Below are 53,407 nucleotides of genomic sequence, written 5' to 3'. Positions count from 1 at the left end.
TGTCGTTTCCTCGATGGTGGAGTTCATCTCGATCATCCCCTTTCGGGAGGCTTGCTCGATCTCTGACTTCTCCAGGGAAACACAACTCGGTAAAAACAGCAACTGAGTTAAGATATTGAGTGAGTTAAGTCATCTGGTAGGGTGTGAGCATGACCGTTGAGCCGCTCGGACGCCGCGAACGCAAGAACGCCCAGACCCGCCGGGCGCTGGCCGAAGCCGCCGAGCGCCTGTTCATGGAGCGGGGCTACGACCAGGTCAGCGTGAAGGAGATCGCCGACGCGGTCGACATCTCGGGGCCGACCGTGTTCAAGCACGTGCCCGACGGCAAGGAAGCGTTGATGTTCGACGACGGCGTCGAGCGGCGGGAGAGTCTGCTGGCCGCGGTGCGGGAGCGCCCGGCGGGCCGGTCGGTGCTCGCGGCCCTGCGCGAATTCATGTCCGGGCGCGGGCCATTCCTGACCGATCCGGCACCGGAGATGGCCGCGCGCACCGCGCTGATCATGAACACCCCGGCGCTGCGCAACTATTCGCGCAAGCTGTGGATTCGGTGCGAAGCGCCGCTGGCCGAGGCGATCGCCGCCGAACTCGGTCGAGCGCCCGACGATCTGGCCGCGCGTGCCCTGGCGCGCTACGTCCTGGAGGTTCCGCAGTTCATCGGCGACGAACCCGATCCCCGGGCGGCGCTCGAGGTCGTCTTCGATCTGCTCGAACACGGAATCCGCGGCGTCTCCTGACCCGCGGGGAACCTATTTCGCGGCTAGATCGTGCCGGCCAAGGGGTGCGGCCCTGGTCGGAGTGGGTTGAGGCGAGCCTTCAGGGTCGGCCAGGACATGCCGCTGCTCCTCGCTCCAGCAAAATGGCGGGCATGAGCTTGACGTTGTACTGGCCCTTGGTCGAATTGCGGTTTCGGACACCGCGATTGGAGTTGAAGCTGCCCAGTCCGGAGGAGTTGGGGGCGTTGGCGGGGCTCGCGGCCGGTGGGGTGCATGATCCGGCGGTGCAGCCGTTCACCGCGGAGTGGACCGATGCCGAGCCCGGTGAGCGCGCGCGGCGGGTGCTGCACCGCGATGGTGGCGAGATATGTTGCTGTGCAACAGTTCTGCGCCCACCGCGGCCAGCGGTTGCCGTGATTCAGGGGTTGGTCCGCGGCTGGTCGATCTGCTCGCGGAGGATGTCGCCGTGACCCGCGTGCCTGGCGAACTCTTGGATCATCGCGAGCAGCGTCCAGCGCATGCTGACGCGGCCCTCGCGCGGGTTGTCCATGGTGGCGTCGAGGTCGAAGCGGGAGGCGATGGTGCGGGATCGCCGGCTCGCGCGTTCGAACTCGGCGATGACGTCGGCCAGGGACTCGTCGTCGGCGACGGTGAAGGTGCCTTCGTCGCGCCGGGAGTATCCATCGCATTCGGATTCGTCGAGTCCGGCCCAGAACCGTTGGAACCAAATGCGTTCCGCGGCGGCGGCGTGTTTGATCACGGAGATCGGTGTCGTCAGTGAGGCGACGAGCCGCCGGCGGGCGTCGGTATCGGACAGGCCGCGGACGGAATCGATGAGTGCTTCGCGGTTGTAGTCGAGCATGTTCTCGAGGAGTGCTCGTTCGGTTCCGTTGGTAATCAGGGTGGTGCTCATAGGGTTTCATCCATTCTGTGGTGTGGCCGAGGGTTTGGGCGCGGCTGGTCGGCGCACGGCGATGCCGCGGGGGATCGAACTCGGGAGGGTGACGTCCAGCGTCGAAGAAGAGTGGCATGTGATCGATGCCGCAGCCCGCGCCTGTCAGAAAGCGCTGCTGTCTGCGCTCAGTGTACATCGGGAATTGGTGTCGGCACCTTCTGGCAAGCTCCCGCTATGGCTTCGAGATCAACGAAACAGCTTCGCGACGACAGCGTTTTCACCGCGGTCACCGGTTCGGGAATGCTCGCCTTCTGGGACCCCGCGAGCTTCACCCACATCGTCGACTACGAGAGCTGGGAACTGGAACTGCTCGAAGACGAGACGATCGCCGAACACCTCGGCGCGGGCAAGCTGGTTCCGCTGAACATCTTGTGCGACGGGCGTTTCGGCGTCCTCGTGCGCGGCGACGCGACCGCCGAGCCCGATCTCACCGAGCGCGAACGCAAATACCTCAGCGCTACCTCGCAGCCGTACCTGTTCCGATCGAGCGGCATCGCCAGAATCAGCGGAATCGAAGAGGTCGGCGCCTTTCCGGATCCCAGCTCCGGCCCCGACGACATGGCTCCGACCGAAATCGAGGTACCGGCAGGCGAATACGCCGTGACCGTGCACCTCATCGATTGGGAAGCCGAGCCCGGGATCTTGAACGACCAGGGCGAAGCCGCCGAGTCCGCGCTTCCCGACTTCGTCGTCCTGATCGGTCCCGCCGCCGTCGGCCCCTTCCGGACCGATGTCGAGACCTTCGACGACAACGACTGAGCACTCGGCGGGTGGGGGCTGCGTAGAGTCGGCGCATGTTGTTGCAGCTCGATGTCCAGCCCGCCCCGCCGTTGCAGTTGACGCCGGGGTGCGTCATCTACAGCGGGACGATGCGGCTTGCGATTACGGGGAGGATGTTTCAGTCGCTGAAGGCGCCGGCCGATGTCTTCGGTGTCTTTGTTCCGGAGGTGCCGCCGCTGGTCGACGGCGAGTCCGAACCGCGGGTGTGGGCCGAGGCGTATGTGATGAGCACGGTGTCCGCGCCTGCCAGTGGTTTCCCGTCCGGTGTCGATCATGTGCGGGCGGAGTATGCGGCGGATCCGCGTGGCGGCGAGTCGCGGTGGTTGCATCTCGGCGGTGCCGCGTATATCGGCAAGGGGATTGTGCTCAGTTATCGGCTTACCGTGCAGAGCGCATAAAGTGGCGAGGCGGGGCTTGACCTGAACATTAGTTCAGGTAGCAGGGTGGGGCTCATGATTCTGGTTACGGGTGCGACAGGCAAGGTCGGCCGTGCGGCCGTCGAGCAACTACACGAGGCGGGCGTCGAGGTTCGGGCGCTGGTGCGGCGCCCGGAGGCGGCGGATCTGCCGCCCGGCGTCGAGGTCGTCCGCGGCGATCTGTCGGACCCGGGCAGCTTGGATGCCGCGCTCGCGGGTGTGCACGCGGTCTTCCTGGTGTGGCCGACGTTGGCGGCGGACGCGGCGGCGCCGGTCGTGGTGCGGCGGCTGGCCGAGCAGGCGCGTCACATCGTGTATCTGTCGGCGCGGGGCGCCGATGAGCGGGTCGGCGCGGTGCTGGGTTCGCACGGCTATCTCGAGCGGTTGATCGACGAGACCGGGGTCGGCCGGACCTTCGTGCGCGCGGGCGGATTCGCGGGCAACGACCTCGGCTGGGCGGCGTCGATTCGCGCGGAAGGTGTTGTGCGCGAACACTACGACGGCTGGGGGCGGTCGGTGATCCATGAGCGTGACATCGCCGCGGTAGGCGTCCGAGCACTGCTCGAGGGCCGCACCGGAACGGTGTATGAGGTGACCGGTCCCGAGGCGCTGACCGCCCCGCAGCGGGCGCGGATCATCGCCGAGGCGCTCGGGGCGCCGCTGCGGTTCGAGCAGATGCCGCGGGCGGCGATGCGGGCGATGATGTCCACCTGGATGCCGGTCGAGGACGTGGACGGCGCGCTGGCGGAGATGGACGAGATGACCGCGCGGCCGGAACCGGTGCTGTCCACCGTCGCCGAGGTGACCGGCGCGCCCGCGCGCACCTATCGCGAGTGGGTCGCCGACCACCTGGACGAGTTCCGCTGAGCGACAGGCGATTTTGCGCCGATGTCACAGTCGTCGGGTCTGCGTCGTCGTAGGGGTGGAAGCGGATATCGAACGAGTAAGGACAGCACATGTCGACCACGCAAGAAACCTCCACCCACGCGACTCCGGCCGCGAACAGCACTGCGCACCCGCCGAAATGGAAGTTCTGGCTGCTGACGCTGGTGGGCCTCTACCCGCTGCTCACCATCCTGGTGACGGTCACCGCGCCGCTGGTCGAGCCGCTGCCGGCGCCGCTGCGGCTGGCCTGCATTCTGCCGGTCGCGGTCGCGGCGATGGTCTGGGTGATCATGCCGTTCCTGACCCGGCGGTGCGCGGGCTGGCTGGCGTCGTGAAGACGATCGGGCGGAGGGGCCGCCCGCACCCCGCGCGGCCATCCCATAGCCTCGATAACTATGCGGATCTTCCTAGCGGGTGCAAGCGGCGTTCTCGGTACTCATCTGGTGCCGTTGCTCTTGGCGGCGGGTCACGAGGTGGCGGGGATGACCCGCTCGCCGGAGAAAGCGCGGCTGCTCGCGGCCGCGGGCGCGGAACCGGTGGTGTGTGACGCCTTCGACGCGGACGGTTTGGTCGCCGCCGTCACCGCCTACGCCCCGGAGCTGGTGATGCACCAGCTCACCGATCTCCCGGACGACCCGGCCCGCATTGCCGAGGGCCGCGCGGCCAACGCGCGCATCCGCCGTGACGGCACCGCGAACCTGCTGGCGGCCGCGCGGGCGGCGGGGGCCGCGCGCTTCCTCGCGCAGAGTGTCGCGTGGGAGATGACCGGAGAAGGCCAGGTCGCCAAGGAATTCCTGGAGACCTCGGTGCTCGCGGCGGACGGTGTGGTGCTGCGATACGGCCAGTTGTACGGTCCAGGAACGTATTACCCCGATGTGCTGCCGCCGGCGCCGCGCCTCGGCATCGAAGCGGCGGCGGTGCGAACGGTTGCCGCTTTGGATCTGGCGCCGGGCGTCTACGAGATCGTCGACGATCCGGACTCCGTGTAAGGCCTCGCGGCCCTCAGGAACCGGAGCGATCGATCCCCAGCGTGGCGATCAGGTCCTCGTGCAGTTCGAACCAAACGCGGTGGGCGGAATCGTGTTCGACGCCGGTGACCATCTCGGGCCGGTCGGCGGCCCGGAAAACGGCGGCGGCGAAGCGGGTGTCGTAGCCGGAGAACCGGGCCAGTCGTTCGGTGAGATCTGCGATCAACGGAGCCAATTGCTGTGCGAGGCTGTCCAGTTCGGTCAGGATCTGCTGATCCCGCGCCGCGTCGGTGTGGTCGTTCTCCCGCATGCTGCCGTCGGGCAGGATGGTCAGCTGCCAGGCCGTGCAGGCCTGCACCAGCCGGGTGTTGAGCGGGAGAAACGCGCGGTAGCGGTCCGTCAGCAGTGCCTCGGCTCCGCACGCGGAAAGCTCCTCGGCGAGTAGCCGCTCGTTCTCCGCGCGGCCGCTGTCGGTGAGCGACCATCCCGCGTCGTCCCCGAAACGGAAGCGGCTGATCCAGCCTCGGGTCCGGAAGTCCCGCACGTGCGACTCGGCGAGGCCGACCGGCATGCTGTAGCGGTCGGCGACCGCCGGCGTATCGACGAATCCGCCGAGGCGGATCGCGTGCAACGCGAGCACCGAGCTGCTCGAAACGTGGGTCATCCAGGTCCTTCCCTCAGCGTTCTGCCGGGCGAACGGCGTGCACGTGTCCGGTGGTCCCGTCGACCGCGATCGTCTGGTGGTGCGCCAGGATCCGCAGTGCGCCCTTGGCCGACACTACGGCCGGAATCCCGAACTCGCGGGCCACGATCGCCGCGTGGGAGAGGATGCCCCCGATCTCGGTCACCACCGCGGCGGCGGTGCCGAAGAGCATGGTCCACGCGGGATCTGTGGTGCGGCAGACGAGGATATCGCCCGGTTGGACAGCGTCGAAGTCGTCGACGCTGTGCACCAGCCGAACCGGACCGGTGGCTCGGCCCTTGCTGCACGGGATGCCGATGAGCAGCGGCGAGTCGGCTTGTTTCCCAAGATGTTCCGCTGCGATGGGCTCGCTCGCGTCGTGCGGAGGCACCTGTCGATCCATGCGTCAACCATAGGTTGACGATCCGCTAATCGTCAACTATTAGTTGACGGCAAGTCCGGAGCGGCCGTCGCTGCGGACCGAGCCAGGAGTCGCACATGGACGCAGTCGAGAACGCCACGCAACACCGCGCCGGAACACCGGGGAAGCGGGCCACCGTCGTCGGCGCGGGTATCGCGGGTCTGGCCGCCGCGCTGCGCCTGCATCGGCAAGGCTGGGACGTCGTGGTCCTCGAACGCGCACCGGCCCGGCGCAGCAGCGGCTACCTGGTGAACCTGCACGGGCCCGGACATGACGCCGCCGAGCGCTTGGGCCTGCTACCCGCGCTGGTCCCGCGCGATATCGGGTTCTTCACCTCGATCCTCGTGCACGCGGACGGCCGGGAGAAGTTCCGGATCCCCTCTGCGGTCGCCGAGGCCGCTGTGGGGAGCCGGGCGCTGAGTGTGTTCCGCGGTGACCTGGAGTCGGCGCTGTACGACGCGGTGACGGGCCTGGTCGACATCCGGTTCGGCAGCACGGTGCGGGCTGTCGCGCAGACCGCCGAGGAAGTGACGGTCACTCTCGACGACGGGACTCGCCTGCATGCCGACCTTCTCCTCGGGGCCGACGGCGTGCACTCGCGCGTCCGCGAACTCGTCTTCGGCGCGGAGGACGAATATTTCGTGGACCTGGGCCACATGGTCGGCGCGTTCCCGCTGGAATCACTGCCCGCGCAGGTGCCGGACGGTACCGGGATCACGTTTATCGGGCCCGGTCGGACGGCCGCGGTGATGAACCTCGGGCCGCGACGGTCCTCGGCGTTCTTCACCTACCGCTGCCCCGACCCGAAGACCGAGCGCAGCCTGGGCGCCGGGCCCGCGCTGACCCGCGCGTTCGGTGATCTGGGCGGCGGTGTCGCCGAGGCGCTGCGCGGGGTCGAGGCCGACGCCTACTTCGACTCGGTCGGCCAAGTGGTGATGGACCGCTGGAGCCACGGGCGGGTCGTCCTGCTCGGCGATGCCGCCTGGTGCCTAACGGTATTCGCCGGATACGGCGCGGCCCTCGCGCTCGACGGCGCCGACCGGCTCGGCACCGCCGTAGCGGAGCGTCCCGATGACATTGCCGCCGCGCTCGACACCTGGGAGCGGTCCTTGCGACCGGAAGTGCTCAAACGACAGGCGCTGGCCCGCAAGGGAATCAGCCGATTCGCCCCGCCCACACGTCTGCATGTCTGGACGGGCGAAATGATGCTGCGCGCCATCCAGCTCCCCGGCATCCGCGGACTGGTCCAGCGCGCTATCGAGCGCGCCAACAACTAGCAGGCGTACTCCAGACCGCGCGCCGCGAGGTCGGGGTCCACCAACGAGCCAGGTTCCGCGAGTTGCGTTGCGGTGGCTTCCGCGGGCACAGTGGCGGACTGGCGGAACCGGGTTCGGCGGCGACGCCGAGCGAAATCGTGAAGGAGACAGTGGTGGTGGAGCAGGTCGGCGGGCTTGTCGTCGAGGAGATCTCGGTGACCGATGGTGCGGCCGGGCCCTACGGAATTTCGGCGGGCGCCGACGGCGCGTTGTGGCTCACCCTGGTGCACAGCGGTGAGGTCGCTCGCCTGACCGTCGACGGTGCGGTCGATCGTTTTCCGGCGGGGAGCAGGCCCTCCGTCATTGCCGCGGGTGCGGACGACGCCTTGTGGTTCACCCGGTCGGGTGACGATCGAATCGGGCGCATCACTACCGATGGCGAGCAGGCGGAGTTCGCATTGCCCTCGGGCAGTGCGCCTTTCGGGATCTGCGCGGGCCCGGATGACGCCATGTGGTTCACCGAGATGAACAGCGACCGGGTCGGCCGGATCACCCCCGACGGCCGGATCGACCGTTTCGAACTGCCGGTGCCGGGCGGATTCCCGTCGATGATCGCGTGCGGTCCCGACAAGGCGCTGTGGTTCACGCTCAATCGGGCCGGCGCGATCGGGCGCATCGACCTCGCGGGCGAAACCACGGTGTTCCCGCTGGCCGATTCGGGTGCGCCGGTAGGCATCACCTGCGGCGCGGACGACACCCTGTGGTTCGTCGATATCGCCGGTGGCCGGGTCGGCACCATCGCCCTGGACGGGGCGATACGAATGTTCCCGCTACCTGATCCGGCCGCGAAACCGCACGCCATCACCGCGCTGCCCTCCGGCGACTGCTGGTTCACCGAGTGGGGCGCCAACCGGCTCGGCCGGATCGGCCCGGACGGCGCCATCGCCGAATACGACCTGCCCACACCGGCATCCGAACCGCACGGCATCACCGTCGGGCCGGACGGCGCGGTGTGGGCGGCGCTGGAAACCGGAGCCGTCGCCCGTATCGCGCCCTAGCTATCAGGACTGGCTCGGCGATACCCGGACCGCGATGTCGGCGGCAACCCGGTCCGGGATCTCCAGGTGCGGGCAGTGCCCCACCTCGGCATATTCGACCAGGTCGATCCCGGGTCGGCTGCGCCGCAATTCCGTGGCGATCGCCGCACCGGATACCGGATCTCGCATTCCCCACAGGAACGACAGCGGAACCTCGGTCGTGGCCAGCGCGGTTTCCAGCCGTTCCCGATTGGCCGCGCGTTCCGGGATGTAGCGCAGCAGCCGTCGGTGGATATCGCGTTCCCGGGTGCCGGCGCGCAGTGCGCGGTAGTGCTGTGCCGCCACGGTGGGGTCCAGGGGATGCGCGGGGGAGAACACCTCACCCCACGTGCGAATGAACAGCCGCTCGGTGAGTGCGAGTGCGAGCAGCCGCCCGATTCCGGGAGCGAGGGTGAGCCGTTGCATCGGGCGCGGGCGGTACAGCCGCGCGGACAACCCCCCGTTCAGGAATACGCAGCGGGTGAGGGGCACGGCGCGGGCCAGCAGTTCGGTGGCGACGATCGCGCCGTAGTCGTAGGCGACCAGGGTCGGCTCGGCCAGGCGCAATTCGGCGAGCAGCGCCTCGACGAGGTCGGCCTGCTCGAAGACGCTGTAGCGGTGACCGGGCGGCTTCTCGGTCGCGCCGTAACCGAGGAAGTCGACGGCCACGACGGTATGACGCTGCGCCAGTGCGGGTTCGATCGCGGCCCACTCGAACGAGGACGCCGGGAATCCATGCAACAACAGCAGCGTGGGCCCGCTGCCCGAGACCCGGACGAAGACCCGGCGCGTGACCCCGCGAACGGTCACTTCGATGGTGGCACCGCTGTCGTGCCATTGCTCCAATGCCGCTGGGGCGCGCGTCACCATGTCGTCCTCTCGCCGCCCGGCACCGTGCCGGGCGCGCTCCGTATCGTCACAGGCATGGGTGGTACGACGCTTCCAGAAACGTGCGGTCGGCGGTGACGCCACTGGCCGGGGTGCGGGACGGGCACTGCGTCTATCTCGGCCCACCGCCCAGGGGCGATGTGCATTCCACCTCCGTCGCGCAACTCGTCGTCGGCGTCGACGCGCCGGTGATCGTGGAGGCCGAGGGCCTGCCGGACATCGTCACCCGCAGCACGGTGGCTCCGGCTCGCGTACCGCATCGGATCCGCGCGCTCGGCGAGCGGGTGCTGATCTGCTATTTCGACCCCGCCACGGCGGCCCCGCGCCTCGGCGAAATGGTCTGCCGGCACGGCCCTTTCGGGATCGGCCACCCGCGGGAGCGGAGCTTGATCGAGGCGGGCGCGGTCCACGCGCTCGATATCGACGCGGTGCTGAGCCTGGCGCGGCTCCCGGTCGGCGATATCGACCCACGAATCACCAAGGTGGCCAGCATGATCCGCGCCGACCCCGCGCGCCGGCATCGCGCGGTGGCCAGCGCGGCGGAACTGGGCCTGTCCCGATCGCACTTCCTGCGGCTGTTCGCCGAGCAGACCGCCACCAGCTATCGCCGATACATCCAGTGGGCTCGGATCCTGCACGCCGCCGACGCGATCGCCGACGGCGCCGACTTCACCCGCGCGGCCAGCGAGGCCGGATTCGCCTCGCCGTCGCACTTCAGCGACGTCTTCCGCGACATGTTCGGGATCACGCCCCGGGCACTGTTCACCTCGGGCGTGCGATTCGGCTGAAGGGGATCAGCGCAGCGACTTCAGCACCCCGCGGTCGAAGGCGATGGTCTCGTCGAGGCGGCCCTGCAACGCCTTGGTGACCCAGTCGGGATTGGCCAGCAGTGCGCGGCCGACCGCGATCAGGTCGAACTCGTCGCGTTCGAGGCGATCGAGCAGCTGATCGATACCGGCCACCGCGGCCTGCTTCTGCCAGCCGGCGGCGCCGACGAACTCCTGGTCCAGCCCGACCGAACCGACGGTCACCGTCGGCTTGCCGGTCAGCTTCTTGACCCACCCGGCCAGGTTCAGATCGCTGCCCTCGAACTCGGACAGCCAGTAGCGGCGGGTCGAGGCGTGGAAGGCGTCGACGCCCGCCGCGACCAGCGGCGCCAGGATCTGCTCCAGCTCACCCGGGTTCTCGGCCAGCTTGGCCTCGTAGTTGCCGGACTTCCACTGGGAGAGCCGGAAGAAGATCGGGAAACCGGGGGACACGGCGGCCCGCACGGCCTCGACGATCTCCACCGCGAACCGGGCCCGCGAGGCGGGGTCGCCGCCGTAGCCGTCGGTGCGCTGGTTGGTGCCGCTCCACAGGAAGCTGTCGATCAGATAGCCGTGGGCGCCGTGCAATTCGGCGCCGTCGAAGCCGAGCCGCTCGGCCGCGGCCGCGCCCTCGGCGAACGCGGCGACCGTGTCGTCGATATCGGCCTGCGTCATGGCCTTTCCGGCCGACTCACCGGCCAGGCCCACGCCGGACGGGCTGTCGGCGGGCGGTTCGGTCGCGGTGCGCGCCACGCCGGTGTGCCACAGCTGCGGGATGATCCGGCCGCCGGCCAGATGCACCTGCTCGGCCACCTGGGCCCAGCCGGCCAGGGACTGCTCGCCGTAGAAATGCGGCACGTTGTCGTAGGCGGCGGCCGCGGTCCGGTTGATGTAGGTGCCCTCGGTGATGATGAGACCCACGTTGTTGGCGGCCCGGCGGGCGTAGTACTCGGCGACGTCGGAGCCCGGAACGCCGCCCGGGGACATGTTCCGCGTCATCGGCGCCATCGCGATCCGGTTCGCGACGGTCAGATCGCCGACGGTGAACGGCCGATCCAGCAACCGGCGGATGCGCGTGGTGTCTACTGCCGAGGTCATATCGTCTCCAGAGTCGGCGCCGAGCCTAGGGCGGCACCGTGGTCGGTCGGAAAAGAACAGCGGCGCTCGAGCCTCGAATAGTTGAGCAACTCAAGCGACTTGTCGGCCAGTACAACCGCAACTGCTTGAATCTGTCAAGTATTCGGCATACATTTGCCCGGTGCCGCACTCCTCGCCACCGACCGCGACCGACGTCATGGCGACCCTCGCGGAGTTCTGCCGCGTCTACCAGCAGGACTTCCTGGCCGCAGCGCAGAGCGTGGATCTGACCTTCAGCCAGGCCAAGCTGGTCTGCCTGCTGGCCACGCCGCGGGCCATGCGCGAACTCGCCGAGGATCTTTCCTGTGACGCATCGAACATCACCCTGCTCATCGATCGGCTGGAACAGCGCGGGCTCGTCGAGCGGCACATCGATCAGGCCGATCGCCGGGTGAAGAAGGTGGTGGCCACCGCCGAGGGCGTCGCGATCGCCCAGCAGGTGCGCGCGGGGATGCACGGCGTGCGCGCGGCACTGGACAGCCTCAGCCCGGCTCGGCGGCGCAGCCTGCAGGGCATTCTCGAGCAGATGCACGCGGAGATGACGACCGGCCCGACCTGACTGGCTGCTGGTGGGTGATCGGTTCCTGGCCCTCCATCCTCGAGCCCGCGGGATCGGACTCACAGCGCCGCTTCGAGTTCCGTGGCGCGGCGCAGGTCATCGGCGAGTTCCGGCCCGCCGCCGATAGCCCGGACCCGGGCCAGCAGTTCCCGGGCCAGCGCCGGGTCCCCTTGCCGGACCGCGACATCGGCGCGCAGCACCAGCAGCTGCACGAGCTGGACCGGAGTCGGCTCCTCGTCGGTTCGACGCAGTGCCCGGTCCAGCACTTTCACCGCCAGCGCCAGATCCTGTTTGGAATCGGCGAACAGCGCGCCCATGTGGATGGCGCGGTCGAACGTCGCTGTCGGCGCGGGCCGGTGCGCCTGGTCCGCGCTGATCGGCTGCGCGATCTGAAGGGTGTTCCCACCGGGATCGTTCACCAGGAACTCACGCACCCCATAGGTCTTGTCCCGCAACGCGCCGATCCGTGGGAGTCCCTGGGTGGGCACCGATCCGACGGCTGCGCGCAGCCCCTCGGTGAAGGCCGCGTACAGGTAGTCGACGTCGTCGGTGTCGACCAGGCAGCCGTGCGTGCTGGAATTCGGGTCGAAGGCCTTGTCGCCGTAGAAGTTCAGTTCGATGCCGCCGCGCCGCACGCTCAGGAACTGGTACGGCGCCGTCTGCCGGAAGGTGATCCGGAATCCCAGCGCGGTGTAGAAATCGGCGATCGGCTCGATCGATCGGGCCATCAGCCTGGGTATCGTTCTCTCCGTCATGTTTTCGAAGGTAGAGATCGGCTCGGCCGTCCGCACATAGCCGTGAGAAGTCTGACTTTCCCTGGTCAAAGGCCGGTCGAAGCTATCTGTGAGCCCGGAGGACAACGCCCGTGACCTATGTCGTAGACCCTCGCGTCGATGCCTATATCGATGGTTTGCCCTCCTGGCAGCAGGCCATCTGCCATGAGGTTCGCGCGCTCGTCCACGCCGCCGACCCCGAGGTCGTCGAGACCATCAAGCGCACGACGCGGCCCTACTTCGTGCTGGACGGCAACATCTGCGCGCTGCTCGCGGCGAAGACGCACGTCAACGTGTTCCTCTACGACGGCGCGATCGTGCCCGATCCGGAAGGGATCATCACCGCCGGCCACGACAACAAAACCGCCAGGACGGTGGCTTTTCGCGAGGGCGAGACGATCAACGCGCGGGCGCTCACCGCCATGTTCGAACAGATCATCGCCAACAATCGCGCGGGCGGCTGGCGCAAGATCAAGCGGGATCGGGAAGCGGACTAGGGGAACGGCCGGAGCCGGCATCGCGGGATCACGATGCCGGCTGTGGGTTTTCGGGATAGGGATCAGTTGGTGGCGCGCCGTTGCAGGGCCAGGCCGACCACGGTCATCGCCAATGCCGCGACCAGTAATCCGGCCAGGGTCCAGGCCAGGGCGGCGAAGCCGTGCGGGGCGGCGGCCGCCGCGACGAGCGGGCCCGCGGTGGCGCCCACATAGAAGCTGAACATCGCGACCGACATCGCGGCGGCGCGGGATTCACCGCCCAGCTCGCCCGCGCTCTGCAGGACGGCCGGGCCGATGATGCCGAGGCCGCCGACCATCACGGCGAGCAGGACCGTCAGCACGGCCAGATGGCTGCCTTCGAAGGTGGCCGCGACCATGGCGGTGGCGGCGACCAGCACGCCGAGCGCGATCTGGGTGTGCTTGGACAGACGCGCGAGCGGCACCGCGAGCAGCGGCAGGAGCAGCATCACCGGCAGTGCGCCGGCCCGCAGCGTGAGCAGTTCGCCCGAACTCTGGACGACGCCGGTGAGTTCGAGGCCGGTGTAGATGCCGACCATGACCGCCATGCTCATCGAACCCGCCACCAGCATCGGCACCAGCGGCCGCAACCGCAGCACCGCGGGGATCGCCGCGTAGCTGTGCCGGAGCGGAAGCTCACGACCGCTGGGCGCGTCCTCGAGCATCACCCGGCGCAGCGCGACCGCGAGAATCGCGAAAATGGCGGCGGAGGCCAGGAATACGGTGCGCCACGGGAACGAGGCGACGACCGCCTGCGAGACGATCTGCGCGATCACCGTCGCGGCCAGGAAGGACGTCGCGACCGACATGGTCACCACCGAGCGGTGCGCGGGCGTGATGCGGGTGGCGACATAGGCCATGATCGCGGGCGGAATCGATCCGACGACGAGCCCCTGGGCGACCCGCAGGCCGACCTCCACCGGCGCGCTGAACGCCAGACCGGTCAACAGGGTGACCACCGCTGCGGCGAGCATGCCGGTCACCAGAACTTTGCGATGACCGTAGCGGTCGGAGAGCGGGCCGAAGAGCACGAAGCCGCCCGCGTACCCGAAGGCGAACGCGCTGATGATCCAGGTCATCACGACGGAGCCGGCGTTCCACTCCGACTTCATGGCCGTGAACAGGGGAATGGGGACATACATCTGGCCGGTGGCGAGCAGGGCGGACAGGACGAAGACCGGCAGGGTGCGCGCCGTGTGGGCGCGGGACTCGGCGCCCGTGGCGGGCGCGGTAGCCGGAGTTGCCGGGTCGAGAAGGGTCGGCGTGGTCATGGAGACGACGGTATGTCCGGCTCGATCATGTTGTCAACCAAATAGTTGGTTTAAAGAACTGGTAAACTCGCGGCCATGACGGTAGCGATCAAGCGCGGTGACGCCACCAAGCAGGCGCTGTTACGGGCCGCCCGTGACGAATTCGCCGAATACGGCCTGGCCGGAGCGCGGGTGGACCGCATCGCGGAGGCGGCCGGTGTCAACAAAGAGCGCATCTACGGCCTGTTCGGCAGCAAGGACAAGCTGTTCGACGTCATCCTGATCGACACCATGGGTGAGTTCATGGAGATGGTGCAGTTGCTGACCGAGACCGATCCCGGCCGCTACGTCGCGAAGCTGTTCGACTACCACGACAGCAACCCGCAGCTGCTGCGCCTGCTGCTCTGGGAAGCCCTGCACCGCGGTGTCGACGCGCACGATATCGACGGCTGGCGGGCTCAGCACTACGAACGCAAATTCGACCGGGCCATCGAGCAATTCGGGGTCGACGCCCAGTACGCCGGGCGGGTGCTGCTCGCACTGTGCGGTATCGCCAATTGGAATCTCGCGGTGCCACAGACCACGCGGCTGCTGCTCGGGGACGCCGCCGACGACAAGGCCGCGACCCGCGAGTTCATGCAGGAGTTCGCCCGGGCCGCGATGCGGAACCTGCCGCGGGAGTTCCAGCGCGAGACGCCGGTCAATGCCTTGACCACCAGTTCCGGCCTGGATCAACCCGTAGCCGATACGGAGTCGGCCGTCGACCAGGCGGCGCAGCGCCTTCGTGACGCCCAGGCCGCGGCGGATGCCGCCCGCGACGAACTCGCCGCCGCCCTGCGCGAGGCGCGTGCGGCGGGTGCGAGCGCGAACCAGCTGGCCCGTCAGGTCTCGGGCACGTTGTCGCGGCCGGTCGTGCTCAAACTGCTGGCCGACTGATCGGCGGGGCCGAGTAGGTCCCAGCGATTCCCGGCGATATCCAGGAAAACCGCCACCCGGCCATAGGGTTCATCGCGCGGCGGGCCGACGAATTCGACTCCGGCCGAAGACATTCGGCGGTGCGCCGCCGCGAAGTCGTCGACCCGCAGGAAGAATCCGACGCGACCCGCGACCTGGTTGCCGATCGCAGGGAGTTGCCGATCGCCATCGGCGCGGGCCAGCAGTATTCCGGTCGCGGCCCCCGGCGGCCGGACGACGACCCACCGTTTCGGGCGGCCGTCGTTGGTTCGGGCCGGTGAATCCTCGACCAGGTCGAAACCCAGGGCTTCGACGAAGAAGGTGATCGCCGCGTCGTACTCGGCGACCACGATCGTGATCAGTTCCAGCTGCACCTCCACCAGCCTAGCGAGCTCATTTGTAATGATTGTTCAAGAATGTGCTACGGTCGGAACATGGCTCGTCCGAAGGGGTTTGATCAGGAGCAGGTAATCGATGCCGCGATGGCGGCGTTCTGGAGCAAGGGGTACGCCGCGACCTCGGCGCAAGATCTGGTGGACCGCACCGGGCTCGGGCGCGGCAGCCTGTACAACACGTTCTCCGGGAAGCACGAACTGTTCCTGGAAACGCTGCGCCGCTACGACAGTGAGTGGGCGACAAGGCAATTGGCGGTGCTCGAGGCCGAGCGGCCGGTGCGGGACAAGGTGCGCACCGTGCTGATGACCGTCGTCGACGAGGAGTCCGGGACGGTGCCCGCGAACCGGGGCTGTCTCGCCGTGAACGCCGCCATCGAGCTGGCCGGGCGCGACCCGGAGGCCACCGCGCTGGTCGAGCGCATCTTCGGGCGAATGGAGGAGGCGTTCCGCGCCGCCCTGGAGCGGGCGCGCCGCGACGGTGAGATCGGCGCGGATCGTGATCCGCGCGCGCTGGCCCGATACCTGCTCAACGCGATGTACGGGTTGCGGGTGCTCGGCAAGACGGCCGATCGCCCGGCGCTGGCCGGCATCGTGGAAACCACTATCAGCCTGCTGTGATGCACAGTTGATCGCGCCCGCGGCCCGGGCGCGATTTTTGCTGCCCAAATTATGGAACGTTCGTTAAACAACTAAGGAGTACGCACATGACAACCAGCTCTCCCGCCCCGACGGTGGCGGTGCTCGGCACCGGCATCATCGGCGCGCCGGTCGCCGTGAACCTGGCCGAGTCGTTCCAGGTACGGGTGTGGAACAGAACGCGCGCGGCCGCCGATCGGCTCGGTGGCCTCGAGGTCTTCGACACCGCCGCGGCGGCGGTCGCCGGCGCCGACATCGTCGTCACCGTGCTCAAGGACGGGCCCGCGGTGCGCGAGGTGATGGAGTCGGCGGTCGCCGGGCTGGCGGCGGGCACGGTGTGGATTCAGCTCGGAACGGTCGGCGAGCAGGACATCGCCGACCTGGCGGAGTTCGCGCGGCAGCACGCGCTCACCTTCTACGACGCGCCGGTGCAGGGCACCAAGCAGCCCGCCGAGGCGGGTCAGCTGGTCGTCCTGGCCGCCGGTCCACTCGCCGAACGCGACACGGCCGCAGCGGTATTCGAGGCGATCGGCAGCCGGACGGTCTGGGTGGACGAGGCGGCGGGCGCGGCGACGCGGCTCAAACTCGCGCTGAACAGCCTGGTCTTCGCGCTCACCCACGGCATCGCCGAAAGCCTGTCGCTGGCCACCGCGCTCGGCGTCGACCCGCGGCTGGTGGCCGAGGTCGTCACCGGCGGACCGCTCGACAGCGGATTCTTCCAGGGGAAGTCGGGCGCGATGCTGGCGGGGAACTACGCGACGGCGTTCTCGGTCGACAACTCGGTGAAAGACGCTCGACTGATCCTGGCCGCCGCCGAAAAAGCCGGTGTCGCAGTCGATGTCACGGCCGCGGGACTCGCACGGTTCCAGCGGGCCGCGGCCGCCGGGCACGGTGCTGCCGACATGGCCGCTTCGCACCTGGCCGGAGCAGGGGCAGCCCGATGACCGGTATCGACACCGTGTCCGAGGGGCCGGCCACGCTGCCCACCCGGCGGCTGCTCGCCTTCACCATGGCGGGCTTCCTCGCCATCGTCACCGAGACCATGCCCGCCGGGCTGCTACCGCGCATCGCGCAGGGGCTCGACACCTCCGAAGCCCTGGCGGGCCAGCTCGTCACCGTGTACGCGATCGGCTCGGTGGTCGCCGCCATCCCGGTCATCGCCGCGACCCGGGGCCTGCGCCGGAAACCGCTGCTGCTGGCCGCGGTCGGCGCCCTGCTGGTGTGCAATACGGTGACGGCGCTGTCGCCGAGCTACTCGCTCACCCTGGTCGCGCGGTTCGCCGCGGGGATGGCCGCCGGAGTGATCTGGGGCCTGCTCGCCGGGTACGCCCGCCGACTGGTGCCGCCGCACTTGCAGGGCCGCGCGCTGGCCATCGTCGGCGTCGGCCAGCCGATCGCGCTGACGCTGGGCGTTCCGCTCGGCGCCTGGCTCGGTGCGCTGCTGGACTGGCGCGCCGCGTTCTGGATCATGTCCGGCCTCGCGCTGCTCCTGCTCGGCTGGATTCGGGTGCTGGTCCCGGACCTGCCCGGCCAGCCGGCCGAGCAACGCCGCCCACTGCGCGAAATCCTGGTGATTCCGGGCATCCGGCCGATCCTGGCCGTCGTCCTGGCGTGGATCGTGGCCCACAACATCCTCTACACCTACATCGCTCCGTTCCTGGAGCAGGCCGGACTGGGCGACGCCGCCGGAACCGTGCTGCTGGTCTTCGGCGCCGCCGCGATCGCGGGCATCTGGGCCACCGGAGCGCTGGTCGACCAGCGGCTGCGCGCGGTAACCCTGCTCAGCCTCGGCGGATTCGCGGCGGCGACGCTGGTGCTCGGCCTCGGCGCGCACTCACCGGTCGCGGTGGTCGTCGGTGTCGTCGCCTGGGGGCTGACCTTCGGTGGCGCCCCGACGCTGCTGCAAACCGCCATGGCCGATGCCGCGGGCGCGGAAGCCGATGTCGCCCAGTCGATGTTGGTCACGGTCTTCAACCTGGCCGTCGCCGCGGGCGGCGTGATCGGCGGGCTCCTGCTGGGCGGCGCCGGTGCGGGCGCGCTGCCGGTCGCGGCGTTGCTGGCGGCGTGCGCCGCGCTGGTCATCGTCGCGGTGTCCGCGGCGCATGCCTTCACGCGCGGGCGGCGGGTGACGGCCTAGCCAGCGGCACGCAGTGCAGGAGCAGGAACAGCGGTCGCTGTTGTCCCACCAGGGATTTCGGCGCCGCTGCTCCTCGGTCGGATGCGGCTCGCTAAGCCCGGACCTCGTCATCGCCCAGCATTAGTGCTCCGCACCGGCTCCGAGGCGCCGCGCGCCTCGGTGGCCGCCAGGTAGCAGGCGAGGATGTCGCGGGTCTCGGCCAGGCATTCCAGGCGCGCTTCGACCGCGCCCAGCTCGTGGCGGAGCACCGCGAGCATGTCCGGGTGGGACTCCAATTCGGGCGCGGGGCCGTGCGCGCACGGGAGGATGTCGCGGATTACCCGGGTCGGCAGCCCCGCGGTGAGGAGTGCCCGGATCTGCCGGACGACGGTAGGCGTGTCCGGTCCGTACTCGCGGAAGCCGCCGCCGGTGCGGTCGGCGGTCAGCAGCCCTTGCTCCTCGTAGTAGCGCAGCAGGCGATGACTCACCCCCGTGCGGTTCGAGAGTTCACCGATTCGCATGTGATCCCGTTCATCTCGCCTTGACTCTCACACTGATGTGAGATTTTAGCGTTCGAGCTATGACTCGACCAATGACCGCAGGCGTGACCGGACCGGCTGAATTCGTGCGGGGGAGTGGACCCGGGCTGGTGCTCGCGCACGGTGCCGGCAGCGATATCCAGGACAGCTTCGGCACCGTGATCGACCGGCTCGCGGCGACGAATACCGTGGTGGCGCCGGACTATCCGGGCTCGGGCGGCATGCCGCGCAGCCGGACGCCACTCACCCTCGACGGCCTCGCCGACGGGTTGGCCGACGCCGCGACCCGCGCCGGGCAGCAGCGCTTCGCGGTGCTGGGCTTTTCCACCGGCACCGCGGTGGCGGTGCGGCTCGCGACCCGGCATCCCGAGCGGGTGACCGCGCTGGTGCTGTCGGCGGGGTTGGCCCATCCCAATGCCCGGCTGCGCCTGCTCGTGCGGACCTGGCGACGCCTGGCCGGGGACCCGGAATCCCTGGCCGCCTTCCTGCTGCTGCTCGGCTGGAGCCCGGACTGGCTGGACCGGCGTTCCGGAACCGAGATCGATGAACTGGCGGCCGCCATCGGCCCCGCCCTACCGGCCGGGGCGGACGACCAGCTCGATCTGCTCCTGCGGGTCGACGTGCGGGCCGATCTCGCGGCGCTCGCGGTACCGGCGCTGGTCGTGGCCGGTCGGCACGACCTGGTGGTATCGGGTGCGCACGCAAGGGAACTCGTCGACACCATCGGTCATGCCCGGCTGATCGAACTCGAATCCGGGCATGCGCTGGCCGCGGAGCGACCGGCCGAATGGGCCCGGGCCGTCGCCGAGTTCCTCGCCGAAGTCACACCCGCGTCCTAGGCGTGCGCCTTTGTCGCCGCGCTGAGGCAGAATACGGACGTGAGCTACACAAGCAGTACCGCGTTCGGACACCGGCCCGGCGGACGCACGCCCGTCGGCTGCCAGCTACATGTCTGACCGGGAGGAGCCGGGGCGGGAAGCCGCCCCGGAGCAGGGCGGCAAGCGGATCGACGCGCGGGAGCGGCTGCGTAAGCGGCTGGAAGGCATGCTGCCGCCCGAGTTCGGCACACCCGACGCCGACGAGGAGGCGTCGAAAGTCATCCGGCTGCCGCGCCGTCCGCGCCGCGTCGGCGACGAGGCCGCCGAACATCCCGACCCATGGCATCCGGACGGCAGCTCGGTCTACGACCCCGCGCCGACCCGGCCGGTGCTGCGCTCGGAGTTGCAACGCGAAACCGGTTGGTGGCCGGTCGACCCCGGCGCGATCCGGCATCCCGCCGCGCCGTTCGATCCGGATGGCGGCGAGCACGACGGCAGCGTCGTCGATCTCGACGCGCTGCGGCGGCAACGCGCCGAAGGCGACAATTCGGTCCGGGGACGCCGGCGAATGGCCCGGCCACGCCGAATCAGCAAGGACACCGACGAGATACCGGCGGCCGACGGCGAACACGACAACGGCCCAGATTTTCCTCGGCATTGACTCGCCGATCAATCGGTTGAATGTCTCGATACGGTTGCTGAAAGTTAACTGTTCCTATATCTTAAATATTCGAAGCAAGCAGAACTTTGTCAAACGAAGGACCTGCTCGTCATGAATATATTTCCGCCTACACCGGACAGATTTCGCCGACCGCTCATTCCACCCGAAGCGGGGCATCGCCAGGGGCGCGTATTGGTGATGGAAGTGGACCCGGCTGTCGCCGAGATCACCACGCTGGTGCTGCGAGCCGCCGGTCACGATCCCGTGCACGCCGCGCACAGCGACGACGCTCTGCTGCTGACCACCGACTGGATCCCCGACGTCGTCCTCGCGGATGCCGCGGTGCCGGGCCTCTTCGAGCTGGCCGCGCGGACCCGATTGCGCGGAAATGGATCGGCGCCGCATCTCATCGTGATGTCCACCCGGCCCGATCCCGATATCGTCGAGCACGCCATTACCGCGGGGGCGCACGACTTTCTGATCAAGCCTTTCCGAACTCTCGAGTTGCTCACCGTGATTCAGACGGCACTGGTGGGCCCCCGGGGTGAATCGACGGAACCGCATTGGTCGATCCGGCTGCGCGACGCGCAACAGCGCCGCACGCGGCAACCGATAATTTAGTCCGCGACAGGGTCTTTGCTGTCGCGTTGATGACCGCGGCGTGCGTCCCGGTCGAAAATGCCGAGAATTTCGCAGGGCCCGCCTTCGGCGCCGATGGCGTGCGGCAGCATCGTGGGGAATTCGGCGGCCTGATTGGTCTCTATGCGAAAGCGGCGCTGGCCGAGCATCAGCGTCGCGGTCCCGGAGAGGACCACGAGCCATTCGCGCCCCGGGTGGGCGCGCAGGCGGGCCGGATTGCTGGGCGGCGGATCGGTCAGACGCTGGCGCATGACGACCATCCCGGGATCGGCTTTGACCGGCCAGCGCATCGTGCCGTGCGTCGCGTCGATCATGGGGCTGGTGATGACGTCGTCGGAGGCGGTCTCGACCAGCTGGTCCAGGGTGGTGTCCAGGGCGCGGGCCAGGGCGACCAGTTGATCCAGGGCCAGGCGGCGCTGACCGTTCTCGATCCGCGAGAGGGTGGACTGGCTGACGTGGGCGCGGGTGGCCAGATCCTCCAGGGACCAGCCCTGTGCCACCCGCAGGGCCCGGATGCGTTTGCGTACGAGGCTGTCCAACTCGTCATCTGTTTGCGTCATAGGCAAGATTGTATGCCTCATATGCAAAGCGGGGTTACTGTCGCTGATAGCGGCCCAGAACGACTGGAGCCACGCGCAGGAAAGGTGCACATCTATGACGACTTCCGCATACGCGACCGATGAACTGCCTGCTGAGACCGTGGACGCCGTGGTGATCGGCGGCGGCGCCGCGGGACTGAACGGCGCGCTGATGCTGGCCCGGTCCCGCCGGTCGGTCGTGGTGATCGACAGCGGCGCGCCCCGCAACGCGCCCGCCGCGGCGATGCACGGCTTTCTCGTGCTGGACGGGATGCCGCCCGCCGAACTGCTGGAGCGGGGACGCGAGCAGGTCCGCCAGTACGGCGGGCGCATCGTCTTCGGGGCGGTGGCCGCCGCGCGGCCCGCAACCCCCGCGGCCACCGGCGACCTGCGCTTCACGGTGACCCTGGCCGACGGCCGCGCGCTGACGGCGCGCCGCGTCCTGGTGGCGACGGGGCTGCGCGACGTGCTGCCCGAGGTGCCCGGACTGGCCGAGCACTGGGGCCGCGCGGTGGTGCACTGCCCGTACTGCCACGGCTGGGAGGTGCGCGACGAGCCGATCGGCATCCTGGCCACCGGACCCAACTCGGTGCATCAGGCGCTGCTGTTCCGTCAGCTCAGCGCGGACCTGATCTATTTCGCGAACGGCACCGACCTCGACGCCGACACTCGCGCGCGCTTCGCCGCTCGCGACATTCGAATCGTCGAGGAGGCGGTGCGGGCGGTGGTGAACGGCCCGAACGGTGAACTCGCCGGGGTGCGGCTGGCCGACGACGCGGTCGTGGACCGGCGTGTTCTCGCGGTCGCTACCCAAATGCACTCGCGCGCAGACGGGTTGGAGGGGCTGGAGCTTCCGGTGGAAGACCTGCCGGGTATCGGCCGCCGCTTCGTGTCGGCGATGGCGGGCGTCACCGAGGTGCCGGGCGTCTGGGTCGCGGGCAATGCCACCGATCTGACCGCCCAGGTGGGCGCCGCCGCTGCCGCCGGTGCCCTGGCCGGCGCCCATATCAACGCCCTGCTGGTCACTGCGGATACCGACGCGGCGCTGGCCGCCACCGTCTAACGCGCGGCTCGGGCCGAGCCGACCCCTTTTCCGTAACCGCTAGGACGCCCGGCGCTGCCGGCCGTCGATTTCCGCATGCCCTTTTCGAGAGGAACCCATGGCTACCGTCGAGTCGCCGCCGGTCGACGCCCGGCACCTGCGCACCATCCTGATCGCGGTCTCTATCGCGCTGATGGCCGTCATCGCCTCGGTGTCGGGCCTGAACGTCGCCCAGACGCAGATGGCCGTCGAATTCGGGGCTACCCAGGGCACGGTCCTGTGGATCATCAACATCTACACACTCGCCCTGGCCGCCTTGCTGCTCCCGCTCGGCGCGCTCGGCGATCGCCTCGGCCGCAAACCCATGCTGGTCACCGGACTCGTGGTCTTCGGAATCGCCAGTGTCGCAGGCGGTTCGGCCCCCGGTATCGAAGTGATGTTGATCGCTCGGGTGGCCGCCGGCGTCGGCGCGGCGATGATCATGCCGATCACCCTCGCCGTGATCACCGCGACCTTCCCGGAGGACCAGCGCGGCAAAGCCATCGGCGTGTGGACCGGCGTCGCCGCGGGCGGCGGCATCCTGGGCATGTTCCTGTCCGCGCTCCTGGTCGACATCGCGGACTGGCGCTGGCTGTTCGTGCTGCCGGTGGTGCTGGCGGCGGTGGCCTTGGCCATGACGCTGAAATCGGTGCCCAACTCGCGCGAGCGGTCCGGCTTCGCCTTCGACATCGTCGGCGCGCTGACCTCGATGGTGGCGGTGATCGCGCTGATCTTCGTCTTGCAGGAGGGGTCGGAACGCGGCTGGACCGCGCCCGCGACCGTGATCGGCTTCGTCGTCGGCCTGGCTGCCGGGTTCGGTTTCCTCGCTTGGGAATTGCGCCGCCGCGAGGCCGCTCTGCTGGACGTGCGCTTGTTCGGCGAACGCGGCCTGGCCGGGGGCTCGATCACGCTGCTGGTGGTCTTCGGCGTGCAGGCCGGTATCGCCGTCGTCCTTTTCCCGTTCTTCCAGGCCGTGCTCGGCTGGTCGGGACTGCTATCCACGGTGGCCATGCTGCCGATGGCCGGCACGATGATGCTGGCCTCGGGCCTGGCACCGAAACTGGCCGCGCGCGTCGGCGCGCGCGCCACCATGGCCGCCGGAATCCTGGTGGCCGCAGTCGGGTTGGCGCTGCTGGCCCTGCTGGTCTCGGTGGATGGCGGCTATCCGGCAGTGCTGCCGGGCCTGCTCGCGATGGGCTCGGGCATGGGCCTGTCGATGACGCCGTCGACCGAGGCGATCACCGCCGCCCTGCCGCGGGCGAAGCAGGGCGTGGCCTCCGCGCTCAACGATGTCACCCGCGAATTCGGTACCGCGCTCGGTGTCGCGCTGCTCGGCGCGCTCGTCTCCGTCGGCTACCGCACCGCCATCGAGGACCGGCTGAGCGGGATCCCCGCGCCGGCCGCCGACACCGCACGGGACGGCATCGCCAACGCCGTGGCCGTAGCGGGCGCGGAGACACCGGGTTTGGTGCGCGCCGCGCAGCAATCCTTCGTCGACGGCTGGCAGCAGGCCATGTGGGCCGGTGTCGCGGTCATGGGCGTGCTGTTCGTCTACATCACCCTGCGTGGCCCGCGGCGCGTGGCCCTGGACGAGGGGGCCGCCGCGGCGCCGGTGGCTGCCCGGTAGCCTGTTGCTGCGGATTCACTGTGTTACCTACAACATTCGGACCGCCGCGGAGTTTCGGACCGTTTCCAGTGGGAACACAGGCAGTCGGGAGGTGTTATGGCATGGGTAGGGCGTTTGCGGCCGGTCAAGTTCAATCTTCTCCGGCGACGCCGGGTGCGGGTGCTCGTGCACACCGCCCGGGTCGCCTGGTCCGACGAGTTCTCCGACCGGGCCGCGTCGCTGACGTACTACAGCATGCTGTCGTTGTTTCCGGCCCTGCTGATCGCCATCGCGGTGCTCAGCATGCTGGGCCCGTCCTCGAGTGACACGCTGGCGAACGCGGCCGGCCGGCTCGGCCCGGACGAGGGCCGCACCGTCCTGACCGACGCGATCCAGCACCTGCAGACGGCCAAGGCGCTGTCCGGCCCGGCGGCGATCATCGGTCTCGGCTCGGCCATCTGGACGGTGTCGGGGTATCTGGGCGCGTTCATGCGCGCCGCGAACGCGCTGTACGGGGTGCCGGAGAGCCGGCCCTTCGCCAAAACGATCCTGCTGCGCTTGGCGCTGAGCGCGCTGATGGTGACCGCGATCGTCTCTACCGTGGTCGGTTTCGCCGTGACCAGCGGCGCGGCGGCACATCTCGGCGAAGCCGTCGGGCTGGGCAGCACGGGTCTTCGGATCTGGGGTCTGGCCAAGTGGCCGGTGCTGGCCTGCCTGGCCTGTGTCGGCCTGGCGCTGGTGTATTGGATCGCCCCCAATGTCCGTGGCCAGCGGCTGCGGTGGGTGACCTCGGGCAGCGTCATCGCGGTCGCGGCCTGGATCCTCAGCTCGGCCGGATTATCTTTCTACGCCTCGCATTTCGACTCCTTCGACAAGGTGTACGGCTCGGTGGCGGCGGTCGTCGTGGTCTTGATCTGGCTGTGGCTGACGAACTTCGCGCTGCTGTTCGGCGCGGTGATCGACGCGCAACTGCACCGCCAGCGCGCGCTGCGCCGGTATCTGCGGGTCGAGGCCCCGGCGCGCCGCGACCAGGCGAAGAGCCTCGTGCCCGAGGTCCCGGTGGTCGCGACGGCGCCGGAACGCGTCGCCGTGTCGTAAGCGCCGGTTCAGGGCGTTCGGTAGGCGGCGCGCAGCGCGCGCAACTCTTCCCCACGTGGGTCGGTGGCCTCACTGCTCCGCGGCGCGTCGAAGATCCGCACGGTCCGGCCGGTGGGGTCGAAGGGCGGCCAGCCCGGATCGCCTTCGGTCGCGAACCGGACCCAGGCGCCATGCATGTCGGTGGCCAGCTGCTGCGGCGGATTCTCGCCGGTGAGCGTGGGCGCGGCGGCGGCCTGGTCGAAGACGAACGGAATTTCCAGCGCATGGCAGGCGCCGAGACCGTCGACGCCCGAGGGCCAGGCGAACTCGTAGGCGAACGTCGGAGTTCCGGCGGCCGCGACGGTTTCCGCGATGCGGACGCTGTCGTCGCGGAAGGCGAGGTCGCTGACGATGGCGGCGAAGACGTCGGCGGGTGTGGCGTCCGGGCGGGTCGCGGAGTAGTCGGCGACGATCGCCGGATCCACCCCGTAGCGGGCCACGGCGAACGGCAGTACCTCCGCGGTGATCCCGGCGGCGACCCCGGTCGGCACGGTGAACAGGCGGAACTCGTCGGCATTCCAGCCGATGAGCAGCGGAACCTGCCGCTCGGGATGCGCCGCGAGGGCTTCGATCGGCCGGTCCGCGAGCACCTCACCGTCGAGGACGGGGAAGAAGCTCATGACGCCGAACCCGCCCGCGATGGTCGAGGCGCCCCACCGTTCGGGATCCGGATCGGTGGCCAGCGCCGCCGCCACCGAATCCTGGCCCTCGCGCAGCTGATCCGGGGTCAGGGCGCCGAACGCCGCCGCGGTCGGTTCGATGCCGAGCACCGTGGCGACGTGCTCGGTGACCTTGTACGCGTCCTCGGCGGTGCCGACGGCGGAACCGTTGCCGCTCTGCGCGATCGCGCGCCGGAACAATCCGGTCGTCCGGGGCGAGGAGATCAGGTCGATCACGCTCATGCCGCCCGCGGATTCACCGAAGATGGTGACGTTGCCCGGGTCCCCGCCGAACGCGGCGACGTTGTCGCGCACCCATTCCAGCGCGAAGATCTGGTCGCGCAGACCGCGATTGAGCGGAGCGTCGCGCAGGGCCGCGAAGCCGGAGATGCCCAGGCGATAGTTGATCGACACCACCACGACGCCGTCGCGTGCGAAGGTGGAGCCGTCGTACATCTCTCGCGCGTTGGAGCCGCGGACGAACGCCCCGCCGTGGATCCAGACCAGCACCGGCCGCCCGGCGCCGCCGACCTCCGGCGTCCAGACGTTGACGTTGAGGTACTCGTCGCCCGGGATGTGATCGCTGCCGATGATCGCGTGAATGGGTGGCGGATAAGGCGATTGGGCGCAGGTGGGCCCGTACTCGACGGCGTCGCGTACGCCCGGCCATTCGGCCACCGGCCGGGGCGCCTCGAAGCGCAGGGGTCCGACCGGCGCGGCCGCGTAGGGGATTCCGAAGAATTTGCTGATGCCGTCCTCGGTCCGGCCGCGGACCTTGCCGCCGGTGACGGACACAATCGTTTCCATAAGCCCTCATTCTGGTGATAATTCGGCCGGCGGGGGCCGGGATCAGGAACTCCGTGTGGTCAGCAGCCCGATCGCGAAGTCGGCGAAGGTGCCGGCCACCGTCGCCGCGGCGGGGCCCGCCTCCGGGGTCCACCATTCCGCCGATCGAATGCCCATCGCGCCGATCGCCGCCATGGCCAGCCAGGGCTCGGACACGCTGAACGCGCCCAGGCGGATGCCGCGCTCGATCACGTCCACGAGCATCTGCTCGCTCTCGGCGCGGACGGCGAGCACCTGCGCGCGCTGTTCGTCGCTGAGAGAGCGGAATTCGCGGTGGATGACCCGGGCCAGGGAGCGGTAGCGCAGATGCAGCAGCACATGCGCCCGCGTCAGCGCCCGGACCTGATCGGCCGGATCGCGCCCGGCGTCGAGCAGGGCGTCCTTGAGGACGTCGCGCTGGTGCTGATGGCCGATCGTCACCAAGTCGTAGAGCAACTGCTGTTTGGAGCTGACGTGGGTGTAGATGGCGCCGGGCTGCAAACCCAGGGCGGTGGCGAGATCGCGGACCGACACGGCGTGGTAGCCCTGCTCGCCGAACAGGGCGAGCGCGGTCTCGTACAGGCGCAGCCGGGTCCCGGAGAGGTTGTCGCGCTCCGGCAGATGCTCGGTCTCGGTCATGCCCTCGCCTTCTGTGAACGATCGTTCAGGTGAAACTGTAGCGCCGGATCTTCCGCGACTCAATAACCGTACTCAGCAAGGCTATCTGCTTGACAAGTGATGGGCGTCGCACCCATGCTGGCCGCACTTCATCTGAACGTTCGTTCAGATCACTCCCGGGGATCCGGCGGGGTCCCGGGCGACCGGCTGCGCGGAATTCTGAGGAGCATCATGCCGAATCGTGCGAATACCTGTGTCCTGAGCGGGTTCGCGTTCCTGGAGAGCCCGCGCTGGCACGGGGACCGACTATGGCTGTCCGACATGTACACCCATCAGGTGCTGTCGGTCCGGGCGGACGGCGGCGACCCGCGGACCGAGGCGCGGGTACCCGGCCAGCCGTCCGGTCTGGGCTGGCTGCCCGACGGGCGGCTGCTGATCGTCTCCATGCGCGATCAGCGGCTGCTGCGCCGCGAACCCGACGGCACCCTGGTCACGCACGCGGACCTGTCCGGCCTGGTGACCGGGCATCTCAACGACATGGTCGTCGACCGGTACGGCCGGGCGTTCGTCGGTCACTTCGGCTTCGACCTGATGGCGGGCGATCCGTTCGCGCCGGCCGGCCTGCTGCGGGTCGACCCCGACGGCACGGTCGCCCATGTCGCCGAGGACCTCTGGTTCCCCAACGGCAGTGTCATTACCGCCGATGGTCTGCTGCTCGTCAACGAAACCCTCGGCAATCGGATCACCGCGTTCGACCTCACCGCTGATGGCCGCCTGGCCGGCCGGCGGACCTGGGCGCGGTTCGGCGAACTGCCGACCGCCACCGATATTCCAGCGATGCTGGGGCAGATCGTCGTGGGCGGTGACGGTGCGGCGCTGGACGCCGAGGGGGCGCTCTGGGTCGCCGATGCCGTCAACGGGCGGGCCGTGCGGATCCGATCGGGGGAGATCGTCGACGAGATCGCCGCCGAGACCGGGGTTTTCGCCTGTGCGCTCGGCGGGGCCGACGGGCGGACGCTGTTCCTGTGCGCGGCACCGGACTTCGACGAGCACGCGCGCAGTGCCGCCCGCGAGGGCGTGATCCTGTCCGCCCGCGTGGATATTCCCGCCGCACCACCCCTGTGATGCGCGCGCCCGAGCCGGATTCCCGTTCGCAAGCCGCATCATGGGCGCCCGGCGCGGGCAGCCGATAGCATTCGGGACATGCGCCGCGGCAAGTGGTTTCGAGTCCTGATGTGCCTGTCGGTGCTGGGTGCGAGCGGGTGCGTCGGCGCGGTGGATCGCGCCGACTTCGAGGACCGGATCAGAACGCGCGGTGGGGGATTGGTGAGCGCGCTGCCGCGGGAGGCCATCGCCGCCGTCGCGCGCCGGATCGGCGCCACCGATCTCGAGGCCAACCTGATCCTGCTCACCGCGCCGAACTCGACCCAGTTCCGGCTGGTGCTGCACGACCAGCCGGACCAGGTGACCAGGTTCCTGGCCGACGGTCAGAACCTGGCCGCGCGCCAGGCCACGGCGCGCCTGCGCGTCCGGCCGCCGGATCGGTCCCGCCAACTCGACGATTATTCGTTCACCCTCGGCGACCTGAGTGCGCCGAGCCCGGTGCGGGTGTCGGCCTACGACGACCTCGACGGTGAGAACTTCACCGTCGGCGCGGTGCCCGCGCTGACCCGGATCGAGGACATCGTGGACACCGCCCGCGCGCAGAGCGCACTACCCGACGGGCAGGTGACCGTCATCCTGGTGAGCCGCTTCGGCGGCGACGTCCGGGTGGTCGCCAACGTGGTCTCGGCGCGGTCGGAGGTGGTCGTCGAGTTCGACCACACCGGCGCGTTCCTGCGGATGCGGCAGGTCTAGGCGATGGCGCGACTACTGGTGACGGCTGTCTCGACCGGAATCAGCGTGGGCTTCTTCAGTACGGTGATTCCGGTCGCCGTGTGGCCGGGCGAGGCGAAACTCACCGCGCCGCTGTTCTGCGAGCCCCCGGCCACCGAAGCCATGGTCGTCTCGGACACCTTCCACGACTCGGAAGGCACCTCGACCAACTACACGCTCTACTGCGTCGGCGAGCGCGGCGCGCTCACCGACGAGGGCTTCGCGCTGCCGATGCTGGTGCTGTTCACGGCACACGTCCTGATCGTGACGGTCCTGGTTCTGCTGGCGGGCCTGCTCGCCCGCGCCCGATCCGCGGGCGTGCAGGACGCGGTGACCGAGGACTACCCCGAGGATTCCTGGACCTAGCCCTACTCGGAGACGATGGCGATCGCGTCGATCTCCACCAGCATCTCCGCGCGCGGCAGACCGGTGAAAACCGTGGTGCGGCTGGGCAGGACATCGCCGGTGGTGTTGGCGGTGACGAACTCGCCGTAGGCCTCGTTCATGGTCGCGAAGTCCTCGCGCTTGGTCAGATAGACCCGCAGCATGACCACGTCGTCGAAGGTGGCGCCGCTGGCGTCGATGATCGCCTTGACGTTCTGCAGGGTGCGGGTGGTCTGCGCCGCGACGTCACCGGGGTAGAGGTACTCGCTGGTGGCCGGGTCGACCGGGCCCTGGCCGGAGACCTGGACGAACGGGCCCTTGCGCACACCCTGCGAGAAGGTGTGGGCCGGGGCGGGGGCGTCGGTGGTGCGGACGGCGATCTTCTCGCTCATGGGTGTCAGCCTTTCGTGGTGGGGTGGGAGTCGCGGCCGGGAGTCCAGCCGAGTTCGACGGAAACGGCCTCGGCCGCGGCGCGGACCTGGGGGAGCCGGGCCAGCACCTGATCGTGGTCGAGCAGCATGTCGGGCACCGACATGGAGACCGCGGCGACGACCGCGCCGGTGCCGTTGCGGATCGGGACGCCGATGCAGTTGACGAAGGTCTCGTGCTCCTCGTGGTCCTCGGCATAACCCTGTGCGACAACGAGATCCAGCTCGGCCAGGTACTGCTCGGGGGTCTGGATGGTGCGCTCGGTGAACTTGCGGTACTCGATCCGCTCGGCGACGGCCGCCCAGTCCGCGCGCGGCTGCGCGCTGACCAGCACCTTGCCGACCGCGGTGCAGTGCAGCGGCGCGGGCCGCCCGATCCGGGAGTACATGCGCACACTCTGGATCGCGTCGAACTTGTCGATGTAGATCGCCTCGCCGGACTCGTAGGTGGCGAGGTGGATCGTCTGCCCGGTGGCCGAATTCAGCGCGCTCAGGTGCGGGCGCGCCAGGGTGCGGACATCACGCTGTTCCAGCGCCTGGTTGGCCAGCTCGAACAGTCGGGAGCCCAGGACGTAGCGGTGGTCGCCGTCGTGGGTGACGAAGCGCTGCGATTCCATGGTCTGCAACAGCCGCAGCACCGTCGACTTGTGCACGCCGAGCTCGCCGGCCAGCTGATCCAACGATCGCGCGTCGGTGCCCAGGGAACCGAGGATGGTCAACGCGCGCAACAGACTCTGACTCATAACGTCACATTCTCGGCTACCGCCGCGTCGGCGTAATCGACGCGGGCCCAATCGGACTCGGTGCCCGCGGCGAGCGCCGCGAGCCGGTGCGCGGCCGGTAGCTCGGCCACATCCCCGGTTCCGGTCAGCGCGGCCGCGGCGCACAGGTGCCCGAAGCGCAGGCGCTGGTCCAAGGGCCGCCCGTGCAGCAGCGCCGCCAGGTAGCCGCCCGCGAAGGCGTCGCCGGCGCCGATCCGCTCGGTGATCTCGAGGGCGAGCGCGGGCACCTCGACCCGGTCCGGGCCGGCGAAACCGGTGACCGAGTGCTCGTTGTTCTTGACGATCAGCTGGGCGGGTTCGGGGAACAGGGCCCGCAGCCGGTCGGCGTCGTCGGTACCGAACACCGCACCGGCCTCGTCGGCTCCGAGGAAGACCACGTCGCTGCCGCGGACGTGCCGGGCCAGGATGTCGGCGGCCGCTCCGGTACGCCCGGCCCACAGCGCCGGGCGGTAGTTCAGGTCGAAGCTGATCAGGCGGCCGCGCCGGGGGAGCGCGATCAGCGCTTCGGTGAGGCCGGTCGCGTCGGCTGAGAGCGCGGTGGTGATCCCGGTGAAATGCACGAGGCGGCAATCGTCGAGCAGGGCGGCCGCGGCCGCGAGATCGGCGGTGGACAGGGCGCTGGCCGCGGAACCGTTGCGGTAGTACAGCATTCGGCTGTCCCGCGCGGCCAGATCGGTCGCTCTGCCGGACCCGCTGCCGCGCTCCTTGACATAGATCGCGGTGGGCCGGGCGGGATCGGTCCGCACGGCGGAGACGTCGACCCCGCGGGCGGCGAGATGCTGGGTGAGATAGCGGCCGAAACCGTCGTCGCCGACCCGGGAGATCCAGGCGGCGTCGACATCGAGCTGGGTCAGCACGGTCGCCACATTCGCCTCGGCGCCGCCCGCGCTGCGCTCGAAGGTTGCCGACTCCTCCAGCGGGCCCGGGTGCGCCACCAGAACCGCGAGCCCCTCACCGACTGTCACCGCCCGTGGGCGAGGCGACGTAGTAGGCCACGTCACTGCAATCTCCCTTCTGCCCTTGCGGCCACCGGCCATCGCATGCAGAATAACCACACCAAACACGATGTGCAACAAGCGTTGCAAAATGTGCAATGCATGACATGCATAACTGTCGGCGGAGAATCCGCGGGAAGGAGCGACGTGGCGATCGACGAGAAAGCCGTTGCCGCACTGAACGATCGGACCCTCGGTCCCGAGCACAAAGGCCTGCCGCCCGCGGCCTGGGGCCGGACCGTCCGGCAGTTCCTGGACTCTGCGCCGCGCCTCGCCGACTTCGAAACCCCGGTGCTCACCGTCGACCGGTCGGCCGTCGCCGCCAACGTCGCGCTGCTGGCCGACTGGGCCGGCGCGGCCGGTGTCCGGCTCGCCCCGCACGGCAAGACCACGATGTCGCCGCAGCTGTGGGCGCGCCAGCTCGCTGCGGGCAGCTGGGGCCTCACCTTCGCCACCATCTGGCAGGTCCAGGTCGCGCGGTCCTTCGGCGTCGGGCGCGTCATGCTGGCCAACGCGCTGGTCGACCCGGTCGGATTGGCCTGGGTCGCCGCCGAAACGGCACAGGATCCGGCCTTCGAGTTCGTCTGCTGGGCCGACAGCGTCGAGACCGTCGCGGTAATGGACGAGCAGCTGCGTTCCGCGCCGGGCGCGGCGGTCATCCGGGTGATCGTGGAATTGGGCGGGCCGCACGGCCGCACCGGTGCGCGCACCGTCGAGCAGGCGCACGCCGTCGCGGCCGCGATCGGACGTTCCGAGCGGCTCAGCCTGGCGGGCGTGGGCGGCTACGAAGGCGCGCTCGCCCACGACCGCACCCCCGCCGGTCTCGCCGTGGTACGCCGGTATCTGGACGAGGTGGCGCGGCTGCATCGCGAACTCGCCGCCGCCGGAGCCTATTCCGATGGCGCGATCGTGACGGCGGGCGGCAGCGCCTATCCGGACCTGGTCGTCGAAGGGCTGGCCGAGTTGGCGGACGAGCAAGGCGCACACGGGGTTCCGACCACCGTCGTGCTGCGCTCGGGCGCCTACATCATCCACGACGACGGCTTCTACGCCGGGATCTCGCCGCTGGCCGCCGCGCGCAGCGAACGTCCGCTGCGGTCGGCCATGCACGGCTGGGCCCGGACCGTCTCCCGGCCCGAGCCCGAACTCGCACTGCTGGACGCGGGCAAGCGCGACCTGCCCTTCGACGAGGGGCTGCCGGTTCCGCAGCACCTCGCGGTGCCGGCCACCGTGTCGGCGCTCAACGACCAGCACGCTTTCCTGCGGCTGCCCGGCGGCACGGCCGCGGACGTCCCGGTCGGCACCGTGGTGCGACTCGGGCTCTCGCACCCGTGCACCGCCTTCGACAAGTGGCGGCTGATCCCCGTCATCGACGACGCCGACGCCGACGATCCGCGCGTCGTCGACCTCCTGCACACCTTCTTCTGACGAGCGGGCGACATGACCGACCTGGTTTTCCGAAACATCGACATCATCGACGGCACGGGCGCGCCCCGGCGCCGCGGTGACGTCCACCTCGCGCGCGGCCGCATCGACGCGATCACCGCACCCGGCACGTTCACCGGTGCCGCGACGGTCGTCGACGCCGTACCGGGATCGGTCCTCGCACCCGGCTTCATCGACATGCACGCCCACTCGGATCTGCATCTGCTCACCGATCCGGGGCATTTCCCGAAGGTGAGCCAGGGCATCACCACCGAGGTCATCGGTCAGGACGGGCTGTCCTACGCCCCGATCGACGAGCCGAGTCTCGCGGTGCTGCGCCGCCAGATCGCGGGCTGGAACGGCAATCCCGTCGACCTGGACTTCTCCTGGCGCAGCGTCGCGCAGTATCTGGACCGGCTCGATCAGGGCATCACACCCAATGCCGCCTACCTGGTGCCGCAGGGCACACTGCGGCTGCTGGTCGTGGGCAGCGAGCAGCGCCCGGCGACAGGCCCGGAGCTGGGCCGCATGCGAGACCTGCTGGCGCAGGGGCTGAGCGAAGGTGCGGTCGGCATGTCGAGCGGGCTGACCTATACGCCCGGAATGTACGCCGACACCGGCGAATTGACCGCGCTGTGCGAGGTGCTGGCCGACTACGGCGGGTACTACGCCCCGCACACCCGCTCCTACGGCAAGGGCGCGCTCGAGGCGTATGCCGAGATGATCGAGCTCGCGCGCCGTACCGGCTGCGCACTGCACCTCACCCACGCCACCATGAACTTCGGTGTGAATCGCGGTCGCGCACCGGAATTTCTGGCGCTGATCGACGCCGCCCGCGCCGAGGGGTGCGACATCACCCTGGACACCTACCCGTATCTCCCGGGTTCGACCACGCTGTCGGCGCTGCTGCCCAGCTGGGCGATGTCCGGCGGGCCGGACGCGGCACTGGAACGCATCGACGACCCGGCCGCGCGGGCGCGCATCGCCCTGGACGTCGACCTGCACGGCTCCGACGGCTGCCACGGCGTCACGGTCGAGTGGGAGACCATCCAGATCAGCGGTGTCGCGAACGCCGCGCTGGATCGCCACGTCGGCAAGACGGTCGCCCAGATCGCCGCCGACAGCGGCATCGCGCCGGTCGAGGTGTTCTTCGATCTGCTGCGGCGCGACCAGCTGGCCACCACGATCCTGCAGCACGTGGGCCACGAGGAGAACGTGCGCGCGATCATGGCGCACCCGGGTCACATGGGCGGCAGCGACGCCCTGCTCGTGGGCGACCGGCCGCATCCCCGCGCCTGGGGCACCTTCCCGCGCTACCTCGGCCGCTACGTCCGCGAACTCGGCGTGCTCGGCCTCGAGGACTGCGTGCACCATCTGACCGGCCGCCCCGCCGAACGCCTCCGGCTCGCCGACCGCGGCCACCTGTTTCCCGGTTACGCGGCCGATCTGGTGCTGTTCGACCCCGAAACCATCACCGACACCGCGACTTTCGAACAGCCCAAGCAGCAGGCGCGCGGCATTCAGCACGTACTGGTCAACGGCGAGTTCGTGATCCGGGACGGCGCGCCGACCGGCGCGCTGGCCGGGCGCGCGCTGCGCATGGACACCTCGCGAAAGGAGACAGCGTGACCGAGCCGAACGCCATGGAGGTGATCCGGGCCGACCGCGTACTGAGCGTGGTCCGCGCGCCGGAGATACCCGATCCCGTCGCCCTGGCGGAAGCCTTGGCGGGCGCCGGAATTCGCGCGCTGGAGCTGACGTTCACCACGCCGGGCGTGCTCGGCTACCTGAGTGCCGCCGGTGCCGCCGCCGGCGCGGTGGTCGGCGTCGGAACCGTCCTGCACGCCGACCAGGCCGCCGCCGCCATCGATCACGGCGCGCGGTTCCTGGTGACCCCCGGCATCCGCGCCGAGGTCGCCGCCGTCGCGGTCGCCCGCGGCATTCCGGTGGTGATGGGCGCGTTCACCCCCACCGAGGTGCTCACCGCACTCGATCTGGGCGCCGCCGCGGTGAAGATCTTTCCGGCCCGGGCCCTGGGCCCCGGCTACCTGAAAGACCTGCGCGGGCCCTTCCCTGATGTGGCGCTCATCCCTTCGGGGGGCGTCAACGCGGGCAACGCCGCGCAATTCCTTGCCAGCGGGGCCGTCGCGGTCACCGCGGGCACCGATGTCGTTGCTCCGTCCGACGTCGCCGCGGGCCGATGGTCCGACATCGCCTCGCGCGCGGCGTCATTCGTTCGATCCATGAAGTGAGAGGTACCCCGGCATGACCGCCGCCGTCGACTGGCTTCGCACCACCACACCGGGGCTCCTGGTGCTGTGTGGGCTCGCGATCGCCGTACTGCTGTTCGCCATCATCAAAGTCAAACTCGAGCCGTTCATCGCGCTCCTACTGACCGGGCTCGGGCTGGCACTCGCCGCCGGCCTGCCGGTCTCCAAGATCGTCGGCACGGCGATCAAGGCCGGTGATTCGCTGCTGGAGACCGGCTTCGGCGGCATCCTCGGCCACATCGCCGTCATCATCGGACTCGGGACCGTGCTCGGCGCGATCCTCGAACAATCCGGTGGCGCCGACGTTCTCACCGGCCGATTGCTGAAGATCTTCGGGGAGCGTGGCGCCCCGGTGGCCATGGGTCTGCTCGGGCTCATCTTCGGCATTCCCGTGTTCTTCGACATCGGCATCTTCGTGCTGGCCCCGCTGATCTACGTCGCCGCCAAGCGCGGCGGGCGGTCGCTGGTGCTGTACGCGATGCCGATGCTGGCCGGTCTGTCGATGACGCACGCGTTCCTGCCGCCGCACCCGGGGCCGGTCGCGCTGGGCGGGCTGCTCGGGGTCAGCCTGGGCTGGTTGATCCTGATGGGATTCATCTGCGGCATCCCGGGATTCATCGCCGCCGGCCTGGTCTGGGGTAGCTATATCGGTAAGCGGGTCATCGTCGAGGTGCCCGACGAGTTCCTGGTGCGGGCCGACGGCTCGCGCAGCGGCGAGCACACCGCCGAACCCACGGCCAAGACCGGCGACGGGCCCGGGACCGCGACCGATCCGGACAGCGTCACTGCGACGCAGCGGCCGCCGTCGGTCGGACTGATCGGCGGGATCATCGCGATCCCGTTGATCCTGATCCTCGGCGCCACCTTCGGAACGCAGCTGCTCGACCAGGATTCACAGCTGTTGCAGGTGCTGACGTTCCTGGGCACGCCCGCCGTGGCGCTGCTGATCGCGGTGCTCATCGCGTTCTACGTGCTCGGAGTCCGGCGCGGATCCAGCGTGCAGGAACTGAGCACGCTGACCGCGGAATCGCTGCGGCCGGTCGGCATGCTGCTGCTGGTCGTCGGCGCGGGCGCGTTCTTCGGCAAGGTCATCTCGGCCACCGGCATCGGCACCGCGCTGGCCGACACCATGTCCGCGGCCGGGCTGCCGGTGATCGTGCTCGCCTACATCATCAGCTGTGGCCTGCGCATCGCCCAGGGCTCGGCCACCGTCGCCATCGTGACCACCGGCGGCATCGTCGCGCCGCTGGTCACCGGGCACGGGTACTCGCAGATGTCGATCGCGCTGATCGCCATGGCGATCGCGGCGGGGTCGATCATCCTCAGCCACGTCAACGACGGCGGGTTCTGGATCATCGCGAAGTACTTCAACCTGACCGTGAAGCAGACCTTGCAGACCTGGACGGTGCTGGAAACCATCCTGTCGGTGGTGAGTTTCGCGGTGGCGGCGGTGTTGTTCGCGATCGTGAGCTGAGAGCGATTTCCGCCCGGCCCGGTCCGGGGGTTCCGCCCCTGGGCCGGGCCGGTGCGTTTGTCAAGATCGTTTCCAAGCCCGGATGCCGGGTAAATCCCGATGTCGAGGGCAGTGACCATGTCACCGCTCCGCTGACCGAAGGGATTCGATGGTATGAGGGTGTCTCCACCGGGCCGACGTCGTCCGCTGCTCCCGCGCCTGCTCGCGGGAGCAGCGGTTTTCGTTTTGCTGCCGGCGCTCGGCGCCTGCGGGCGCGCCGATTCCGCGCAGCCGTCCGCGCAGAAGTTCTACGACCAGAAGGTGTCGTTCGGACCGTGTACGGGCTACGCCAAGACCTCCACCGACGACAAGGCCGTCACCGCCGATCCGGCGTTCCAGTGCGCGCGCGTGGAAGTGCCGGTGGACTACCAGGATCCCGACGGCCCGACCATGCGGATCGCGCTGCTCAAAGTGCCTGCGCGCGGTGAACGCATCGGCTCGTTGCTGCTGAACCCCGGCGGTCCCGGCGGACCGGGCATGGGTATGGCCGCGCTCGGTGCGAAGACCTTCGCGAACAGCCCGGTCACCGAGCGGTTCGACCTGATCGGCTTCGACCCGCGCGGCGTCGGCGCCTCGACCCCGGCCGTCGACTGCTTCAGCGACGCCGAACTCGACACCGGCAAGGCCGCGACCGTCACGGTCGGCTACGGAACCCTGACCGAGCAGGACAGCCGCCGCACCGTCGAGCGGTGCGCCGAAGGATCCGGCGGCAAGAACGTGCTGGCCCATCTCGGCACCCGGGACGCGGCGCGCGACATGGACATCCTGCGCGCGGTGCTCGGCGACGAGAAGCTGAGCTTCCTCGGCCAGAGCTACGGCACCCGCCTGGGCGCGGTCTACGCCGAGATGTTCCCGCAGAACGTGCGGGCGCTCGTGCTCGACGGCGCGGTCGACCCGAGCCTCGGCACCGTCGAGCGCCGGATCTTGCAGTTCACCAGCTTCCAGCGCTCGTTCGACGTGATGGCCGCCGACTGCGCGACCCGGCCCGACTGCCCCCTCGGCACCGATCCGGCCAAAGCGACCGAGGTGTTCCAGAGCATCGTCCGCCCGCTGATCGATCAGCCGATCACCGTCGCGGACGGCCGGAAACTCGACTTCAACGCCGCCTACGGCGCGGTGACGGCGGGGCTCTACGACTCCGCGGTGTGGCCCGTGCTCTTCAAGGGCATCGCGGAAATCAAGGCCGGGCACGGCGAGACCCTGTTCAAGGTGAGTGACGCCTTCGGCGGCCGTGATCCCGAAGGGCACTATCCCAACTTCACCGAGGCCACCTACGCGATCAACTGCCTGGATGAACAGCGGAACACGCCCGCGCAGGAAGTCGACCTCAAGCGCCGGATCCAGCAGGTGGCGCCGTTCACCGACTCCGGGCGCGGGCCCGAGGGCGCGCGCGATCCGTGTGAATTCTGGCCCGCCGAACCGACTCTGGGCTATCCCTACGCCGCCGGGATCGAAGGTCTGCCGGCGACGCTGACGATCTCGGTCACCGGTGATCCGTCCACGCCGTACTCGGGTGGGGTGAAGCTGGCCGAGACGCTCGGCGGCGCGTTGCTCAGCGTGGAAGGCGAGCAGCACACGGTGGCGTTCTCGGGGGCCAGTCCCTGTGTGAATCAGGCGGTGGCCGACTATCTCGTCGACCTGAAGACGCCTGCGGAGGGTGCGCGCTGCACCCTGTAGTTCGTCGGTCTCTATAACTTTCGTCAGGGGTCGGTGCGGTCGATCGGCGGATTCGCCGGGCCGCGCCGATCCCTAGCGTCGTAGGCATGTTCAGAATCCTGGTCGCCCTCGCCGTCGTAGCCGGTGTCGTTCTGGCACCGGGTGCGGAGGCGCACGCGATGCCGAATTCTCCGCTCTCCGCGGCGGTGATCGACGACTATCTCGAAGAAGCGCTCGCGGGAACGGGGTTGCCGGGGCTGGCCGCCGTGGTCACCCACGGTGATCAGGTCGTCCATGCCGGTGGCTACGGGCACGAATCCGATGGTGAGCCGGTCACCGGGGCGACACCGATGCGGATCGCCTCGCTCAGCAAGTCGGTGACCGCCACGGCGGTGCTGGTGCTGGTGGAGCAGGGGCGGCTCGCGCTGGATCGCCCGGTCGCCGAGCAGCTGCCCGGGTTCGCATTGGCCGACTCGCGCGCCGGCTCGGTGACGGTGCGCCAACTGCTTAATCAGACGTCGGGGCTGACGGATTCGACGGTCGACATCGGGCGGGTGGGGGCGGCCCGGTCGCTCGAAGAGTATGTGTCGCTGCTGGATACCGCCGAACTCGCGACCGATCCCGGTACGCACTTCAAGTACTGCAACGTGAACTACAACATCGCCGCTCGATTGGTCGAGGTCGCCAGCGGCCAGAGTTTCGCCGCGTTCCTCGAGCAGCGGGTGTTCGGGCCGCTCGGGATGGTGGGCAGTGCCGTCAGCGCCGAGGAGGTCAGCCCCGCGGACGGTTACAACTCGCTGTTCGGCGCGTGGGTGTCGCGGCCCGAGTTGGCCGGGTTCCTCGACGGCAGCGGTAGCGGCGGTGTCATCACCACGGCGGCCGACCTGGGTCGTTTCTTGATCGCGCACAACGGCGGCGGTCCGCGGCTGCTGAGTCAGGCCGGTCTCGACCTCGCGCACGCGTCGTCGGCGGTCGACGAGTACGCGATGGGCTGGTCGCCGGAGCGGGTGGGTGCGGGTCCCGCCCTGCTCGTGCACAGTGGGAACCTGTTCACCTACAGCGCGTTCCAAGCGATCGACCCCGTGACCGGATACGGGTTCGCGGTGCTGGCGAACAGCGCCGCGCTGCACGACGACACCTACGACATCGTGATGGGCCTGGTGGCGCTCAGCCGGGGTGCGGCGCCGGACGAGATCGGTGGTCAGCGGCAGCTGTTCGAGCTGGTTCTCGGCGTACTCGCGGTCGGCGGCCTCGGGCTCGGGGTGCTCGGGGTGGTGCGGTCGCGCCGGTGGGCGCAGCGGCGTGCCGGACGGGCGTGGTGGCGGGTCGGGCTCCGGCTGCTGCCGGCGGTGGTGCCCGTCGTGGTGTTCGCCGCGTTGCCGGCCGAGATCTCCTTCCTCAGCGGCGGCAGGGCTGTGACCTGGGCTCAGCTCACCTACTTCGCCGCGCCGCTGACCCTCACCCTGCTCGTTCTCGCGGCCGCCGGGGCGGCGACGATGACGTTGCGAGTGCTCCGGCTGCGCTCGGTAAGGTCGGCGGAATGAAGTACAGCGCTCTCCTCGCGATCACGGCGGCGGGCGGCGCGCTGAACGGACTTGCGATGGACGGGCTTCCGGCCTGGCGCCAACTGCTGTTCGCGCTGCTCTTCGCGGCCGCCTACTTCCAGGGCCGCCGCCTGCCCGAACGCCACGGCGGGCCGATCGTGCTGGTCGCCCTCGCGGCCTCGGCACTGGTCGTCGTGATCGATGTCGCCGAGGCGGTCGGCGCGGTCATGTCGCTCGCCCTGTTCGTGGCCCTGCCCTGGGTGGTCGGCCGGTTCCGGCGGCAACAAGCCGAACTGCTCGCGGTCGGCCAGGAACGAATCCGGCACCTGGAGCAAACCCAGGAACTGGCCGCCGACAGCGCCCGGCTCCGCGAGCGGGCCCGCATCGCCACCGATATGCACGACTCCCTCGGCCACGAACTGGCCCTGATCGCCCTGCAGGCCGGCGCCCTCGAGCTCAGCACCGAGCTGGCCGAACCGAACCGTCAGGCCGCGAGTCGCCTTCGCGCCTCGGCGGTTACCGCTTCCGACGAGCTCCGCCGAACCGTCAGTGTGCTCCGTGCCGACACCGTCGAGGGTGTCGAGCCGCCGAGCATGTCGGTCGACGCCCTGATCGCTCGGGCTCGAACCGCGGGCATGATGGTCGACCTGGTCGACAGCGAGCCACGCGGCGATCTGCCACCACTGGTCGAATCGGCGGTTCGCCGCGTTGTGCAGGAGACACTGACGAATGCCGCGCGGCACGCGCCCGGTGCGGGGGTGCGGATCGAGATCGAGCGGCGCGGTGACGAACTGGGTCTTGTGGTCACCAACCCGATAGCCACGTCAACAGCGGGCTCCGATGCGGAGGCCGACGCAACGGCGAGTAGTGCGAGTTTTGGCGTGAAAACGGCTGGCGCTGGTCGGGATTCGAAAGTAGGTGGCGGCGTCGAGACGGCTGTGGCAACTCCGGGTGTGGGACCCGAGTGGGCTGAGCCAGCGGTGGGAATTGGTGTCGGGGCTCGGGGGATCGGTGGCACTGGGCGGGGCGGGGGAACTGGCGGCAAGGGGCATGGTGTGCTGACCGGCAGTGATGGGCGCGGCGCCGGGACCGGGAGCGGACTGCTGGGTCTCGCTGCGCGAGTACAGCTGCTGGGCGGGACCTTTCGGGTCGACGACGGCCATGCGAATTTCACGGTCGTCGCGTGTATTCCGGTGACGGCTCCGGTCCGGGCGGGCGCGAGGTGATCCGGGTTCTGCTGGCCGACGACGAGGCCATGATTCGGGCCGGAGTGCGGGCGATTCTGGCCAGTGATCCCGGCATCGAAGTGGTCGCGGAAGCCGCGGACGGACGGGAGGCCGTCGCGCTGACACAGGTGCACCGGCCCGATGTCGCGCTGCTCGATATCCGGATGCCGGAACTGGACGGGCTCGGTGCCGCCGCCGAGCTACGCGAATCTCGGCCCGAGGTCGCGGTGGTCATCGTGACCACGTTCGACGAGGGCGACTACGTCGCGCGTGCACTGGCCGCCGGAGTGAAAGGGTTCCTGCTCAAGGCATCCGATCCGCGTGAGCTGCTCATGGGCGTCCACGCGGCGGCGAACGGGGCGGCCTTCCTGTCGCCGCGCATCGCCCACCGCGTGATCAGCGAACTCAGCGGAGACACGTTGGAGCGCAAGAGCGCCGCGCGCGAGCGGGTGGCGAGCCTGACGCAGCGGGAACGCGAGGTGCTGACCCTGCTCGGCCGGGGCCTGTCCAACCAGGAGATCGCCAAGCACCTCTTCATCGCCGAGGGCACGGTGAAAGCCCACGTCAGTGCGATTCTGCACCGTGTCGGGGCGGGTAACCGCGTGCAAGCCGCGATCCTCGCGCACGAGGCCCGGCTCGTCGACTACTGACGTTTCGTCATTCGTGCTCGGCGCCGATGCTGTGCAGGATCTCGTGGATGATCGGATCGTCCAAGCGGTTGATCACCGAACGGCCGACCCTGGTCGAGGTGACGCAGTCCTCGTGCCGCAGGATCCGCAGCGCCTGGGAGACGGCGTTCTCGCTGCGCCCGGTGGCCTCGGCCAGCTCCCGGACGGTGCTGCCGGGGGAGCGGTGCAGGCACAGCAGGATTTCCAGCCGGTTCGGGTCGGCCAGCAGGCCGAAGCGGCGGGACCAGGCGTGGATATCGACATTCCGGATCGCGTGCCGTCCACGCTCGATCGGCGATCCCTGTATGGATTGCGGTTCACCCATGATGATGCTCAGCGTAGCCGGACGGCACATCCGGGATATCATCTGTCGATCTGAACAGATGAACGGATGAGAGGGCTCCTGATGAGGGGAAGACCCGGGGCGTTGCTCGGTGCCTTGGCGGTACTGGCGGCAGCGGTGTCGGCGTGCGGCGCACCCACTGCGGCCCAAGGGGATTCGCTGATCCTGGCCGATGCCCACGAACTGGGCGGCTACAACCCGATCGCCGGATACGGAGCCGCCGGCGAAGCGAAGATGTACGACGGCCTGCTGCGGCCGACCGGCGGCAACGGTCTGTCCGCGTTCGAACCGGCGCTGGCGACCGAACCGCCGACGGCGGACCCGACGGCGACCACCTGGACCGTCAAGCTGCGCACGGGCGTGCGGTTCAGCGACGGTTCGGCTTTCGACGCCGAGGACGTGGCGGCCACCTATCGCGCGATTCTCGATCCGGCGTCGGCGTCGGAGGCGCGCTCCTCCTTCGAGATGATCGACCGTGTCGAGGCGCTCGACCCGGGTACGGCCCGGTTCACGCTGCGCTACCCGTACTCCGCGTTCCCGACGAAACTGCTGATCGGCATCGTCCCCGCGGAAGCCGTCGCCGTGCCGGGCCCGGCCGCCGAATCCCGGCTCAACAGCGAACCGGTCGGCACCGGACCGTACAAGCTCACCCAGCTCACACCGGACCGCGCGGTCCTCGAAGCCAACGAGAACTATTGGGGCCCCGTGCCGCAGGTCAAGAAGCTGACACTGCTGTATGTGCCCGACGACAACACCCGGGCCCAGCGGATGGCGGCCGGCGAACTCGACGGCACCTCGCTGCCGCCGCTGCTGGCGCGCACCTTCGACAAGCGTGGCGGTGTCACGGTGTCGTCCAATACGTCGGCGGACTGGCGCGGCGTCTCGCTGCCGGAAGGCGATCCGGTCGCGGGCGATCCCGCCGTCCGGCGCGCGCTGAACCACGCGGTCGACCGCCAGGCGATCATCGACAACGTGCTCGGCGGCTACGGCCGCGCGGCGTATACCCCGTTCCCGGAGGTGTACGGCGCGTCCTACAACCCGGGCGCGGTGTTCACCTTCGATCGCGGCCTGGCCGCCTCGATCCTCGACCAAGCGGGTTGGCGACCGGGAGCCGACGGCATCCGCCAGAAGGACGGTCGCCGTGCGGCTTTCACCGTGATGTACAACTCCTCCGACACCCTGCGCCGCGACCTCGCGCAGGCCTTCGTCTCCGACGCCCGCCGGGTCGGCATCGAAGTCGATCTGGCGGCGCTGTCGTGGGATCGGATCGAACCGCGCGTGGACCGCGACGGGATCCTGCTCGGCGGCGGTGACGAGCCCTACGATCCGGACACCCAGGCCTACAAGACGCTGCACTCGTCCTACCTGAAGCCCGAGGTCGGCAGCCCGTACGACAACGCCAGCCGGCACGCCAACCCCGCCTTCGACACGCTGCTGGACAAGGCGCGGCGCAGCACCGACGCGAACGAGCGGGCCGCGGCGTATCGCGACCTGCAAACCGCGTTCGTGGCGGATCCGAGCTATGTGTTCCTGGTGTTCCTCGACCACGTCTATGTGGCCGAGGACTCCGGCTGGTCCACGTCCGGTCCGGTGCTGGAACCGCACTCGCACGGTGTCACCTGGGGGCCGTGGTGGTCGTTGCAGACCTGGACCCGTCGTTCGTGACAGCATCGATCAGCCTGCGGCGCAGCCGTTTCCGGGGGCGCGGGCTGGGTCCGATGATCGGCCGGCGGCTGCTCACGGTGCTGCCGGTGCTCGCGCTGGTGTCCCTGGGGTTGTTCGCGGCCGCCGCGGCCTCGCCGTTCGACCCGCTGGTCGGCTACCTGGGTGACCGCTACGTGACGACCAGCCGCGCCGACCGGGACCTGATCGCCGGTCAGCTGGGCATGGACGTCCCCTGGTACGACCTGTACGGCCGCTGGGTGCACGGCCTGGTCTCCGGCGATCTCGGCATCTCCCGAACCTACGGCCAGCCGGTCAGTCAGGTGCTCGCCGAACGCCTTCCGTGGACGATCCTGCTGGTCGGCGTCGGCATGACGGCCGCGATCCTGCTCGCGCTCGGCGCGGGCGTGTGGTCCGGCATGCACCGCGGCGGAAGGATCGATCGCCTGATCGCCGCGGCGTGTGTAGCGGTGCAGGGCCTCCCGCCGTTTGTGCTGTCGCTGAGCGCCATCGGCATCTTCGCGGTCGGCCTGGGCTGGCTGCCCCCCGCCGGCGCCACCGACGCCGGCGTCGAACCGAGCCTCGCCCAGGTCACCCGGCACCTGGTACTACCGGCCGTGGTCCTGGCGATCTCCCAACTACCCTGGCTATTGCTGGCAGTCCGAGAATCGGTCTCGGCCAACCGCGGTGAGGACTTCGTCGCCGGCGCCGCCGCCCGCGGCATCGACACCCCCACCATCGTCCGCCGCCACATCCTCCCCACCTCCCTGGGCCCCTTCGTCACCATCCTCGGCGTCCGCCTCCCCGAAATCGTCGTCGGCGCGGTCCTGGTCGAGGAAATCTTCTCCTGGCCGGGCATCGCGGGCGCCTTCGTCCGCTCAGCCACCGACCTGGATATGCCCCTGCTCGCACTCCTCACCGTGGGCGCAACCGGTGCGGTGCTGCTGGGTTCGCTGCTGGCCGATATCGCGTGTGCGGTACTCGATCCGAGGGTGCGGGCTGATGGCTGAGCGGCGAGAAATGGTCGCGCCGCCCACAGTAGGAAGGTCTGCTGCGTTGCCGCTGGTTGATATCGCCTGTGCAGTATCGGTTTCGGGGGTGCGGGCCGATGGGTGAGCGGCGGCGGCTGGCCTTGGCGGTCGCGGTGCTGGTGACGGTGGCGGCGTACGCGTTGCTGGTGCCGTGGGTGAGCGATGTCGATGACCGGATCACGGATTTCGCGTTGGCGCGCCAGGCGCCGTCGGGGCTGCACTGGTTCGGGACCGATGCCGCGGGGCGGGATCTGTTCGTGCGGATCGCCGCGGCTATTCGGGTGTCGCTGCTGGTGGCAGTTGGGTCCGCGTTGTTGGCGACGGTGCTCGGGCTGTTGGTCGGGACGTTGTCGGCGTTGGCGGGTGGCTGGTTGGACCGGGTGGTGATGCGGGTGGCGGATACCGCGAACGCGCTGCCGCATCTGCTGCTCGGGATTGTGATCGTGGCGCTGTTCCGGGGGAGCGTGGTGGCGGTCGTGTTGTCGATCGGGCTGACGCACTGGGTGCAGGTGGCCCGGATCGTGCGGGCGGAGGTGCTCGGGTTGCGGGATCGCGAGTACATCGCGGCGGCTCGGCTGGCGGGCGCGGGGTGGGGTCATGTGCTGGCCCGGCATCTGCTGCCCGCTGTCGCACCGCAGGCGTTGATCGCGGTGGTGCTGCTGTTGCCGCACGCGGTGTGGCACGAGTCGACGCTGTCGTTCCTGGGATTCGGGTTGCCGCCGCACGAACCGAGTCTGGGGACCCTGCTCGCGGAAGCGCGGAGCTCGCTGCTGCTCGGCGGATGGTGGACGCTGGTGTTCCCGGCCGCCGTGCTGGTGCTGGCCACGCTCGCGGTGGCGGTCGCCGGGTCGGCGCTGCGCACCATGCTCACCCCGCCGAAACCGTCGAAAGTGCCGCGATGACCGCCTCCGAACTCACCGCGCCCCCCGCGACCGGCCTGGGGATTCGAGATCTGACCGTGCGAATCCCGTTGCGGCCCGGTGCCGTGGTGCACGCGGTCACCGAGGTGAGCCTGGATGTCGCGCCCGGCATGGTCACCGCCCTGGTCGGGGAATCCGGGTGCGGGAAGTCGATGGTCGCCGCCGCCGTGCTGGGGATGCTGCCGTCGAACTCGCAGGTCACCGGAACCGTCACGCTCAGGCTCGGCGCGAGGTCCGTGAATGTGCTCGCGGATGCCGGGTCCTATCGGGGCCGCAATGTGGCGCTCGTGCCACAGTCTCCGGCAACACATTTCACGCCCGTGCGCACCATCGGGTCGCAGCTGGCCGAGACGATCCGCGCGGTCGGCACCGGCTACACCTGCGCGGAACTGGCGGCGCGCGCCGATTTCCCGGAATCCGCGCTGACGCGCTACCCGCACGAACTCTCCGGCGGGATGGCGCAGCGCGCGGCCATCGCCGCCGCGCTCGCGGGCGACCCGGAGGTGATCGTGGCCGACGAGCCGACCTCCGGACTGGACCGCGCACGCACCGACCGGACCCTGAAGTTGTTGCGGCGCTGCGCCGATGACGGTGCGGCGGTGCTGCTCATCACCCACGACCTCGGCGCACTGGCACGTACCGGCGTTGCCGACCAGCTCGCGGTGATGTACGCCTCGCATCTGCTGGAGACCGGCGCCGCCGCCGCCGTCCTCGACGACCCGTGGCACCCGTACACCCGCGATCTGCTCGCCGCCCTGCCCGCCCGCGGCATGCATCCACTTCCACACCCGCCCCCGGAGTTGACGAACCTCTCCCTGGACCGCCCCTATCTCGGCCACGGCGCACTGATCGCCAAGGGGCCGCGCATGATTCGTGAAGGGGAGAGGTAATGCTCGCCGCCACCGCCGTAACCGCCGGATACGGCACCGAAACCGCGTTCACCGACCTCGATTTCACCGTGACACCGGGCCGGGTGATCGGCCTAAGCGGTGCATCCGGCTCGGGCAAAACCACTCTCGTGCGCGTCCTCGCGGGTCTGCTGAAACCCGTTTCCGGCACGGTCACCATGGACGGCGAGCCCCTGCCGAAGCGCGGCACCGACATCGCGGTCGTCTTCCAATCCCCGCGCACCGCCACCAATCCCCGCTTCACCCTGGCCCGCATCATCGCCGAACCGGCCACGATCCGCGGCGAACGCCACCCCGACCTGGCCGCCCTCGCCGCCACGGTCGGCCTCACCCCCGACCTCCTGAACCGCCGCCCCCACGAGGTCAGCGACGGCCAACTCCAACGCGCCTGCCTGGCCCGCGCCCTCGCCCAGCGCCCGCGCTACCTGCTCTGCGACGAGGCCACCGCCATGCTCGACGCCGCCACCACCGCCGCCATCATGCGCTCGATCATCACCCGCGCCACCGACGACACCATGGGCGTCCTCCTCGTCAGCCACGACGAGGACCTCCTGGCCGCCTGCTGCACCGAAACCGCCACCCTGCCCGAAGGAGCCGTCATCCCCTAGCGGCCTGGACGCTGCGTCGAAGCAGTCGGCGGAAATATCGCTCGGATTCGCACCGCGCAGCCCTGAGTGCGGGTGGCCGTCGCGACTGGCCCAACTCGCGAGGTGCACGATCCGGGCATCGCCTAGAGGGTGAGGGCGCCGGCGATGACGTTCCAGAGACGTTCGGCCGCTTCATCGGTAGACGGGCGGGGGACGCGGCGTAGTTGTTCGGCGATGCCGTAGCGGAGGGCGCCGATGATGCAGGCGCCGGCCAGGTCGGCGTCGATGCCGGGGTCGATGTCGCCGTCGAGTTGGCCCTGGTGGATGTTGCGGCCGGCGGCGGCGGTGAGGCGGGTGAGGCCGCCGGTTTCGAGTTCGGCGATTTCGGGTTCGCGGACGATGCGGTTGAGGAGGAGTTCGGCCAGCGGGTCGCCGAAGTGGTAGGCGACGAAGTGGTGGGTGCGCAGGCGTTCGCGCTCGGCCCAGGAGACGTCGGCGGGGAGGGTGTCGTCGGCGATGGCGGCGACCAGCCCCGCGTGGAATTGCTCGTAAACCGCTACCAGGAGACCGGCTTTGGAGCCGAAGTGGTGATAGAGGGCGCCGGTGCTGAGGCCGGAGCGGCGTTTGAGGGCGTGCAGGTCGACCTGGCCGTCGCCTTCCAGGAGCTCGGCGCGCGCCGCGTCGAGTAGTTGTTGACGTCCCAGGGGTGCGCGTGCCACAGTCGGAACAATAACAGAACTCAGTTATGTTTCGGATCGGAGAGCGTCATGAGCGCCGAGGTTTCTTCCATCGTCGACCTGGCCGGCGATCTCGCCGGGAAGTACCGGCGCACCGAAAGTGCCGGGGGCGCGGTGGATCCCGCGGTGGTGGACGCGGATCTGGCCGCCGTCCGCCGCGACGGCTACGTCATCCTCGAGGGCCTGCTGCGGCCGGACGAGCTGGGGGAGATCCGCGGCGAGGTGGGGCCGCTACTGGCGCGGACCGGGCGCAACAACTTCGAAGGCCATGCGACGCAACGGATCTACAGCGTGCTGAACAAGACCCGCAGCTGCGACCGGATCGTCGACCACCCGCGCGTGCTGGCGCTGCTGGATCGGCTGTTCCTGCCGAACTATCTGCTGTCGATGCTGCAGGTGATCAATATTCTCCCCGGCGAGACCGCGCAGATGCTGCACACCGATGACAGTTTCTACCCACTCGCGCGTCCCCGCCCGGCGCTGGGCGCGGCCACCATCTGGGCCATCGACGATTTCACGGCCGACAACGGCGCCACCGACATCGTGGCGGGCAGCCACGAGTGGGGCGACGGTCTGCCGCCCGCCGACGCGCCGCGCATCCCGGTGGTGATGCCCGCCGGTAGCTGCGTGTTCTTCCTCGGCACCCTCTGGCACGGCGGCGGCGCCAACCGCTCGGCACACCCGCGCCTGGCGCTCACCGCCCAGTACTGCGAACCGTGGCTGCGCCCGCAGGAGGCGTTCACGCTGTCCACCACGCACGAGGTGGTCCGCGCGGTCAGCGAGGACATCCGCCGCATGCTCGGCTACAGCATCCATCCGCCGTTCATCGGCCAGGTCGACGGCATGCACCCGAAACGGCTGCTGGAGTAGGGCGTTCAGCCGAAATTCAGCGGCCACCGCCCGCGGCCCACCCGCGCGCCAAGCTCCACCACTAACGGTATCCCGCCCTCGAACCAGGCACGATGCAACTCCCGGACCCGGCTCGCCGTGGGCCGCCCGGGGCGATGGAACGCGCTCTCCAGGTAGTCGAACGGATGCACCCGCTCACACAGCGCCGCGCGGGCGGCGGGCCACTCGTCCGCCCGCAGTTCCCGGGCGACACCGTCGAAGACGCCGCCGGTCAGCTGAATACGTACCCGCGGCTGCGCGCGGAGGTTCTTGTACCAAAGGGCGTGTGCGCCGCGAATCGAAACGAGGTAGACGAGCTCACCGGCGCGGGCGGTTTTGACGGGGGTGTGCCGGGCTTTGCCGGTGCGGCGGCCGGTGGTGGTGAGCACGCCGACGCCGGCCGGTAGCCACAGCAGGAACCACGGCATGTGGACCGCGTGCAGCGTGCGCGCGAAGACCCGCGCGGCGCGCGGACTCGGCGATCCGGCCCGGCGGAATCGCTCGGGGACATATCGACCGTCGCGGTAGCGCAGCGACTCGGGAACCGGGTCCCCCGGGAACTCGCCCACCCCGTCTCCTGCCGCTCGGATCCTTCCAATATCGCACCGCGGAAGAGCACCGACAAGCGACCCCCGGAAACTTCCACCCTGTAACAACCGGCCTGGTTCTCCGAATGACATGGAGCACTTGCGATTTGGGTCGGGGATTTAGCTGCTCTGGCAGCGGGGAAGAGGTTGACGATGCGAGCAGGTACCCGATTACGGGCAACACTGGGCGTGCTATTGGCTCTGATCACCATGGCGTTGCTGGCAACGTCTTGCACGGCAACGGATTCCGGCTCGGCCACACCGGCATCGAGCACGACGACCAAGACCTCGGCCCCGTCGAGCACCAAGACCTCGACGACAGCGCTTGCGGCACAGAACGATCCCGGCACGGCGCCCGCGCCGAACAATCCGGCGGCCGACCCGCCGGCTTCGGCGCCCGGCACCGATCAGTGCGGCACCATCGTCTGCGGGGAGAACCCGAACCCGCCCGGCACCGACAACTGCGGCCCGGGGACCTGCGGAAACCCGCCGCCGACCGCCGCACCCGGCGGCACCGACGAATGCGGCATCGTCGTCTGCGGGGAGTGGCAGAAGTGCACGGAACGTCTCGACTACACCGGAGATCCGCGCTCGGCCGACGAAATCAATGCCCTCGAGCGGGACGGCAGGTGCCCGTGGCCGATCAAGGCCACGACCACCAGCTCGCCGACGGCGGCGCCGACGACCACGGTGACCACCGCCCCGCCGACCACGACCTCGTCCGCAACCGCGACACCCTCGGTGACGGCGACCCCTGAGGATTGATCCGTGAGCGGGGGATCTGCGCGAATTTCTCGCCGGAATGGCGGCGCCGCATTCGAACCGGATAGAGACACGCTATCGATTCGGTCGCGTTTGCGCTTCTCGAATATTCTATTCGGCTCAGTGTTCGCCGTATCGTTGCTCAACTGTAAACCTTTTCCGCGATTCTGCCGCTCAACCCGCGGCAATGCGCTGCGGCAGCCGTGTCGACCGTAAACGGGTGCGGGGCGCGGAAGGCTCCGATTCGGTGGATCGGGGCCTTCCCGCTGCCGGTCAGGTGGGTAATTCGCAATATAAATAACATTGCGGGGAAATCGGAAACGCCGAAATTCCGCATCCCTGGCGGACTTGTTCACGTCTATTAGCATTCCCGTCCGTATCAACCAACCGGAAAGGGAGTGGTATGCGGATCGCAGGATTGTTCACAATCACCGGAGTTTTCGCGGCGGCGACGGCCGGGCTCGTGGCGCTGCCGGCAGCGCAGGCCGTGGCGGAGACCCCGACCACCTCGACCACCGTGGTGGCCGGTAACGAGGGGCTCCCCTCGCCGCTGGACGCCCTGTTCGACATGTTCTCCGGCAAGCCGGAGGAGAAGAACGCCCCGGCCGAGAAGGCGCCGAAGGCGGAGCAGGGCAAGGGCGCGGCGGACTCCCAGCACAAGGCGACCCCGCAGAGCGGCCAGTACGAGGGTGCGATCGACGAGCAGGCGCCGGCGGCCGAGCAGGGTGCGGCGGCCGAGCAGTCCGCACCGAGCGCCGCGGACGCGCCGAAGAGCGCGCCGGGCGCGCAGGCGAACGAGGACAGCTCCGAGCTTCCGTCGCTGCCGTTCCCCGCGGTGCCCAATGCTCAGCAGGAGGCCCCGAAGGCCGAGCAGCAGAGCCAGTCGAGCGCGGCTCCGAAGGCTCCGCAGGCCGCGCCGAACGCACAGGACGACGATGACGACACGGAAGAGGCCACGGCCAATTCCGGAAGCGCCGAGTAAGAACCGCTCCGCACCCGAAAGGCCCCCGATCTCCGGATCGGGGGCCTTTCGCGCACTCCGGCGAACGATACCGAGTCGAGGCCGGGAAACGCCGCGACGCTCCCCGATATCCGCGGCACCCGGACCTACCATTCCGCCCAGAACAAAACAGACACCGAAAAGGAGTGACATGCGTTTCACACGGATGGCTGCGATAACTGGTGTGGTTTCGGTTCTGATGACGGCGATCGGGCTGGCGCTGGCCGAGGCCGAGGCCGCGCCGCTGTCGGATCTCTGCCCGGCCGGCATCGCCTGCCCGCGCTGAGAAATCCGCGGCGGTACTTCGGATCGCGCTGATCGAAAATCCGGGCCCGGTCCTCGCGTCGGCGCTCCGGTGGCGGATGGTAGGAAAGGGGCGTGTCCGCAAACGGTGAACGTCCCGATCCCAACGGCAGGTCTCGCGCGGTGAACGAGGTGGTGGAGCTGGTCAGTGCGCTGATCCGGTTCGACACCTCCAACACCGGCGAGCTGGAAACCACCAAGGGAGAGCGCGAGTGCGCGCAGTGGGTGGCCGACCAGCTGCATGAGGTCGGCTACACCACCGAATATGTGGAATCCGGGCAGCCCGGGCGCGGAAATGTGTTCGCGCGCTTGCGAGGTGCCGATTCCAGCCGCGGTGCGCTGCTGATGCACGGCCACCTGGATGTGGTGCCCGCCGAGGCCTCCGACTGGAGTGTGCACCCCTTCTCCGGCGCGGTGCGCGACGGTTACGTGTGGGGCCGCGGCGCCATCGATATGAAGGACATGGTCGGCATGATGCTGGCCATCGCCCGCCAGTTCAAGATCGAGGGCACCGTCCCGCCGCGCGACATCGTCTTCGCGTTCCTGGCCGATGAGGAAGCCGGCGGCAAGTGGGGCTCGCAGTGGCTGGTCGACAATCGGCCCGATCTGTTCGAGGGCATCACCGAGGCCGTGGGTGAAGTCGGCGGGTTCTCGCTGACGGTCCCGCGCCCCGACGGCACCGAACGCCGCCTGTATCTGGTGGAGACCGCCGAGAAGGGGCTGGGCTGGATGCGGTTGCGCGCCAAGGCCCGCGCCGGGCACGGCTCGTTCCTGCACGAGGACAACGCGGTCACCATTCTCGCCGACGCGGTGGCGCGGCTGGGCAAGCACACCTTCCCGCTGGTGCTCTCGGATTCGGTCGCGGAGTTCCTCAAGGCGGTCGCGGAGGAGACCGGCCTGAATTTCGATCCGCACAGCCCCGACATCGAGGGCCAGCTGGCCAAGCTGGGCACTATCTCGCGCATCATCGGCGCCACGCTGCGCGACACCGCGAACCCGACCATGCTCAGCGCCGGATACAAGGCCAACGTCATCCCGCAGACCGCCGAGGCGGTGATCGACTGCCGGGTCGTGCCGGGCCGGCAGGCCGAGTTCGAACGCGAGGTCGACGAACTGATCGGCCCGGACGTGGAACGCGAGTGGATCACCAAGCTGGACTCTTACGAGACCACCTTCGACGGTGACCTGGTCGAGGCCATGAACGCGGCGATCCTGGCCCACGATCCGCAGGGGCGCACCGTGCCCTACATGCTCTCCGGCGGCACCGACGCGAAGGCCTTCGCCCGCATCGGGATTCGCTGCTTCGGGTTCGCGCCGCTGCAACTGCCGCCGGACCTGGACTTCAGCGCCCTGTTCCACGGCGTGGACGAGCGCGTTCCGGTCGAGGCGCTCGAATTCGGCACCCGGGTACTGGAACACTTCCTGTTGCACAGCTGATGTCATCGAAGTAGAAGGGGAACCATGAGCTACAACCCGTACGACGCGCTTCCGCAGGTACCGAGCTTCACCGTCACCTCCGCCGATATCGAGGACGGGCAGACCCTGGCCAACGATCAGGTCAGCGATGTCCT

At 69.5% G+C, this 53,407-nt stretch carries 62 protein-coding genes (2 of these 62 cut by a window edge); 43 read left to right on the top strand and 19 right to left on the bottom strand.

All coding sequences use genetic code 11. The features are described 5' to 3' along the window. A protein-coding gene (locus AB0H76_RS19320; RefSeq protein ID WP_357325320.1) for an FAD-dependent monooxygenase crosses the window boundary here: on the bottom strand, positions 1-27 show its 5' end (the start). Its footprint begins 1,524 nt before the window's first position; the window shows 27 of its 1,551 coding nt (coding positions 1-27); it begins with the start codon at positions 25-27; its stop codon lies off the left edge, out of view. A 122-nt stretch (positions 28-149) separates the two neighbouring features. Here AB0H76_RS19320 and AB0H76_RS19315 point away from each other — a divergent pair, with 122 nt between their 5' ends. Next, entirely contained in the window at positions 150-734 is a 585-nt protein-coding gene (locus tag AB0H76_RS19315; protein WP_357325317.1) for a TetR/AcrR family transcriptional regulator, read from the top strand. 397 nt (positions 735-1,131) lie between these two features. Here AB0H76_RS19315 and AB0H76_RS19310 read toward each other — a convergent pair whose 3' ends face one another. After that, complete coding sequence (locus tag AB0H76_RS19310; protein WP_357325314.1) at positions 1,132-1,626, bottom strand: DinB family protein; 495 nt, start codon at positions 1,624-1,626, stop codon at positions 1,132-1,134. A gap of 216 nt (positions 1,627-1,842) precedes the next feature. Between AB0H76_RS19310 and AB0H76_RS19305 the strand changes: the two genes are divergently transcribed. The 5 genes from AB0H76_RS19305 (at position 1,843) to AB0H76_RS19285 (ending at position 4,738) form a co-directional block, all read left to right on the top strand. Beyond that, positions 1,843-2,427: a hypothetical protein gene (locus AB0H76_RS19305; protein ID WP_357325312.1), complete on the top strand. Its 585-nt coding sequence runs from the start codon at positions 1,843-1,845 to the stop codon at positions 2,425-2,427. Positions 2,428-2,462: 35 nt separating this feature from the next. Beyond that, on the top strand, positions 2,463-2,846 hold the full coding sequence (locus tag AB0H76_RS19300) for a hypothetical protein (RefSeq protein WP_357325309.1): 384 nt from the start codon (positions 2,463-2,465) through the stop codon (positions 2,844-2,846). A 54-nt stretch (positions 2,847-2,900) separates the two neighbouring features. Continuing rightward, positions 2,901-3,731, top strand: coding sequence for an NAD(P)H-binding protein (locus AB0H76_RS19295; protein ID WP_357325306.1), 831 nt, complete (start codon positions 2,901-2,903; stop codon positions 3,729-3,731). An 89-nt stretch (positions 3,732-3,820) separates the two neighbouring features. Further along, the gene (locus AB0H76_RS19290; protein WP_357325303.1) at positions 3,821-4,084 is read left to right on the top strand and encodes a hypothetical protein; all 264 of its coding nucleotides are present in this window, start codon (positions 3,821-3,823) and stop codon (positions 4,082-4,084) included. Positions 4,085-4,144: 60 nt separating this feature from the next. Beyond that, positions 4,145-4,738, top strand: coding sequence for an NAD-dependent epimerase/dehydratase family protein (locus AB0H76_RS19285; RefSeq protein ID WP_357325300.1), 594 nt, complete (start codon positions 4,145-4,147; stop codon positions 4,736-4,738). Positions 4,739-4,751: 13 nt separating this feature from the next. On the opposite strand, the gene AB0H76_RS19280 is transcribed toward AB0H76_RS19285, so the two are convergent. Together AB0H76_RS19280 and AB0H76_RS19275 are read right to left on the bottom strand one after the other, a co-directional pair. Beyond that, positions 4,752-5,381 carry a hypothetical protein gene (locus tag AB0H76_RS19280; RefSeq protein ID WP_357325297.1) on the bottom strand — a complete coding sequence of 210 codons (630 nt, stop codon included), beginning with the start codon at positions 5,379-5,381 and terminating at the stop codon, positions 4,752-4,754. A 13-nt stretch (positions 5,382-5,394) separates the two neighbouring features. Further along, the gene (locus AB0H76_RS19275) at positions 5,395-5,802 is read right to left on the bottom strand and encodes a PEP-utilizing enzyme (RefSeq protein ID WP_357325295.1); all 408 of its coding nucleotides are present in this window, start codon (positions 5,800-5,802) and stop codon (positions 5,395-5,397) included. Between the two features lie 95 nt (positions 5,803-5,897). On the opposite strand from AB0H76_RS19275, the gene AB0H76_RS19270 reads away from it, so the two are divergent. Both AB0H76_RS19270 and AB0H76_RS19265 read left to right on the top strand, forming a co-directional pair. Continuing rightward, entirely contained in the window at positions 5,898-7,097 is a 1,200-nt protein-coding gene (locus AB0H76_RS19270; RefSeq protein ID WP_357325293.1) for an FAD-dependent oxidoreductase, read from the top strand. Between the two features lie 188 nt (positions 7,098-7,285). Continuing rightward, positions 7,286-8,134: a virginiamycin B lyase gene (locus tag AB0H76_RS19265; RefSeq protein WP_357326257.1), complete on the top strand. Its 849-nt coding sequence runs from the start codon at positions 7,286-7,288 to the stop codon at positions 8,132-8,134. Between the two features lie 3 nt (positions 8,135-8,137). Here AB0H76_RS19265 and AB0H76_RS19260 read toward each other — a convergent pair whose 3' ends face one another. Continuing rightward, positions 8,138-9,019: an alpha/beta hydrolase gene (locus AB0H76_RS19260; RefSeq protein WP_357325290.1), complete on the bottom strand. Its 882-nt coding sequence runs from the start codon at positions 9,017-9,019 to the stop codon at positions 8,138-8,140. Positions 9,020-9,102: 83 nt separating this feature from the next. Between AB0H76_RS19260 and AB0H76_RS19255 the strand changes: the two genes are divergently transcribed. Next, positions 9,103-9,828 carry an AraC family transcriptional regulator gene (locus tag AB0H76_RS19255; RefSeq protein ID WP_357325287.1) on the top strand — a complete coding sequence of 242 codons (726 nt, stop codon included), beginning with the start codon at positions 9,103-9,105 and terminating at the stop codon, positions 9,826-9,828. Between the two features lie 6 nt (positions 9,829-9,834). Here the strand turns inward: AB0H76_RS19255 and AB0H76_RS19250 are convergent, their stop codons facing one another. Further along, entirely contained in the window at positions 9,835-10,944 is a 1,110-nt protein-coding gene (locus tag AB0H76_RS19250) for an NADH:flavin oxidoreductase (protein WP_357325284.1), read from the bottom strand. Between the two features lie 160 nt (positions 10,945-11,104). Between AB0H76_RS19250 and AB0H76_RS19245 the strand changes: the two genes are divergently transcribed. Beyond that, the gene (locus tag AB0H76_RS19245) at positions 11,105-11,542 is read left to right on the top strand and encodes a MarR family transcriptional regulator (protein WP_357325281.1); all 438 of its coding nucleotides are present in this window, start codon (positions 11,105-11,107) and stop codon (positions 11,540-11,542) included. A 59-nt stretch (positions 11,543-11,601) separates the two neighbouring features. Here the strand turns inward: AB0H76_RS19245 and AB0H76_RS19240 are convergent, their stop codons facing one another. Next, the gene (locus AB0H76_RS19240) at positions 11,602-12,297 is read right to left on the bottom strand and encodes a VOC family protein (protein WP_357325278.1); all 696 of its coding nucleotides are present in this window, start codon (positions 12,295-12,297) and stop codon (positions 11,602-11,604) included. A 110-nt stretch (positions 12,298-12,407) separates the two neighbouring features. Between AB0H76_RS19240 and AB0H76_RS19235 the strand changes: the two genes are divergently transcribed. Next, positions 12,408-12,812 carry a DUF1801 domain-containing protein gene (locus tag AB0H76_RS19235; protein ID WP_357325275.1) on the top strand — a complete coding sequence of 135 codons (405 nt, stop codon included), beginning with the start codon at positions 12,408-12,410 and terminating at the stop codon, positions 12,810-12,812. A 62-nt stretch (positions 12,813-12,874) separates the two neighbouring features. On the opposite strand, the gene AB0H76_RS19230 is transcribed toward AB0H76_RS19235, so the two are convergent. After that, complete coding sequence (locus AB0H76_RS19230; protein ID WP_357325272.1) at positions 12,875-14,101, bottom strand: MFS transporter; 1,227 nt, start codon at positions 14,099-14,101, stop codon at positions 12,875-12,877. A gap of 75 nt (positions 14,102-14,176) precedes the next feature. Here AB0H76_RS19230 and AB0H76_RS19225 point away from each other — a divergent pair, with 75 nt between their 5' ends. Continuing rightward, positions 14,177-15,016: a TetR/AcrR family transcriptional regulator gene (locus AB0H76_RS19225; protein ID WP_357325269.1), complete on the top strand. Its 840-nt coding sequence runs from the start codon at positions 14,177-14,179 to the stop codon at positions 15,014-15,016. Here the strand turns inward: AB0H76_RS19225 and AB0H76_RS19220 are convergent. Further along, positions 14,962-15,408 (bottom strand): VOC family protein, encoded by a 447-nt coding sequence (locus AB0H76_RS19220; protein WP_357325266.1) that lies wholly within the window; start codon positions 15,406-15,408, stop codon positions 14,962-14,964. The two genes, AB0H76_RS19225 and AB0H76_RS19220, sit on opposite strands and share 55 nt — an antisense overlap. A 60-nt stretch (positions 15,409-15,468) precedes the next feature. Between AB0H76_RS19220 and AB0H76_RS19215 the strand changes: the two genes are divergently transcribed. The 3 genes from AB0H76_RS19215 (at position 15,469) to AB0H76_RS19205 (ending at position 18,202) form a co-directional block, all read left to right on the top strand. After that, the gene (locus AB0H76_RS19215; protein ID WP_357325263.1) at positions 15,469-16,047 is read left to right on the top strand and encodes a TetR/AcrR family transcriptional regulator; all 579 of its coding nucleotides are present in this window, start codon (positions 15,469-15,471) and stop codon (positions 16,045-16,047) included. A gap of 86 nt (positions 16,048-16,133) precedes the next feature. Then, positions 16,134-17,009, top strand: coding sequence for an NAD(P)-dependent oxidoreductase (locus tag AB0H76_RS19210; RefSeq protein WP_357325260.1), 876 nt, complete (start codon positions 16,134-16,136; stop codon positions 17,007-17,009). Further along, the gene (locus AB0H76_RS19205; RefSeq protein ID WP_357325257.1) at positions 17,006-18,202 is read left to right on the top strand and encodes an MFS transporter; all 1,197 of its coding nucleotides are present in this window, start codon (positions 17,006-17,008) and stop codon (positions 18,200-18,202) included. The genes AB0H76_RS19210 and AB0H76_RS19205 overlap by 4 nt, the downstream gene beginning before the upstream one ends. A gap of 107 nt (positions 18,203-18,309) precedes the next feature. On the opposite strand, the gene AB0H76_RS19200 is transcribed toward AB0H76_RS19205, so the two are convergent. Then, the gene (locus AB0H76_RS19200; protein WP_357325254.1) at positions 18,310-18,702 is read right to left on the bottom strand and encodes a MerR family transcriptional regulator; all 393 of its coding nucleotides are present in this window, start codon (positions 18,700-18,702) and stop codon (positions 18,310-18,312) included. A gap of 59 nt (positions 18,703-18,761) precedes the next feature. Here AB0H76_RS19200 and AB0H76_RS19195 point away from each other — a divergent pair, with 59 nt between their 5' ends. The 3 genes from AB0H76_RS19195 (at position 18,762) to AB0H76_RS19185 (ending at position 20,820) form a co-directional block, all read left to right on the top strand. After that, positions 18,762-19,559, top strand: a complete 798-nt coding sequence (locus AB0H76_RS19195) for an alpha/beta hydrolase (RefSeq protein ID WP_357325251.1) — start codon at positions 18,762-18,764, stop codon at positions 19,557-19,559. Between the two features lie 109 nt (positions 19,560-19,668). After that, positions 19,669-20,199, top strand: a complete 531-nt coding sequence (locus tag AB0H76_RS19190) for a hypothetical protein (RefSeq protein ID WP_357325248.1) — start codon at positions 19,669-19,671, stop codon at positions 20,197-20,199. A 198-nt stretch (positions 20,200-20,397) separates the two neighbouring features. After that, entirely contained in the window at positions 20,398-20,820 is a 423-nt protein-coding gene (locus tag AB0H76_RS19185; protein ID WP_357326254.1) for a response regulator, read from the top strand. On the opposite strand, the gene AB0H76_RS19180 is transcribed toward AB0H76_RS19185, so the two are convergent. Further along, positions 20,817-21,398 carry an XRE family transcriptional regulator gene (locus tag AB0H76_RS19180; RefSeq protein ID WP_357325245.1) on the bottom strand — a complete coding sequence of 194 codons (582 nt, stop codon included), beginning with the start codon at positions 21,396-21,398 and terminating at the stop codon, positions 20,817-20,819. The genes AB0H76_RS19185 and AB0H76_RS19180 overlap by 4 nt on opposite strands. Before the next feature lie 94 nt (positions 21,399-21,492). Here AB0H76_RS19180 and AB0H76_RS19175 point away from each other — a divergent pair, with 94 nt between their 5' ends. From AB0H76_RS19175 to AB0H76_RS19165, 3 genes are all read left to right on the top strand, one after another. After that, positions 21,493-22,479 carry an NAD(P)/FAD-dependent oxidoreductase gene (locus AB0H76_RS19175; protein WP_357325244.1) on the top strand — a complete coding sequence of 329 codons (987 nt, stop codon included), beginning with the start codon at positions 21,493-21,495 and terminating at the stop codon, positions 22,477-22,479. Between the two features lie 97 nt (positions 22,480-22,576). After that, positions 22,577-24,124: an MFS transporter gene (locus tag AB0H76_RS19170; RefSeq protein ID WP_357325241.1), complete on the top strand. Its 1,548-nt coding sequence runs from the start codon at positions 22,577-22,579 to the stop codon at positions 24,122-24,124. A gap of 96 nt (positions 24,125-24,220) precedes the next feature. Next, a complete protein-coding gene (locus AB0H76_RS19165) occupies positions 24,221-25,201 on the top strand; it encodes a YihY/virulence factor BrkB family protein (RefSeq protein WP_357325238.1) in 981 nt (326 codons plus the stop codon). Positions 25,202-25,209: 8 nt separating this feature from the next. On the opposite strand, the gene AB0H76_RS19160 is transcribed toward AB0H76_RS19165, so the two are convergent. Both AB0H76_RS19160 and AB0H76_RS19155 read right to left on the bottom strand, forming a co-directional pair. Next, entirely contained in the window at positions 25,210-26,706 is a 1,497-nt protein-coding gene (locus AB0H76_RS19160; RefSeq protein ID WP_357325235.1) for a carboxylesterase family protein, read from the bottom strand. 42 nt (positions 26,707-26,748) lie between these two features. Continuing rightward, positions 26,749-27,363: a TetR/AcrR family transcriptional regulator gene (locus AB0H76_RS19155; RefSeq protein WP_357325232.1), complete on the bottom strand. Its 615-nt coding sequence runs from the start codon at positions 27,361-27,363 to the stop codon at positions 26,749-26,751. Between the two features lie 210 nt (positions 27,364-27,573). Between AB0H76_RS19155 and AB0H76_RS19150 the strand changes: the two genes are divergently transcribed. The 3 genes from AB0H76_RS19150 to AB0H76_RS19140 all read left to right on the top strand — a co-directional run bounded on the left by AB0H76_RS19150 (position 27,574) and on the right by AB0H76_RS19140 (position 29,583). Continuing rightward, positions 27,574-28,467, top strand: coding sequence for an SMP-30/gluconolactonase/LRE family protein (locus AB0H76_RS19150; protein ID WP_357325230.1), 894 nt, complete (start codon positions 27,574-27,576; stop codon positions 28,465-28,467). 78 nt (positions 28,468-28,545) lie between these two features. Further along, positions 28,546-29,199, top strand: coding sequence for a hypothetical protein (locus AB0H76_RS19145; RefSeq protein ID WP_357325227.1), 654 nt, complete (start codon positions 28,546-28,548; stop codon positions 29,197-29,199). Positions 29,200-29,202: 3 nt separating this feature from the next. Beyond that, on the top strand, positions 29,203-29,583 hold the full coding sequence (locus tag AB0H76_RS19140) for a hypothetical protein (protein WP_357325225.1): 381 nt from the start codon (positions 29,203-29,205) through the stop codon (positions 29,581-29,583). 2 nt (positions 29,584-29,585) lie between these two features. Here the strand turns inward: AB0H76_RS19140 and AB0H76_RS19135 are convergent, their stop codons facing one another. From AB0H76_RS19135 to AB0H76_RS19125, 3 genes are read right to left on the bottom strand one after another with little or no spacing between them, the layout of a single operon-like run. Then, entirely contained in the window at positions 29,586-29,993 is a 408-nt protein-coding gene (locus AB0H76_RS19135) for a RidA family protein (protein ID WP_357325222.1), read from the bottom strand. A 5-nt stretch (positions 29,994-29,998) separates the two neighbouring features. Further along, the gene (locus AB0H76_RS19130) at positions 29,999-30,772 is read right to left on the bottom strand and encodes an IclR family transcriptional regulator (RefSeq protein WP_357325219.1); all 774 of its coding nucleotides are present in this window, start codon (positions 30,770-30,772) and stop codon (positions 29,999-30,001) included. After that, positions 30,769-31,776, bottom strand: coding sequence for a sugar kinase (locus AB0H76_RS19125; RefSeq protein ID WP_357325216.1), 1,008 nt, complete (start codon positions 31,774-31,776; stop codon positions 30,769-30,771). The genes AB0H76_RS19130 and AB0H76_RS19125 overlap by 4 nt, the downstream gene beginning before the upstream one ends. A 132-nt stretch (positions 31,777-31,908) precedes the next feature. On the opposite strand from AB0H76_RS19125, the gene AB0H76_RS19120 reads away from it, so the two are divergent. The 8 genes from AB0H76_RS19120 (at position 31,909) to AB0H76_RS19085 (ending at position 42,090) form a co-directional block, all read left to right on the top strand. Next, positions 31,909-33,234: an amino acid deaminase gene (locus tag AB0H76_RS19120; RefSeq protein WP_357325213.1), complete on the top strand. Its 1,326-nt coding sequence runs from the start codon at positions 31,909-31,911 to the stop codon at positions 33,232-33,234. Between the two features lie 12 nt (positions 33,235-33,246). Next, the gene (locus AB0H76_RS19115) at positions 33,247-34,860 is read left to right on the top strand and encodes a D-aminoacylase (RefSeq protein ID WP_357325210.1); all 1,614 of its coding nucleotides are present in this window, start codon (positions 33,247-33,249) and stop codon (positions 34,858-34,860) included. Further along, entirely contained in the window at positions 34,857-35,483 is a 627-nt protein-coding gene (locus tag AB0H76_RS19110; protein ID WP_357325208.1) for a bifunctional 4-hydroxy-2-oxoglutarate aldolase/2-dehydro-3-deoxy-phosphogluconate aldolase, read from the top strand. The genes AB0H76_RS19115 and AB0H76_RS19110 overlap by 4 nt, the downstream gene beginning before the upstream one ends. A 13-nt stretch (positions 35,484-35,496) precedes the next feature. Beyond that, the gene (locus tag AB0H76_RS19105; protein ID WP_357325205.1) at positions 35,497-36,975 is read left to right on the top strand and encodes a gluconate:H+ symporter; all 1,479 of its coding nucleotides are present in this window, start codon (positions 35,497-35,499) and stop codon (positions 36,973-36,975) included. Between the two features lie 153 nt (positions 36,976-37,128). Next, entirely contained in the window at positions 37,129-38,691 is a 1,563-nt protein-coding gene (locus AB0H76_RS19100; protein ID WP_357325201.1) for an alpha/beta hydrolase, read from the top strand. Positions 38,692-38,777: 86 nt separating this feature from the next. Then, complete coding sequence (locus AB0H76_RS19095; protein WP_357325198.1) at positions 38,778-40,214, top strand: serine hydrolase domain-containing protein; 1,437 nt, start codon at positions 38,778-38,780, stop codon at positions 40,212-40,214. After that, positions 40,211-41,440 (top strand): histidine kinase, encoded by a 1,230-nt coding sequence (locus AB0H76_RS19090; RefSeq protein ID WP_357325195.1) that lies wholly within the window; start codon positions 40,211-40,213, stop codon positions 41,438-41,440. The genes AB0H76_RS19095 and AB0H76_RS19090 overlap by 4 nt, the downstream gene beginning before the upstream one ends. After that, the gene (locus AB0H76_RS19085; RefSeq protein ID WP_357325192.1) at positions 41,398-42,090 is read left to right on the top strand and encodes a response regulator transcription factor; all 693 of its coding nucleotides are present in this window, start codon (positions 41,398-41,400) and stop codon (positions 42,088-42,090) included. The genes AB0H76_RS19090 and AB0H76_RS19085 overlap by 43 nt, the downstream gene beginning before the upstream one ends. A 7-nt stretch (positions 42,091-42,097) precedes the next feature. On the opposite strand, the gene AB0H76_RS19080 is transcribed toward AB0H76_RS19085, so the two are convergent. After that, complete coding sequence (locus tag AB0H76_RS19080) at positions 42,098-42,433, bottom strand: metalloregulator ArsR/SmtB family transcription factor (protein WP_357325189.1); 336 nt, start codon at positions 42,431-42,433, stop codon at positions 42,098-42,100. Between the two features lie 81 nt (positions 42,434-42,514). Between AB0H76_RS19080 and AB0H76_RS19075 the strand changes: the two genes are divergently transcribed. From AB0H76_RS19075 to AB0H76_RS19055, 5 genes are all read left to right on the top strand, one after another. Next, complete coding sequence (locus AB0H76_RS19075) at positions 42,515-44,116, top strand: ABC transporter substrate-binding protein (RefSeq protein WP_357325187.1); 1,602 nt, start codon at positions 42,515-42,517, stop codon at positions 44,114-44,116. Positions 44,117-44,169: 53 nt separating this feature from the next. Continuing rightward, positions 44,170-45,123, top strand: a complete 954-nt coding sequence (locus AB0H76_RS19070; protein WP_357326252.1) for an ABC transporter permease — start codon at positions 44,170-44,172, stop codon at positions 45,121-45,123. Between the two features lie 98 nt (positions 45,124-45,221). After that, the gene (locus AB0H76_RS19065) at positions 45,222-46,046 is read left to right on the top strand and encodes an ABC transporter permease (protein ID WP_357325184.1); all 825 of its coding nucleotides are present in this window, start codon (positions 45,222-45,224) and stop codon (positions 46,044-46,046) included. Beyond that, on the top strand, positions 46,043-46,954 hold the full coding sequence (locus AB0H76_RS19060) for an ATP-binding cassette domain-containing protein (protein ID WP_357325181.1): 912 nt from the start codon (positions 46,043-46,045) through the stop codon (positions 46,952-46,954). Before AB0H76_RS19065 ends, AB0H76_RS19060 begins: the two co-directional genes overlap by 4 nt. Beyond that, positions 46,954-47,580 (top strand): ATP-binding cassette domain-containing protein, encoded by a 627-nt coding sequence (locus AB0H76_RS19055; RefSeq protein WP_357325178.1) that lies wholly within the window; start codon positions 46,954-46,956, stop codon positions 47,578-47,580. The genes AB0H76_RS19060 and AB0H76_RS19055 overlap by 1 nt, the downstream gene beginning before the upstream one ends. Positions 47,581-47,702: 122 nt before the next feature. On the opposite strand, the gene AB0H76_RS19050 is transcribed toward AB0H76_RS19055, so the two are convergent. After that, a complete protein-coding gene (locus tag AB0H76_RS19050; protein ID WP_357325175.1) occupies positions 47,703-48,278 on the bottom strand; it encodes a TetR/AcrR family transcriptional regulator in 576 nt (191 codons plus the stop codon). Between the two features lie 48 nt (positions 48,279-48,326). Between AB0H76_RS19050 and AB0H76_RS19045 the strand changes: the two genes are divergently transcribed. Further along, a complete protein-coding gene (locus AB0H76_RS19045) occupies positions 48,327-49,166 on the top strand; it encodes a phytanoyl-CoA dioxygenase family protein (protein ID WP_357325172.1) in 840 nt (279 codons plus the stop codon). Between the two features lie 5 nt (positions 49,167-49,171). Here AB0H76_RS19045 and AB0H76_RS19040 read toward each other — a convergent pair whose 3' ends face one another. Then, a complete protein-coding gene (locus AB0H76_RS19040; RefSeq protein ID WP_357325169.1) occupies positions 49,172-49,753 on the bottom strand; it encodes a nitroreductase family deazaflavin-dependent oxidoreductase in 582 nt (193 codons plus the stop codon). 171 nt (positions 49,754-49,924) lie between these two features. On the opposite strand from AB0H76_RS19040, the gene AB0H76_RS19035 reads away from it, so the two are divergent. The 5 genes from AB0H76_RS19035 to AB0H76_RS19015 all read left to right on the top strand — a co-directional run. Then, a complete protein-coding gene (locus tag AB0H76_RS19035; protein ID WP_357325167.1) occupies positions 49,925-50,536 on the top strand; it encodes a hypothetical protein in 612 nt (203 codons plus the stop codon). Positions 50,537-50,936: 400 nt separating this feature from the next. Beyond that, positions 50,937-51,515 carry a hypothetical protein gene (locus AB0H76_RS19030; RefSeq protein WP_357325164.1) on the top strand — a complete coding sequence of 193 codons (579 nt, stop codon included), beginning with the start codon at positions 50,937-50,939 and terminating at the stop codon, positions 51,513-51,515. A gap of 169 nt (positions 51,516-51,684) precedes the next feature. Beyond that, positions 51,685-51,819 carry a hypothetical protein gene (locus AB0H76_RS19025; RefSeq protein ID WP_357325161.1) on the top strand — a complete coding sequence of 45 codons (135 nt, stop codon included), beginning with the start codon at positions 51,685-51,687 and terminating at the stop codon, positions 51,817-51,819. A 92-nt stretch (positions 51,820-51,911) separates the two neighbouring features. After that, the gene (locus AB0H76_RS19020) at positions 51,912-53,273 is read left to right on the top strand and encodes a M20/M25/M40 family metallo-hydrolase (protein ID WP_357325158.1); all 1,362 of its coding nucleotides are present in this window, start codon (positions 51,912-51,914) and stop codon (positions 53,271-53,273) included. A gap of 24 nt (positions 53,274-53,297) precedes the next feature. Continuing rightward, positions 53,298-53,407 carry the 5' portion of a YbhB/YbcL family Raf kinase inhibitor-like protein gene (locus tag AB0H76_RS19015; RefSeq protein WP_357325157.1) on the top strand. The gene runs 418 nt beyond the window's last position, so 110 of the gene's 528 nt are visible here — the first part of the coding sequence; the start codon lies at positions 53,298-53,300; its stop codon lies off the right edge, out of view.

It is taken from the genome of Nocardia sp. NPDC050712, assembly GCF_040654295.1.
Classification (GTDB): Bacteria; Actinomycetota; Actinomycetes; order Mycobacteriales; family Mycobacteriaceae; genus Nocardia.
Note: the sequence above shows the minus strand (reverse complement) of the source record. Positions and strands in the feature narration are given on the sequence as shown.

What these genes read in the sequence shown, in the direction of transcription:
- AB0H76_RS19055 (WP_357325178.1), top strand. Translation starts at nt 46,954, where the DNA reads ATGCTCGCCGCCACCGCCGTAACCGCCGGATACGGCACCGAAACCGCG.
- AB0H76_RS19045 (WP_357325172.1), top strand. Translation starts at nt 48,327, where the DNA reads ATGAGCGCCGAGGTTTCTTCCATCGTCGACCTGGCCGGCGATCTCGCC.
- AB0H76_RS19070 (WP_357326252.1), top strand. Translation starts at nt 44,170, where the DNA reads ATGATCGGCCGGCGGCTGCTCACGGTGCTGCCGGTGCTCGCGCTGGTG.
- AB0H76_RS19185 (WP_357326254.1), top strand. Translation starts at nt 20,398, where the DNA reads ATGGAAGTGGACCCGGCTGTCGCCGAGATCACCACGCTGGTGCTGCGA.
- AB0H76_RS19105 (WP_357325205.1), top strand. Translation starts at nt 35,497, where the DNA reads ATGACCGCCGCCGTCGACTGGCTTCGCACCACCACACCGGGGCTCCTG.
- AB0H76_RS19165 (WP_357325238.1), top strand. Translation starts at nt 24,221, where the DNA reads ATGGCATGGGTAGGGCGTTTGCGGCCGGTCAAGTTCAATCTTCTCCGG.
- AB0H76_RS19210 (WP_357325260.1), top strand. Translation starts at nt 16,134, where the DNA reads ATGACAACCAGCTCTCCCGCCCCGACGGTGGCGGTGCTCGGCACCGGC.
- AB0H76_RS19305 (WP_357325312.1), top strand. Translation starts at nt 1,843, where the DNA reads ATGGCTTCGAGATCAACGAAACAGCTTCGCGACGACAGCGTTTTCACC.
- AB0H76_RS19130 (WP_357325219.1), bottom strand. Translation starts at nt 30,772, where the DNA reads ATGAGTCAGAGTCTGTTGCGCGCGTTGACCATCCTCGGTTCCCTGGGC.
- AB0H76_RS19225 (WP_357325269.1), top strand. Translation starts at nt 14,177, where the DNA reads ATGACGGTAGCGATCAAGCGCGGTGACGCCACCAAGCAGGCGCTGTTA.
- AB0H76_RS19300 (WP_357325309.1), top strand. Translation starts at nt 2,463, where the DNA reads ATGTTGTTGCAGCTCGATGTCCAGCCCGCCCCGCCGTTGCAGTTGACG.
- AB0H76_RS19230 (WP_357325272.1), bottom strand. Translation starts at nt 14,101, where the DNA reads ATGACCACGCCGACCCTTCTCGACCCGGCAACTCCGGCTACCGCGCCC.
- AB0H76_RS19115 (WP_357325210.1), top strand. Translation starts at nt 33,247, where the DNA reads ATGACCGACCTGGTTTTCCGAAACATCGACATCATCGACGGCACGGGC.
- AB0H76_RS19190 (WP_357325248.1), top strand. Translation starts at nt 19,669, where the DNA reads ATGTCTGACCGGGAGGAGCCGGGGCGGGAAGCCGCCCCGGAGCAGGGC.
- AB0H76_RS19315 (WP_357325317.1), top strand. Translation starts at nt 150, where the DNA reads ATGACCGTTGAGCCGCTCGGACGCCGCGAACGCAAGAACGCCCAGACC.
- AB0H76_RS19100 (WP_357325201.1), top strand. Translation starts at nt 37,129, where the DNA reads ATGAGGGTGTCTCCACCGGGCCGACGTCGTCCGCTGCTCCCGCGCCTG.
- AB0H76_RS19060 (WP_357325181.1), top strand. Translation starts at nt 46,043, where the DNA reads ATGACCGCCTCCGAACTCACCGCGCCCCCCGCGACCGGCCTGGGGATT.
- AB0H76_RS19065 (WP_357325184.1), top strand. Translation starts at nt 45,222, where the DNA reads ATGGGTGAGCGGCGGCGGCTGGCCTTGGCGGTCGCGGTGCTGGTGACG.
- AB0H76_RS19030 (WP_357325164.1), top strand. Translation starts at nt 50,937, where the DNA reads ATGCGGATCGCAGGATTGTTCACAATCACCGGAGTTTTCGCGGCGGCG.
- AB0H76_RS19205 (WP_357325257.1), top strand. Translation starts at nt 17,006, where the DNA reads ATGACCGGTATCGACACCGTGTCCGAGGGGCCGGCCACGCTGCCCACC.
- AB0H76_RS19195 (WP_357325251.1), top strand. Translation starts at nt 18,762, where the DNA reads ATGACTCGACCAATGACCGCAGGCGTGACCGGACCGGCTGAATTCGTG.
- AB0H76_RS19295 (WP_357325306.1), top strand. Translation starts at nt 2,901, where the DNA reads ATGATTCTGGTTACGGGTGCGACAGGCAAGGTCGGCCGTGCGGCCGTC.
- AB0H76_RS19250 (WP_357325284.1), bottom strand. Translation starts at nt 10,944, where the DNA reads ATGACCTCGGCAGTAGACACCACGCGCATCCGCCGGTTGCTGGATCGG.
- AB0H76_RS19145 (WP_357325227.1), top strand. Translation starts at nt 28,546, where the DNA reads ATGCGCCGCGGCAAGTGGTTTCGAGTCCTGATGTGCCTGTCGGTGCTG.
- AB0H76_RS19140 (WP_357325225.1), top strand. Translation starts at nt 29,203, where the DNA reads ATGGCGCGACTACTGGTGACGGCTGTCTCGACCGGAATCAGCGTGGGC.
- AB0H76_RS19285 (WP_357325300.1), top strand. Translation starts at nt 4,145, where the DNA reads ATGCGGATCTTCCTAGCGGGTGCAAGCGGCGTTCTCGGTACTCATCTG.
- AB0H76_RS19290 (WP_357325303.1), top strand. Translation starts at nt 3,821, where the DNA reads ATGTCGACCACGCAAGAAACCTCCACCCACGCGACTCCGGCCGCGAAC.
- AB0H76_RS19095 (WP_357325198.1), top strand. Translation starts at nt 38,778, where the DNA reads ATGTTCAGAATCCTGGTCGCCCTCGCCGTCGTAGCCGGTGTCGTTCTG.
- AB0H76_RS19275 (WP_357325295.1), bottom strand. Translation starts at nt 5,802, where the DNA reads ATGGATCGACAGGTGCCTCCGCACGACGCGAGCGAGCCCATCGCAGCG.
- AB0H76_RS19035 (WP_357325167.1), top strand. Translation starts at nt 49,925, where the DNA reads ATGCGAGCAGGTACCCGATTACGGGCAACACTGGGCGTGCTATTGGCT.
- AB0H76_RS19160 (WP_357325235.1), bottom strand. Translation starts at nt 26,706, where the DNA reads ATGGAAACGATTGTGTCCGTCACCGGCGGCAAGGTCCGCGGCCGGACC.
- AB0H76_RS19150 (WP_357325230.1), top strand. Translation starts at nt 27,574, where the DNA reads ATGCCGAATCGTGCGAATACCTGTGTCCTGAGCGGGTTCGCGTTCCTG.
- AB0H76_RS19240 (WP_357325278.1), bottom strand. Translation starts at nt 12,297, where the DNA reads ATGACGGAGAGAACGATACCCAGGCTGATGGCCCGATCGATCGAGCCG.
- AB0H76_RS19270 (WP_357325293.1), top strand. Translation starts at nt 5,898, where the DNA reads ATGGACGCAGTCGAGAACGCCACGCAACACCGCGCCGGAACACCGGGG.
- AB0H76_RS19170 (WP_357325241.1), top strand. Translation starts at nt 22,577, where the DNA reads ATGGCTACCGTCGAGTCGCCGCCGGTCGACGCCCGGCACCTGCGCACC.
- AB0H76_RS19135 (WP_357325222.1), bottom strand. Translation starts at nt 29,993, where the DNA reads ATGAGCGAGAAGATCGCCGTCCGCACCACCGACGCCCCCGCCCCGGCC.
- AB0H76_RS19090 (WP_357325195.1), top strand. Translation starts at nt 40,211, where the DNA reads ATGAAGTACAGCGCTCTCCTCGCGATCACGGCGGCGGGCGGCGCGCTG.
- AB0H76_RS19080 (WP_357325189.1), bottom strand. Translation starts at nt 42,433, where the DNA reads ATGGGTGAACCGCAATCCATACAGGGATCGCCGATCGAGCGTGGACGG.
- AB0H76_RS19310 (WP_357325314.1), bottom strand. Translation starts at nt 1,626, where the DNA reads ATGAGCACCACCCTGATTACCAACGGAACCGAACGAGCACTCCTCGAG.
- AB0H76_RS19025 (WP_357325161.1), top strand. Translation starts at nt 51,685, where the DNA reads ATGCGTTTCACACGGATGGCTGCGATAACTGGTGTGGTTTCGGTTCTG.
- AB0H76_RS19175 (WP_357325244.1), top strand. Translation starts at nt 21,493, where the DNA reads ATGACGACTTCCGCATACGCGACCGATGAACTGCCTGCTGAGACCGTG.
- AB0H76_RS19280 (WP_357325297.1), bottom strand. Translation starts at nt 5,381, where the DNA reads ATGACCCACGTTTCGAGCAGCTCGGTGCTCGCGTTGCACGCGATCCGC.
- AB0H76_RS19200 (WP_357325254.1), bottom strand. Translation starts at nt 18,702, where the DNA reads ATGCGAATCGGTGAACTCTCGAACCGCACGGGGGTGAGTCATCGCCTG.
- AB0H76_RS19120 (WP_357325213.1), top strand. Translation starts at nt 31,909, where the DNA reads ATGACATGCATAACTGTCGGCGGAGAATCCGCGGGAAGGAGCGACGTG.
- AB0H76_RS19075 (WP_357325187.1), top strand. Translation starts at nt 42,515, where the DNA reads ATGAGGGGAAGACCCGGGGCGTTGCTCGGTGCCTTGGCGGTACTGGCG.
- AB0H76_RS19215 (WP_357325263.1), top strand. Translation starts at nt 15,469, where the DNA reads ATGGCTCGTCCGAAGGGGTTTGATCAGGAGCAGGTAATCGATGCCGCG.
- AB0H76_RS19155 (WP_357325232.1), bottom strand. Translation starts at nt 27,363, where the DNA reads ATGACCGAGACCGAGCATCTGCCGGAGCGCGACAACCTCTCCGGGACC.
- AB0H76_RS19180 (WP_357325245.1), bottom strand. Translation starts at nt 21,398, where the DNA reads ATGACGCAAACAGATGACGAGTTGGACAGCCTCGTACGCAAACGCATC.